We start from the raw sequence: 57,671 nt of genomic DNA, 5'->3' as shown, positions 1-57,671 counted from the left end.
TTCCTGTACTTGACGAAGATAATAATGTCAAATATGGCTTTGGGATGGTATTGTTTCAAGATTTAGAAGAGTTTAAGGATATAATAGAAAAGAATAAGCTACTTTCAACAGAGATACACCACTATAAGAAACAGTTAAAGGAAATATATGGTTCTAAGTATTCATGGGAGACAATAATAGGCAATAGTCCAATAATGGCCCAAGCGAAATATATGGGGAGGAAAGCTGCTCAAACTAATTCGAATGTTTTGTTGTTGGGAGAAAGTGGCACTGGTAAAGAGTTATTCGCCCACGCAATACATAATGACAGTGCAAGGAATTATTGTCCTTTTGTAAAAGTTAATTGTGCAGCTATTCCATCTGATTTATTGGAGTCAGAATTATTTGGATATGATGAAGGTGCATTTACAGGAGCAAAAAGAGGAGGTAAAATAGGGAAATTTGAGCTTGCAAATGGTGGGAGTATTTTCCTAGATGAGATAGGAGATATGCCTATGGAAATGCAGGCTAAGCTTCTAAGGGTATTACAGGAAAGAGAGTTTGAGAGGATTGGCAGTAACAAACCTATAAAGGTTGATATAAGAGTAATAGCAGCAACTAATAAAGAATTAAGAGAATTAATAGATCAAGGAAAATTTAGAGAGGACTTGTACTATAGATTGAATGTTATGACCATTGAAATACCTCCATTAAGAGAAAGATATGGGGATATAGAGAAGCTAACTCATATACTAATTGAAAAAGTATCTAATCAGATTGGTAAATATGTATCAGATATATCAAAAAAAGCTATGGATTATCTTAGTGTTCACAGTTGGCCAGGAAATGTAAGAGAGCTTGAGAATGTATTAGAGAGAGCTATAAATTTAACAGAAACAGATATTATTAAACCTGTTCACTTACCTGTATATATTACTCAGAATACTAAAAAAGCAATGAGTGGACCTGTGAGGCCCTTAAAAGATATCGTTGAGGATGCTGAAAAGGAAGCAATAGTACGATGCTTAGAACATACTAATGGAAATAAGCTCAGAGCTGCAAAAATGTTAGATATAAGTAGATCAAGCTTATATGATAAGATTGAAAAATATAATATACAGTAGTGTAGAAAAAATGTACACATTGTACAGAAAAGTACACACTATTATTTATAATTTAAAATATTTAAAGACAATACGAAGCTTAAAATCTGTTTTAAAATTTCAGATTTAAGCTTTTTTCTCTATATATCTGAAACCATTTTAACTAAATTCAAATAATTGATCTAGTGGCATGTAAATTGCATGATATATTTTGTAGCAAAACATATATTAGATAAAATGATTTCACAGGATTAAAAAACTAAACAACAATAATATAAGGGGAGGACAAGACAATATGGCAGTTTTTTTTCAAAACGTAATAGCTGGATTGGAGACTGGTAGTTTGTATGCTCTAGCAGCATTAGGTTTGGTGTTGATTTTTAGAACTTCAGATGTCATAAACTTTGCACAAGGTGAAATGGCTATGTTTAGTAGTTTTATTGCTTATCAGCTATGGAAGCCATTAGGGTTACCTTATCCAGTGGTTTTTATTGGAGCTATTCTATTTGCAATTTTATTTGGATTTCTAGTAGAAAGGATTTTTATTAGACCTGCCAGCAAGGCTTCGCTGGTTAGTAAAATGATAATTACATTAGGTCTTATTATGATTATAAATGGTTCAGCTTCAGCTTTGTTTGGAATTGATTCATATTTTTTCAGGAAAGCGTTAACAGCAGACAATATTGATGTTAGAGGAGTAATCATTCAGCCTAATGCACTATTTATAATTACTATTACTATTGCAATAATGGCAGTACTTTTTTATTTAATTAGAAAAACAATGATGGGTATATCTATTAGAGCTACAGCTCAAAATGAGACTACTGCAAAATTAATGGGAATACCTGTTTCTAGAGTGTACTCTATGTCGTGGATTATTGCCACTGTACTTGGTGCCATAGCAGGGATATTAATTGCACCAACAACGAATATTTCCACTACAATGATGACTGAAGTACACTTAAAATCATTTATCGCTGCAGTACTCGGTGGATTTGGATCCTTTATAGGACCTGTAGTTGGAGGGCTAATAATAGGAGTTTTAGACAATTTAGTTGGTATGTATATATCTTTAACTTGGAAAACAGTTATAGTATATGGGCTACTGATTGTAACATTAGTAATTAAGCCTACGGGGCTATTCGGCAAAGTTCATAGAAAGAAGGTGTAACCTATGAAAAAATCTAAAATAAACAATAAAAAACTTTTGGCCTTTATTGCAATTCTCTTAGTTGCCATATTGCCATTAATATTTAATTTCAAACGTGGAACAATGACAATGTTAAATACAGTTATCATATACGCAATAATAGCAATAGGCTTTAATATTCTTTTAGGTTATGCTGGGCAAATATCTTTAGGCCATGCTGCTTTTATGGGAATTGGAGCATATGTTTCTGCCTTTGTTTCAAATCATCTTACCTTACCTTTAGGCTTACATTTTATAGTGGCTATATTACTTTCAGGGTTAGTACCATTAGTTGTTGGACTTTTACTAGGATTGGTTGCCTTAAGGCTTGAAGGACATTATTTAGCTATAGCAACATTAGGCTTTGGAGTAGCCATACAACAAGTGTTTAAAGAGTGGATAGGATTCACTAATGGGTACTCTGGTATGAGAGCAGATCCAATAGAAATATTTAATATTAGCTTTAGAAGTAGGGAAATGTATTTTGTCTTATCTGTCCTAGTATTAGTATTGTTATCAATATTCGCATATAACCTTCTTAGATCTAAAACAGGTAGAGCCTTAGTCGCAATGAGGGATAGCGAGCATGCTGCTCAGGCTATGGGAATTAGTCTATTTAAATATAAGTTAGTAGCTTTTGCTGTAAGTGCTTTTTATGCGGGAGTAGCAGGCTCTTTATATATGCATCTTATACGATTCACTATGCCTGACCAATGGGGAGTTATGCTATCCTTAAATCTTTTAGCCATGGTTGTCATTGGTGGACTTGCATCAATTGAAGGTGGTATCGTTGGGGCAGCATTTATAATTATAATACCTGAAATTATAAAAGGAATTCCGGTTATAGGGGAAATCCGTAGCTTGCCATATATATTTACAGGAGTATCAATGATACTAGTAATAATGTTCTTTCCATATGGGTTAGCAAAGATAGGGGCACAAATAAAGCAGTTGATACGAAATAAAAATCGAGCACCAAAGAACAATGAAGTATAGGAGGACTAGATATGAGTGAAATTTTAAAGGTAGAGAATTTATCTATTAGCTTTGGTGGATTAAAGGCTGTTGATGATTTAAGCTTTGAAGTTGAAGAAAATAGTATATACGGACTTATTGGCCCCAATGGTGCAGGAAAAACTACCATTTTTAATTGTATAAGTAGATTTTATACTCCAGATGAAGGGAAGATAAGTTTCATTCCCCCAAAAGATGATAATCATATGGAATATGATCTCTTAGAATATGATGTGCATGAAGTTATAGAAATAGGGCTAGTAAGGACATTTCAAAATGTTGAGCTAGTAAAACAAATGACCGTATTAGAGAATTTAATACTAGGAATACATTCAAAAACAAAAGGCAGTATTTTATCCCAAGGTTTTAATCTTCCTTTAATAAGAAAAGAGGAGAAAAGAATTAGAGAAAAGGCTTATAAAATAATGGAATTCTTAGGATTGAAGGGAATAGAGAATCAGCTTGCCACTTCACAGCCTTATGGGATTCAAAAATTAATAGAACTTGGAAGGGCATTAATAACGGAACCTAAAATGATAATACTTGATGAGCCTGCTGCGGGAATGAACCATACGGAAACTGAAGAATTGGCAAATTTAATAAGAAAGATCAGAGACAAGTTTAATATAACTATCCTATTAGTTGAACATGATATGGGACTTGTAATGAAGATATGTGAAAGGATTTGTGCTATCAATTTTGGAAAGAAAATCGCCGAAGGAAGTCCTATTGAGATTCAGAATGATCCCAAAGTTCAAGAAGCTTATCTTGGAAAGGGGGAGAATTAATGCTTAAATTAGAGGGCGTAAATGCTTATTATGGATATATACATGCTCTTAAAGACGTATCTATTGAAATTCCAGAAGGTAAAATAGTCACATTACTAGGAGCAAATGGAGCTGGCAAGACTTCTAGTCTTAAGGTAATATCAGGATTATTGAAGCCCGAAACAGGAAAAATCCAATTTGAAGGTAAAGATATTACAAATCTTTCTGTTGAAAAGATAGTTTCTAAGGGAATAGTTCAGTCGCCAGAAGGTCGACAAATATTTCCAGAATTAACTGTCTATGAAAATTTAATAGCAGGTTCATATACTAGAAAAGATAAGAATAATGTAAAAAGTACTCTTGAAAGGGTATATAACTATTTTCCTATTTTAAAGGATAGAGAAAAGCAAAGTGCAGGAACTCTTTCTGGTGGAGAGCAGCAGATGCTAGCCATAGCAAGAGCATTAATGGCAAAACCTAGATTATTATTATTAGATGAGCCTTCATTAGGATTAGCACCATTAATTGTCAAAGAGATATTTGAGATAGTACAAGAAATCAATAACGAAGGAACAACGATACTATTGGTTGAGCAAAATGCTTATCAAGCATTATCTATAGCTCATTATGGATATATCTTGGAAACTGGTAAAGTTGTACATCAAGGAGAAGCAAAAGAACTAAGAGATAATGAGAAGGTTAAGAAAGCATATCTTGGAAGTAGTTAAAGGTCAAACTAGTTGATAGCTAAGCGTTTTGGCTTAGATAATCATAAATAATTTTAAAATTAAGGGGGAAATAAAATGCTAAAAGGAAAAAGAATATTAGCTATAATGTTAAGTGTTATGCTTGTTATTTCATTGGCAGCGTGTGCAAAGGAGACTGAGCAAGCGAGCCAAGGTGTTACTGAAGGCACAATTAAAGTTGGTACAATTGGAGTTCAATCAGGAGCATTGTCTTTCATAGGAGTTCCTTATTTTGCAGGAATGGAAGCTTACTTTAATACTGTAAATGATGAAGGAGGAGTAAACGGCAGAAAGATTGAATTAATTAAAAAGGATGATGAATTTAACGTAGAAAAATCAATTGCTGCTGTAGAAGAACTAATATATGATGAAGAAGTGTTTGCTTTAGTTGGACATCTTGGAACTCCAGGAATTAAGGCTTCAATAGACATAGTTAAAGAAGCAGGAATACCTGATGTATATTTTGGAGGAGGAGCTGAAGAATTTGCAACAGCAGGAGAAAACTTTTTCCCAGTTCAACCAATCTATGCTTATGAAGGTAAATTGATGGCTAAATATGCAGTAGAAGAATTTAACGCAGATAAATTAGTTGTAATTTATAGAACTGACGATGTTGGTAGAGATGGATTAGAAGGAGTGGAACAAGGGCTAGATGCGTTGGGTAAATCAGAAATACTATCAGAAGAAGGTAAAATAGCATTTAATTCAGGAGATACTGATTTTACTGTTCAAATTCAAAAAGCTAAGAGCTTAGATCCAGATTTAGTGATATTATATGGATTGTCTACTGGAGTATCAGGTATACTTAAGGAAGCAGAAAAGGTTGGATTTAATGTGCCTATGCTTACTACTTATTCAAATGCTGATGCATCATTCCTAGCAGTAGCAGCTCCAGGAGCGCCTAATGTAATTAAAAACCTTAATGTATTAGGATGGCTAGAGGTTACAGAAGATAGCTTGGAACCATTAAACACAGCAATGGCTAAATACTTCCCAGACACTCCAATAAATGCTTATACAATGGCAGGTTGGGTTGCAGCTGAGACATTTGTAGCAGGATTAAATGAAGTTGGAGACAACTTATCTTGGGAAGGTTATATAGAGGGAATGAATGGTCTACAATTCACTACAGGATTAGCTCCTGAAATAACTTACTCAGAAGGAGTTCGTCAAGGTGTTACTAAGATGGCTATGAGTAGAGTAGTTCAAGAAAATGATGGTAGTTATGTGTTTGAACAAGTAACAGATTTTAAAGAATTCCAAGAATAAATAAATTAATAGATATAAGAGATAGAAGCCTAGGTTACTAGGCTTCTATTTTTCTGTCTGCAATTCAACATAAAGGTTGGGTTTTTAAAAATACATAATGTATGAAATATGAACATGTATTTTTTTTGTACATCTAATTTGGAAAGTTAAAGGGTAGTGAAATCAAAGGGTTACTTTTTACAATATAGTGGAAATAGAATTTTATCCATTATTATGCCTTTAAATCAGCTTTAAATAAAACGTTTTCTTATATGGCACAACATTTGCATATTTAAATTAAAAAGATGAAGTGGTGGTGCCCACATGGGACATGTAAAAGCAAATGGTATCAATATTTATTATGAGATATATGGAGATGGAATACCACTAGTGTTAATAGGTGGATTAGGATATTCATCATGGATTTGGTATAAACAGGTTCATGAGCTGTCTAAAGATTTTAGGGTGATTGTATACGATAACAGAGGAATTGGGAAAACAGATATGCCTGATACAGAGTATACAATCGAAATTTTTGCCGATGATTTAGCTGAACTTTTAATTGCATTAGATATAAAGCATAGTCATATATTGGGGTTTTCTATGGGAGGATATATTGCTCAATATTTTGCAATTAAATACCCCGATATGATAGACAAATTAATTCTTTGCTCAACATCCTATGGAGGTCCAAATTGTATTCCTATTCCAAAACAATCCTTAAGAACTATTTTTGCTGGGGGAGAGCCACTCATAGCTCAGACCGAAGCCAGAGCTATGATAGAAATGTCTATATCAAGAAGTACTCAAAATAATAAAAACACCGTTGAAGAGCTTTTAGAGAAAAAAACAATGACTTCCCAGCCCAAATATGCTTATCAAAGACAGTTAATGGCAGCGGCGGGCTTTAATGTTGAAGATGAACTTCAAAAAATTAAATCAGAGACTTTGATCTTATCTGGAAGAGAAGATAAGATAATACCTTCAGAGAATTCACAGTTATTAAGTAGAAACATTCCAGGGTCAAAAGTCTATACTGTTGAGGATGCTGGCCACTTGTTTTTTATAGAAAAAGCAGTATTTACTAATAAGCTTATTGTCGAGTTTTTAAAAGACTCAAATACATCAATAATGTGGAGTACTACATTCTAGCCAGGTACTTAATATTTTAAAATAGAGTACTGCTATGAATGAAGTATTAAGAGTTTAGGACAGTAATAGGTAATTTGAGAAAGTATCAAAAAATATTTATAACAAAGTCAATGAATTAACTGAATTTCTTATAGCTAAGAACTCAGAAGAGGTGAGGTTGATTTTAAATAAATAATATATAGCTAATAAAGGAGGAGACTAGAAGAAATGATAAATCAAAAACCGAATGTGGGAATAGTAGGAACAGGAATATATGTTCCAGAAAAAAGAATGACTGCTAAAGAAATATCTGAGGCTACCCAAGGATATTGGACAGAGGAAGCAGTTAAAGAAAAATTAGGTATTATAGAAAAGTCAGTCCCAGATACAGAAGATGGCACTCAGGAAATGGGGGTTAAAGCAGGATTACATGCAATAGAAAGAACAGGGATAGACCCAAAAGATATAGATTTAATATTATGTATGGGTGAAGAGTGGAAGGAATATCCATTGACCACCTCAGGTATCTATATACAAGAGCAAATAGGTGCAGTAAATGCTTGGGCAATAGATATCCAACAAAGATGTTGTACTACAGTTGCTGCAATGAAAATAGCAAAGGATATGATGATGTCTGATGATGATATTAAAATAGCTATGGTAGTTGGTGGCTATAGAAACGGAGATTTTGTGGACTACTCAGATAAGAATATGTCAATGATGTATAACTTGTCTGCCGGCGGTGGAGCCATAATATTGAAGAAAAACTACAATAAGAATCTTTTATTAGGAAGTCATATAATATCTGATGGATCATTAGCTAGAGATGCAGGAGTTGAAATTGGCGGTACGACAAATCCGATAAATAAGGAAAATATAGACGAGGCATATAAATCTCTTAGACTTATGAATCCTCAACATATGAAGGATAGATTAAATGAGGTATCCATGAGTAATTGGATTAATTGTATAGATAAAGCTTTTGAAAAGTCTGGAGTATCTAAAGATGAGTTAGGATATCTTGCAGTATTACATTTTAAGAAATCTATGTATAAATATATGATAGATCTATTGAATTTAACTGAAGATCAATCTATATATTTAAATAGTTATGGCCATATGGGTCAGGTAGATCAAATATTATCTCTACATTTAGGGTTAGAAAACAACAAAATAAACGATGGTACAGTAATATCCATGATTGCCGCTGGAATCGGTTACGCATGGGCAGCTAATGTAATAAAATGGGGACCAGCTGAGTAAAAAAATGTAAATATAAGGGGGAATAATAATGAATATAAAAGAAATATATAATAACAAGTTAATAACAGTTGAAGAAGGATTAAATAAAATAAAGTCAAACTATAATGTAATATCAGCTTTAGCTGCAGCTGAGCCTAGAGAGCTTTTATCAAAATTGCACACAATATCTGATAGAGTAGAAAATGTAAATGTAGTAACATGTCTACCAATGGGAGCCTATGAATATTTTACAGACCCCCAAAATAAAGATAGCTTTTTGATGGAAGGTTGGTTCTATAGTCCAGCCATAAGAAAAACTCATAAGAATAAAAATGTATCGTTTATACCTAATCATTTGCATTTAGCAGCTACGAAGAGATTAGATCATAGAAAGACAAATGTTTTTGTTGGGACTGCCTCTTGTATGGATAAACATGGATATATTTCATTGTCTTTAAGTGCAACATATGAGAGGGAAGTTATAGATGATGCCGATATAGTTATATTAGAAGTCAACCCAAATATGCCAAGGACATTTGGTGATACAATAATTCATATAAGTGAAGTGGATCATGTTATTGAGACAGATTATTCTATACCAGAGTTTCCAGTAACAGAACCTTCAGAAAAGGATAAAATCATAGGAAAATACATTGCAGAATTAGTAGAAGATGGATCAACTATACAATTGGGTATAGGAGGAATACCAAATGCAGTAGCAGCTGAATTGATGAGTAAAAAGGATCTGGGAATACACACAGAAATGTTTACCGATGGAATGGTCGATTTATATGAGGCAGGGGTAATAACTAGTAAGAAGAAGACTCTAATGCCTGGTAAAATGGTTGCAACTTTTGCCCTTGGAACAAAGAAGCTATATGATTTTATTGACAATAATCCTGCAGTTAATATTATGAATGGTAAATGGGTTAATGACCCCTATGTAATAGGTCAGAATTATAAAATGATATCCATAAATACAACTCTTCAGATAGATTTAACTGGTCAGTGTTGTTCAGAATCCATAGGTCATAAGCAATTTAGCGGAACTGGAGGACAGGCTGATACTGCTATTGGAGCTCAAAATTCTCAAGGCGGAAAGTCAATAATTGCCTTATATTCTACTGCCAAAATTAGAGTGCCAGGTAGTGAAGAAAGAAAGGTAGTTTCTAAGATCGTTCCTAGATTAGATCATGGTGCTATTGTTTCATTATCAAGAAACGACGTAGATTATGTAGTTACCGAATATGGAGTAGCAGAATTAAGGGGAACCTCAGTAAGAGATAGAGTTGAAAGACTTATAAATATTGCTCATCCAGATTTTAGGGAGCAATTAAAGAAAAATGCAGAAGAGTTAATGATTTGGTAAATTTAAAATAGGAGGGTTACTATGTTAAGATCAAAGATTATTGGGACAGGTAGATATTCACCTACAAATTTAGTTACTAATGCAGATTTAGAAAAGTACTTTGGAAAACCTTTAAAGCCAAGCTTAGAAGGAAAATTAGGGATTAAACAAAGATATATTACTGGAGATGATGAGAGCTCTGCAGATTTGGCAACGAAAGCAGCTGAGAAGGCGATTGAAGATGCAGGAATTAATGCTAAAGATATAGACTTAGTAATAGTTACAACAGATACTCCAGAATACATTAGTCCAGCAACTTCATCTGTAGTACAGGGTAGACTTAAAGCAGTTAATGCTGGTACATTTGATATAAATGCCTCTTGTGCAGGATTTGTGACAGCTTTAGATGTAGCTTCAAGAATGATAATGACAGGAGGATATAAAAAAATATTAGTGGTTGGAGTTTATAATATGACTAAATTTGTGGATAAAACTAATATGTCAGTATATCCTATTTTTGCAGATGGTGGGGGAGCAGTAGTCTTAGAAGCTACCGAAGAAGAAAAAGGATTTTTAGCTTCAGAGTTAGTTGCTGATGGGACTCAGTATGACCTGTTAGGAATTTATGCAGGAGGAACGAAGAACCCAATCACTAAGGAAAGATTAGATAAGAAAGAACATATGCTGCAATTCCTACAGCCATTACCTCCTGATAGAAATATTAAGCTATGGCCGCCAATGATTAAGGATGTTTTAGAAAAAGCAGGTCTAGAACTAAATGACGTAGATCATTTTCTATTTACTCAAATAAATAAATGGGTAATTGAAGAGGTTATGAAGGTTTTAAATTTACCTATGGAAATGACTACATGTATAATGGGAGAGTATGGATATACTGGTTCTGCTTGTATACCTATGGCCCTTGACATTGCCATAAAGGAAGGTAAGGTTCAGAAAGGCGATAAAGTTGTAATGGTAGCCTCAGGTGTTGGTTTTGCTGTAGCTGCAGCAGTATTTGAAATGTAATAGGGGGTATTTTTATGTCAAAGGTTGAAATTCAAGGGAAGAATATTTATTATGAGACTTATGGTGAAGGCGAACCACTTATAATTCTTAATGGAATAATGATGAGTACTGCCAGCTGGATACCTTTTAAAGATGTAATAAGTGATGAATATAAGCTTGTAGTCTTTGATATGGTAGACCAAGGACAATCTGACAAGATGGATAAGCCATATACTCAAGATTTACATGTAGATATGTTATTTGAACTAATTGAAAAACTTGAATTAGGAGAAAAAGTTCACTTATTTGGAATTTCCTATGGAGCTGAGGTAGCAATGAAATTTGCTATAAAGCATCAAGAAAAGCTACATAGTTTAATACTTTCGAATTGTCCTTATAAAACGACGTCTTTACTTAGATATATAGCAAATAGATGGGCTGATACTTTCAAGACGTATGACGGTATTCAGTTTTATACTGAAGTAAATCAGCATTTATATGCAGAAGACTTTTATGAGAAGCATATGGGTTGGCTTGAGAAACAAGCAAAGCTATTTGATCATATTCTGCCAAATGAATGGTATGATGGAATGATAAGGCTTTTAGAAAGTGGCGATCAATTTGATGTAACTAATGATCTTCATAGGATAAAAGTTCCTACTCTGATAATTAGCGCTTCTGAAGATAGAATAACACCAACCAAGTATCAGAGAGAGATAGAAAAGAAGATTGAAAATTCAAGACTTATTATAGTTGAAGGGGCAGCCCATGTACTTCCTTATGAAAAACCCTATGCATTTTTAACTGCTATCTTAGGCTTTTTAAAGGTACATGATAAAGAGTTTAATTTATTTAAATAAAATAGACTGTATATTTTTGGTATTTTCCTTTTGCTAGAAACTAGGAGGTTCATGATATCATGAACCTCCTAGTTTTTCCATTTAATTAGTATTTTATTCCTATTTTCCTATAAGATTTGTAAATATCAAGGCTTTCAATTGAAAAATAAATATAAAAGTGATATAATTTTAAAGAATTAAATCTTTTGTAATAGAAATTTAATTTATTATAAGGGTTGTCCATGATATACTTTACATGTGTGTAAAGTGTTTTAGTAAGTAGGTCTATGATTAAACGGAAACTAGATATAAAAATAAACTAGGGATAAGTTTTACTTAATTTCGGGGGAAGGTGAATATTTAATGAAGCACTTTTTGACAGTGTTTACTATAGTTTTTTTATGCTGTATTCTAGCAATAACAGCAGGATTTATTGTGTACAGCAAAGTGAGTCCAGAAAATGGAAATCCAGACAATGATATTATAGATGATGGAGATAATGATTCAGATAATGACCCAGATGGTACAGATCAAGATGACGACTTAGATCAAGAAACGCCTTTAGAAAAGGCTTTTAAAGAGAAAAACAGAGTAAATTTCTTAGTATTAGGATTAGAAGGTAGCAGAACAGATACAATAATATTTGCTAGTTTTGATCGTGATACGAAAAAAGTTGATATGATATCAATACCTAGGGATACTTATTATTTGAGACAAGGGCAGGAATATAGTGCTGCAGAAGAAAGAAAAATTAATGCCATATATGGAGATAATGGAACTAAGGAAGTAGAAAAAGTAGTTTCAAATATGTTATATGGAGTACCGATTCATAATTATGTAAAGGTTAAATATGAAGGTGTAGAAAAGATAGTTGATTCTTTAGGTGGAGTAGAAGTAGATGTTCCTATGGATATGAAATATGAAGATCCTTATGACGATCCACCACTTGTAATTGATATCCCTAAGGGAAGACAGGTGTTAAATGGAGAGAATGCAGTTAAGTTTTTAAGATTTAGAAGTGGATATAAAGGTGGAGATTTAGATAGGGTTAAGACACAGCAGGAATTTATCAAATCCGCTGCTAAAAAGGCTCTTAGTTTTAAAATAGTTAGCGTTATTAGGACAGCCTTTCACTATGTAGATACAGATATCACATTAACAAATGCATTATTTTATGGAGCGGATGCTGCACAGATTAACATAAGTGAAGATCTTAATATGATGACGATGCCTGGACATGAAGAAAAGAGAACATATAAAGGCGTTAAATTAAGCTATTTTATTAAGGATGATACAAAGTTAAAGAAATTAATCATGGAACTTTATGACGTAGAAGAAGAAAACACTGACCAATAGACCAATAAGAATTATCACCAAAAAGAGAATATAATTTAGAATGATAAATAGATTAAATAAAAAAGGCCTTAGGCCTTTTTTATTTTTATTTAACTTTATCTAACAAGATCTCTCCAACAGTGTATATATCTCCCGCTCCCATTGTTAAGACTATGTCTCCTTCTTTGCAGTTATCTAAAAGATAACCTGCTATATCTTCAAAATCCTTTATATAAACTGCATCTACATTTCTTTCTTTTAAGTTATTAACTAAATCTTTTGAGTGAACTAAACCAGTATCTTTTTCTCTAGCTGCATATATGTCAGAAATTATTACCTTATTTGCATTATCAAACGATTCCGTAAATTCGTCTAATAATGCGTTTGTCCTTGTATAGGTATGGGGTTGAAAAACACACCAAACATCATTCTTAGCAATTTTTTGTATAGAGCTTAATGTTGCTTTTACTGCTGTTGGGTGATGGGCATAATCATCTATAATACCTATTCCATTATAAGAGCCTTTATGCTCAAGCCTTCTATGAGTACCAGTATAAAGTTGAATGGAATTAATGATAGTTTCTAAAGGAACACCACATATATGGGTTGAAGCAATAGCAGCTAGAGAATTATATATATTATGTATCCCCATAACACTCAAATTAGCTTCATATGAATTTCCATCTATTACAAGAGAAAATTTAGGCATCCCATTGTCATCGAATTCAATATTTTTAGCTTGATAAGTGCTATCATTTTCAATGCCAAAGGTAACAATATTACAGTTTGCTGAATCCTTAATATGAGCGACATTAACATCATCATTATTAAGCACTAAATACCCTGATTTAGGTATGCTTTCAGCAAATGAAGTAAAGGTTTCTATTATATGATTTAAGTCTTTAAAAAAATCTAAATGGTCTTCCTCAATATTAAGAATTATTCCGATACTTGGGAAAAATTTAAGTATATTTCCTTTATATTCACATGCCTCAGCTAATAAATAACTGTCTTTTCCCAATCGAACATTTCCTCCTATTTGGTCTAACTCACCACCTAATAAAATGGTAGGATCTAATGTTGATTTATCTAGTATAATAGATATCATGCCTGTAGTCGTAGTTTTACCATGGGTTCCAGAGACAGCTATAGAATTTTCATAGGTTCTCATAAGCTGTCCCAAAAAGCTCCCTCTATCTATTACTGTTATACCTCTTTTATTTGCTTCGATGAACTCAGGATTATCATCACTGATTGCATCGGTATAAACTACTAAGTCTGCATCACTTAAATTGTTATCATCATGACCAATAAAGACTGTTGCCCCTTTTTTTCTAAGCTTACTGATAATAGGTGAATCTTTCATATCAGAGCCTGTTACTCTATACCCCTCATTTAATAATATCTCTGCTAAACCACTCATGCTAATTCCACCGATTCCAATAAAATGCACGTGGGAAAAATCATGGTTAAATATATCTGATAGTAGCATTACTAGACCTCCCTATAGGAAAAGATTAATCATATTATTTCCAATTTATATCTTATTATTATTTTATTAGTTTGCTATCTTTTTGACACTGATTATATCACAATACTACCAATAGAACAAAAGGTTTCTCGACATTTAGTAATATTTTTTGATTTTTTTGCATATATAAACTTAATGGACAAGTTTTTTTGGTAAAATAACAGAGAAAAATGGACTTTGCAAATTTCTTATCTAAGAATAATAAAAAATCTATTGAATATTTTGATTAATACGAATAAAATGGAAAGTAAAAGAACTAATATTCGTGTTCGGGAGGGTTTTATGGAAAAGCTAAAAAGAAATCAAAGAATAGGTGCCTTGATGAAGATTCTAGCAGATAATCCAAATCAGGTTCTCACATATAATTATTTTACAGAAAAGTTTGATGCTGCTAAATCATCCATAAGTGAAGACATAGTTATAGCTAAAAAGTTAGTAGATAGATTGGAACTAGGCAACATAGAAACAATATCTGGAGCTGCAGGAGGAGTTAAATTCATACCTACCTTATCTAAGGAAAGTATAAGAACTTTTTTAAAAGAGTTGGGGAATAAACTGGCTGACAAATCTAGAATAATCCCTGGTGGCTTTATATATATGACAGATATCTTATACTCGCCTAAGAATGCTAAGAATATAGGTAAAATTTTCGCTACCATGTACATGGGACAAGAAATTGATTATGTAGTAACGGTCGAGACTAAAGGAATCCCTATTGCAATTATGACTGCTGAGGTTTTAAATGTTCCTCTTGTCATTATTAGAAGAAACGCTAAAGTAACGGAGGGATCAACTGTAAATATAAATTATGTAAGTGGCTCCACTAGGAAAATACAAACTATGTCTCTCTCTAGAAGAGCTATGCAAGAAGGCTCTAAAGTATTAATAGTAGATGACTTTATGAAAGCAGGTGGAACTGCAAAGGGAATGCGAGATATGATGAATGAGTTTAATGCAGAGGTAGTTGGGATAGGGGTTGTAATTGCAACAGAAAGACCTAAGGAAAAATTAGTTGATAATTATGTGTCTCTACTCACACTAAAGGAAGTATATGAAAAAGAGGAAGAGATAACCATATATCCTAATGAATTATTAGCTAATATAACAGAAAAAAATTAAATTTTGAGCTAAAAAGAAGGATTTTCGAAATAAAAAGAGAATAGTAAAGTAAAATACAAATATTGGCATATGTCAGACTTCTGGGGGAAGGTGGTGAACGTATGACTGTTACAGATGTAAGAATTAGGAGGATTAATTCCGAAGGCAAAATGAAAGCCATAGTTTCAGTAACATTTGATGATGAATTTGTTGTTCATGATATTAAGATTATTGAAGGACAGAACGGGTTATTTATCGCCATGCCAAGTAGGAAAACAGCAGATGGAGAATTCAGAGACATAGCTCATCCAATTAATTCTGAAACTAGAAACAAGATCCAAGAAGCGGTTTTCGCAGAGTACGAAAAAGAGTTGGTAGAATAGTTAAGTAGCTAAAAGGGTCATATGACCCTTTTACTTTTTGTATAAATTAATATTTTTTCTTAATAGTATATATTTTTCGCTAGAAATTGTATAAAATGAATATATAGGCCCTACGGATAAAAAGTGTTGAAAATAAGAATATTATGATAGTAGGTAATTGACCGAGGGAAAAGGAGTGAATTTTATGATTAAATCGATAATACTTGCTGCAGGTGAAGGTACAAGAATGAAATCGAAAAAGCCTAAAGGATTGCATAGAATCTCCGGAAAAACTATGATAGACTATGTAATTGACTCTGCTAGCAAAGCTGGTATAGAAGAAAATATTTTAGTGGTTGGCCATAAGAAAGAAGAAGTTGTTAATACTATATCTAATAAAGATACTATTACAGTTTCTCAACCTATGGGAGAAGATGTTCCTTATGGAACAGGATTTGCTGTTATGCAAGCAAAGGATTATATAGATAAAGATTCTTATATTTTAATATTATATGGAGATACTCCACTAATAACGAAGAATACTCTAGATGGATTGATATCTTACCATAAAAGAGAAGATAATGTTGCTACAGTCCTTACAGCAGAATTTGACGACCCTAAAGGATATGGTAGAATAGTTAGGGATGAAAATAACAGAGTTCTTTCAATAGTAGAAGATAAGGATGCAAAAGACCATCAAAAGACCATCAAAGAAATAAATTCTGGGATTTATTGTTTTAATGGAAAGCATCTTAATGAAGTTTTAGATAACCTTACTAATGACAATGCTCAAAATGAATACTATATCACAGATGCTATAGCAATATTAAATCAAGCAGGTTACAAAGTTGGAGGATATAAAATTGATGATATATCCGATATATTTGGTGTTAATTCGAGAGTTCAGTTGGCTGAAGCAGAAGAAATCATGAGGAAGAGAATTAATGCTCAGTTTATGCTTTCAGGTGCTACTATTATAGACCCTAATAATACATATATTGAAGAATCAGTTGAAATAGGAAGGGATACAACTATTTATCCAGGTGTAATTATTAAGGGAAATACAAAAATTGGCGATGATTGTGTTATTGGACATAACTGTAGAATTGAAAATAGTAAAATTGGCAATGGAGTAGAGATTCAATCATCTACTATAATAGATAGTGAGGTTGACGATGGCACTAAAGTAGGTCCATATGCCTATCTAAGACCAAATAGCTCAATTGGCAAAAATGTGAAGATAGGTGACTTTGTTGAGGTTAAGAATGCAACAATAGGTGATAATTCCAAAGCATCTCATCTTGCATATATCGGAGATGCTGAAGTTGGAAGCAATGTGAATATTGGCTGTGGAGTAGTTTTTGTTAATTATGACGGAGCTAAGAAATATAAAACTATAGTTGAGGATAACGCTTTCGTTGGGAGCAATTCTAATTTAATAGCACCTGTGCTTGTAAAGAAAGATGGATATATTGCGGCAGGTTCTACAATAACAGACGAAGTTCCAAGTGGAGCATTATCTATTGCAAGAGCAAGACAAGTCAACAAAGAGGGTTGGAAAGAAAAAAATAAAAAATAAAATATTTAGGAGGATAATAACATGAACATAGGAGGAAAAGATATTAAAATTTTTTCTGGGAATTCTAATCAAGAGTTAGCTAAAAAAATATGCAAGGAATTAGGTACAGGCTTAGGTCAAAGTGAAGCAGGTAGATTTAGTGATGGAGAAATTTCAGTTTTTATTAATGAAACAGTTAGAGGTGCAGATGTTTTTCTAATTCAGCCTACATGTCCACCTGTAAATGAAAGTCTAATGGAACTTTTAATAATGATAGATGCATTAAAAAGAGCTTCAGCTGGTAGAGTTAATGCAGTTATTCCTTATTATGGTTATGCTAGACAAGATAGAAAAGCTAAAGCAAGAGATCCAATTACTGCTAAACTCGTAGCTAATCTTATTACAAAAGCTGGAGCAGACAGAGTTATAAGTATGGATCTACATGCTGGTCAGATACAAGGATATTTTGATATTCCAGTGGATCATTTATTTGGCGGACCTATTCTTGCTAATCATTTTAGAGATATTATTGATAAAGAAACTATAGTTGTTTCTCCAGACCTAGGAGGAGTTACTAGAGCCAGAAATTTTGCTAGTATTTTGGACCTTCCTATAGCTATAATAGAAAAAAGAAGACCTAAAGCAAATGTATCAGAAGTTATGAATGTAATTGGAGACATAGAAGGTAAGAATGTTATTATCGTTGATGATATAGCAGATACAGCAGGTACATTAACTAAGGCTGCAAAGGTATTAAAGGATTTTGGAGCTAAGAAGGTTTACGCAGCGTGTACCCATGCTTTATTATCTGGTCCTGCCATTGAAAGGATAGAAAACTCAGAGATTGAGAAATTTATAGTTACAGATACAATTCCTTTATCTGAAGAGAAGAAAATAGATAAAATAGAGGTTGTATCAGTAGCACCATTATTTGCAGAAGCTATTAGAAGGATTTATGAAAATAAATCAGTTAGCAAATTGTTTGACTAAGATATAGAGGGGCTGATTTCGTTGTATGCAATAATAGGCCTAGGAAATCCAGGTAATAAATATGATTCAACAAGACATAATGTTGGATTTAATGCAATTGATTGTCTTGCAGAGAGACATAATGTTAAAATAACTAAGATAAAGTTCAAATCTGTTTATGGTGAAATGAGGATAGGTAGCGAAAAAGTACTTTTAGTTAAGCCACAGACATATATGAATAATAGTGGTTTATGTGTTATGGAACTACAAAAGTATTATAATATTCCCATTGAAAATATCATAGTTATCTATGATGATATAGATATTGAGTTTGCTGCATTAAGGATTAGACCAAGGGGAAGTGCTGGAAGTCATAACGGTATGAAGTCTATTATTTATCATCTTCAAGATGATAACTTCCCCAGAATTAGAATTGGGATAGGAAGTCCTAGAGAAGGGCAAGACTTGGCTAATTTTGTTTTAAGTGGCTTTAATAAAGAAGAGAGACAAATGGTCGATGAAACAATAGAGAGGGCTGCTAAGGCAGTAGAAATGCTAATAGCAAATGATGTGAATAGAGCTATGAATGAATATAATGGTTAAGGTATAAATAGAATATTAAGGAATAATTAAACACAGCCCAGGATAGAAACCTGGGCTTAAGGTGTTTGCTTGAGGAGTTGGTTGCATTGATTGACAATATGTTTTTTAATAATTTAAAAAATCTGCCATCATATAATAATTTAATAAAAAGTATAGAAAAAGGTACTTCACCAATATCCATTAATGGGTTATCAGAAGAAAATATCAGTCATGTAATTTCGGCATTAAAAGAACATACTGATAGACAGATACTCTTCTTATCTTATAATGAGATAAAATCAAAAAAGATTATAGATGATTTGAAATTTTATAACAAAAATAATATAGAGATATTTCCATCGAGAGAATTGGTTTTCTATGATATAGATGCCCACAGTCATGAAATATCTAATCAAAGAATTAAAGTCTTAAATAAATTGAGTAACGATGAAAATGTTATAGTAGTTGCCTCAATAAACTCTTTTTTGAATAAAATCACAAATAAAGAACTATTTAATAGATATGGATTTAGTCTAGAATTTGGAGAAATAGTTGATTTAGATAAAATGAGAATGGATTTTGATGTTCTAGGATATGAAAGAGTAGACATGCTTCAAGGTATGGGGCAATATTCTATCAGAGGGGGAATAATAGATTTTTTCCCTGTTGATTCTGTAGTTCCTTACAGAGTTGAATTATTTGATGATGAGATAGACTCAATAAGAAAATTTGACATAAAGACTCAAAGGTCTATTGAGAATGTAACTAAGGTTAAAATAGCACCTGCCAGGGAAATTTTAGTTGAAAATATAAAAAAAGACGATATAAGTAAAGCTTTAGAATCAGACCTCAAGCAGACAGTTAAGAAAATGAGAAAAAAGGGCAATGAAATTGCAGCAAATAGACTTGAAGAAAAATTTAATTATTATATTGATAGACTTAGAAGTGGCGTTACAATTGATAATATGGATATGTTTGTACCATATATTCATAACGTTGATTCTAGTATAATTGATTATCTAAAGGAAGATGCTATTGTAATCATAGATGAACCGAGAAGAATAGAGGAAAGTGTTAAAGGACTAAAGGAAGACTTTGTTAACAGATATACTGATCTTTTTGAAAGGGGAGAGGTCTTACCTAAGCAGGAAAACATTAATCACTCATATGATGAGTTAATAGAAGAAATCCAAAAGAAAATATGTGTTACGACATCTAACCTTTTAAAGACAAATCCTCATTTTAAACCAAAGGAAATTATTAACTTTATAAGTAAAGGGATGCAATCCTTTCATAATAAATTAGATCTATTAGCGGAGCAATTGAATCATTACAAATATAGAGGCTACAAGGTCATTATACTCTCAGGAGTTGAAGAAAAGGGTAGAAGGCTTCAAGAAAGTTTAATAGATAAAGGGTTACATTGCCAGTATGTTAAAGATCCTAATAGAGAAATTAAATCTAGTCAAATAATAATTACTGAGGGATCGATTAATAGAGGGTTTGAGTATCCACGACTTAAATTTGCAGTAATTAGCGATAAAGAAGTATTCGGAGTATCTAAAAAGAAGCGAAAAAAGAAAAAAAGAAAAGAAGAAGGAAAAATTGAATCCTTTACAGACTTAAATCCAGGAGATTATATAGTACATGAAAGCCATGGTATAGGTAAATACATTGGAATAGAACAATTGAAGGTTCAAGGTATAAAAAAGGATTATCTGACAATTAAATATCATGGTGAAGATAAACTCTATGTTCCTGTTGATCAAATGAACTTGATTCAAAAGTATATAGGAGCAGACTCTATTAAACCTAAGGTAAACAAGTTAGGGAGTAGTGAGTGGACAAAGACTAAGAATAAAGCTAAAAAAGCAATTGAGGACATGGCACAGGACTTAATTAAATTGTATGCAAAGAGACAGACAGTTAAAGGATTTGCTTTTTCTAAGGATCAACCATGGCAGAAACAGTTTGAGGATATCTTTCCATATGAAGAGACAGATGACCAGTTAAAATGTATTGAGCAAATAAAAAGAGATATGGAAAAAAGTAGACCTATGGACAGACTACTTTGTGGAGACGTAGGTTATGGTAAAACTGAAGTAGCATTGAGAGCAGCTTTTAAAGCTGTACTTGATAGTAAGCAGGTTGCTTTCTTAGTTCCAACAACTATTTTAGCTCAGCAACACTATAATACATTAGTGGAACGATTTAGTCAGTTTCCTGTTAAAGTAGAAATGTTAAGTAGATTTAGGAATCCTGGACAGCAAAGAAAGATTATAAACGACTTAAAGAGTGGAAATATCGACATAATTGTGGGAACGCATAGACTGTTATCAAAAGATGTTAAGTTTTTAGACTTGGGATTATTGATTGTAGACGAAGAACAGAGGTTTGGAGTGAAACATAAAGAAAGTTTAAAGACACTGAAAGAATCAATTGATGTTTTAACTTTAACTGCTACACCAATTCCCAGAACACTACATATGTCAATGATAGGTATAAGAGATATGAGTGTAATAGAAGAACCACCGGAAGAAAGATATCCTGTTCAGACCTATGTAGTTGAACATAATCGTCAGCTTATTCGTGATGCGGTAGTTAAGGAAATAAATAGAGGCGGACAGATATATGTAGTTTATAATAGAGTTAAAGGGATCAGAAAGGTGGCAGCTGAGCTTAAGGAACTGGTACCTGAGGCAAGAATAGCCGTAGGTCATGGACAGATGAATGAAAGAGAGCTAGAAAAAGTTATGGTAGACTTTTTAGATCAGGAATATGATGTACTAGTATGTACAACAATAATTGAAACAGGATTAGATATACCAAATGTTAATACCATAATTATTTATGATTCTGATAAAATGGGATTATCTCAATTATATCAATTAAGAGGTAGAGTGGGTCGTTCTAATAGATTGGCCTTTGCATATCTTACGTATCAGAGGGATAAAGTACTATCTGAAGTTGCAGAAAAAAGATTAAAGGCTATAAAGGAGTTTACCGAATTTGGTTCTGGGTTTAAAATAGCTATGAGAGATTTAGAGATAAGAGGTGCAGGAAATCTATTAGGACAAGAGCAGCATGGACATATGGCTGCCATAGGATATGATTTGTATGTAAAATATCTAGAACAAACAGTAAGACAGTTAAATGGAGAAATCAAAGAAGAAAAAGTAGAGACTACTATTGAATTAAATGTAGATGGATATATACCAGATAAATATATTCAAAGTGAAGAACAGAAGATAGAAATGTATAAGAGGATTTCTTCAATTGAAAATAAAGAAGAGATATCTGATGTTGTTGAAGAGCTCATAGATAGATTTGGAGATGTGCCTACTCAAGTAGATAATTTAATAAAAATATCTTATATTAAATCCCTATGTCAAATTGGAAAGATTAGTACTCTATCTCAAAATGGAAATTATATAAAAATAGAGTTTTTAAGTACAAATTATGTAACACCACAATTAATTAATTTACTAACTGTTCATTTCCCGAGGAGAATGAATTTTGATATTTCTAATAAGCCAAAGGTTGTTTATAGACTCAGAAAGACTAGACAAAATGAAGTATTAACAGAGATTGAAGAGGTCATAGAAAAAATTAGTAGTTTTCATAGAGGGTAAATTAATATATAATGTACAATAGAGGTTTTATTACTCTGAACACAAAATTAAGGGAGATGATTTAGTTGACTATAAAGAAGAATAGGTTGATAACAGTAGCAATCGCTTTTATATTAATGGTTTCTATAATTTTTACTGGATGTAGCTCCAATGAAAGTGATATAGTTGCTAAGGTTAATGGAGAAGAAATTACTAAAACACAACTTGACGATAACTTTGCAATGCAAAGAAAAATGATAGAAAACCAATATGGTACTGATGTTTGGACTCAAGAAATGGGAGACGGAAGATTATTTGAAGATGTTTTTAAAGAAAAAGTTTTAGAGGGACTTGTACAAGAAGCTATATTAGTACAAGAAGCTAAAGAACAAGGCATCGAAGTAACAGATGAAGAAGTAAATACTGAGATAGAAAACCTAAAGGAAGCAAATGGTGGAGAGGAAAACTTTAATAAATCCCTTGAAAATAGTGGAATTACAATTGACTACTTAAAAGATGCATTAAGAAAAGAAATGATTATAAGCCAATATCAAGAAAAATATATGGGTGACTTAGAGGTATCTGATGCTGAGGCAGAAGAACAGTTTAATGCAAATAAAGATAATTACATTCAAGCTAAGGTAAGACATATACTTGTAAATACTGAAGAAGAAGCTCAAGATATCATTTCACAGCTTAATGATGGGTCAGATTTTGCTGAATTAGCAAAGGAAAATTCTATAGACCCAGGATCAGCTTCTCAAGGTGGAATGTATGATTACTTTACTAAAGGAACAATGGTTCCAGAATTCGAAGAAGTAGCATTTTCATTAGAACCAGGAAAAGTAAGTGAACCCGTTAAGACTGACTACGGATATCATATTATTAAGGTAGAAGATAGAAGAGAAACATTTGATGATTTAAAAGAAAGTGTTGTAGATGATATTAAATATCAAAGATTTAGTGAAAACGTAGAAAAGTTAAGTGATGATGCGGATGTTGAAACTTTTTTAGATGAGAAGTAGAATTTTGCATTTTATAATATAATTTGGTAATGCTAAAAGAGATGAGCTAATTAAGCTTATCTCTTTTTTTAATGAGTTAACTTAATTATTGTAAAAAAACATTAGATTTTTTGTTCTTATTTGCCATTGGTGTATAAAATACTCTAAAAAGTAAAATAATAATCACACAGTTCTATGTTACAATCTTTATTTTAGGAGGGAAAACATGAAAGCCACAGGTATAGTTAGAAGAATTGATGATTTAGGAAGGGTAGTTATTCCTAAAGAAATAAGGCGTACTTTGCGGATAAGAGAAGGAGATCCTTTGGAAATATTTACTGATAGAGAAGGAGAAGTAATCCTTAAGAAATATTCGCCTATTGGAGAATTAAGTGAGTTTGCTAGTGAGTATGCAGAGGCTTTATATGAATCAGTGGGTCATATGGCAATAATATCAGATAGAGATACTGTAGTTGCAATTGCGGGTGGTCCTAAAAAGGAATATATGGACCAAAGAATTAGTTCTGAGTTAGAAAAATTTATTGAAAGTAGAGAAACTTATATAGCATCAGGACAAAATAAGCCTGTTAAGGTCGCAAATGAGGATTTTGGGGCTGATACATACTCTACTGAAGTCATAACACCTATAGTAAGTCAAGGTGACCCAATTGGAGCAGTAATATTAGTTTCCAAAGATTCAAATACGGAAATGGGAGAATTGGAGGTTAAGCTAGCAGAAACTGCTGCAGGTTTTTTAGCAAAGCAAATGGAGCACTAGAAGTTCTTATAGTCTACCTTTTTAGGTAGACTATATTATTTTAAAATAAAAATGTTTAATACAATATCCCATTTTGATATAATAGTAATATTGATGTATGGAATATAGAATGGGAGGATTATATATGACGAAGGAAAATTTTCTTAAAGGAGCAGCGATATTAGGTATTGCTGGAATTATAGTAAAAATATTAGGAGCAATTTATAGAATACCACTAGGAAATATTATAACAGATGAGGGTCTTGGATATTATCAAACCTCCTATCCTATTTATGTATTGTTACTAACAATATCAACATCTGGCTTTCCAACTGCAATTGCAAAGTTGGTGGCAGAAAAAAGGGCGTTAGGTAGATATAGAGAAGCATATAAAGTCTTTAAGACATCTTTCTTTATTATGGCGACCATTGGTGTAATAACATCAGTTTTTATATTTTTTAATTCAAAATTTTTAGCAGGAAATGTTATACAAAATGAAAATGCTTATTATTCGTTCCTTGCATTAATTCCTGCTCTTTTATTTGTACCTATAATGGCCACGTTCAGAGGATACTTTCAGGGACGTCAAACTATGCTGCCAACAGCCATTTCTCAAATAATAGAACAGTTATTTAGATTGATAGTTGGATTCTCCCTTGCAATATATTTATTAGATTATGGAATTCCACAAGCTGCAGGAGGAGCTGCTTTTGGAGCATCGGCAGGGGCTATAGCAGGAACCATATGTATAATAATTATATTTTTAACCAGGAGAAAGAAAATATCTGCTGACATAGAAAGAGGATTGGACGATTCTGTAGAAAGCTCAAAAATTATAATAAAGAGGCTATTATCTATAGCAATACCAATAACAATAGGAGCAGCAATAGTTCCAATTATGGATAATATTGATGTATTCATAGTAATGAGAAGGCTTAGGTCAATAGGATATACTCAAGCAGAAGCAAATAGTTTATTTGGACAGCTAGGTGGATTTGCCAAAACACTTATTAACTTCCCGCAAGTTTTCTCTCTGGCGTTGGCTATGAGCTTAGTACCAGCTGTTTCAGATGCATATGCCAGAAGAAATTATGCTGGTATTAGAAAGATAACTCGTTCTGGAGTAAGGGTTACCCTATTAATAGGATTACCATCGGCATTAGGTTTGTTTATTCTAGCAACACCTATTATGAAGCTTTTATACTACAAGAATGATTTACAAACACTTATTAGTTCTGGACAGATACTTCAGATTTTGTCCTTCAGCGTTATATTTTTGACTTTAGTTCAATCATTAACTGCTGTGCTTCAAGGATTAGGAAAGCCACATATACCAGTTAGAAATCTAGTTATTGGAGCTTTAGTTAAGTTAGCTGCTACATTTATATTAACAGGAATTCCTGAGATAAATATTAAAGGAGCTGCTATAGGTACTGTAATTGCGTATATGACAGCGGCAGTATTGAATTTTATTGAGGTGAAAAGACATACCAAAACAAGCTTTAACGTAGTTAATGTATTTTTAAAGCCTATCTTTTCTGTAATAGTGATGACGATAGTTGTATGGTATTCTTATGGATTCATGGATTCAATATTAGGCGAGAAATTAGCTACTGTAGCATCTATTGGAGTTGGAGTGATAGTATATGGAATTATGCTATTAATATTAGGTGCAATTACTTCAAGAGATTTTGAGTTATTACCTGGAGGTTCAAAAATAGCTAAATTACTAAAATCTGTGGGGTTATTAAGAAATTAATGTGATTGCATGAAAGTGCATATGAATTTGGAGGATTATTTATGAAAAAGATAACAGTTATAGGATTAGGTCCGGGGAATATAGGAGATCTTACACTAAAGGCAGTGGATAAGCTTAAAAGTGGATTGCCAGTATATTTAAGGACAAAGGAACACCCAGCAACTAAGTATTTAATAGATAATAATATTCATTTTGAATCTTTTGATTATATATATGAACATGGAAATACAATGGATGAAGTATATAATGAGATTGTTGAAAGTCTTTTAAAGTATGCTGAAGAGTTTGGACATATAAATTATTGTGTGCCTGGTAATCCCATTTTAGGTGAAAAAACCATTACTACTTTAAATAGGTTGAAAGAACAAGGAGAAATTTCTATTGAAATAATAACTGGGATGAGCTTTATAGAATCGGTAATATCTACTATTGAAAAAGATGTAATAGATGGATTGAAGCTAATAGATGGTCTTGATTTTAAAGAGGCTAGCTTGGACATAAATTCTGCAAATATAATTACCCATGTCTATAAGCCTGAAATAGCGTCAGAAGTAAAGCTGAAGCTTGTAGAAAGGTATGGAGACGAATATGAGGTGTATGTAATAAGAGCAGCGGGCATAGAGGGTGAAGAAAGGATACACAAAATTCCAATATATGAAGTTGATAGGATTGAATGGGTAGATCATTTAACTAGTATATATGTCCCAAAATGCGATAAAATCAACAAAAAACTATATGACATGTATAATTTAATAGATATTATGGAAAAATTAAGAAGTAAAGAGGGTTGCAAGTGGGATATAAAACAAAATCACCAGTCATTGAGGGAATACATAGTTGAAGAAGCTTATGAAGTTGTTGATGCAATTGACGATGAAGATTATGACCTCTTATCTGAAGAATTGGGAGATGTTTTGCTTCAAGTTGTTTTTCATAGCCAGATAGCTAGTGAAGAAGGATACTTCAGTATATGGGATGTTGTAAGGAATATAAGTGAAAAGCTAATATATAGACATCCCCATGTGTTTGGAGATGAAGAAGCTAGAGATGATAAAGAGGCTGTTGATAGCTGGAATAGTATGAAGGATAAGGAAAAATCTGTAGCAAATTACACAGAAAAATTAAAAAATATAACAAAAAACTTGCCATCCCTGCTAAAAAGCTATAAAATACAAGATAAAGTAGCTGATGTAGGATTTGATTGGCCCAATGTACAAGGTGCAATGTCTAAAGTTGAAGAAGAGCTTATAGAAGTGAAAGAGGTCTATGAAGGGGATGATACTGAGAGAAGAGAAGAAGAACTTGGTGACTTATTATTTGCAGTAGTGAATATTTGTAGATTCGCCAATGTGAATCCGGAAATAGCATTGAATAAGACAATAAACAAGTTTATCAACAGATTCAGTTATATAGAAAGTGAAAGCAAAAAACTGAAAAAGGATCTCAAAAATATGACTTTAGAAGAAATGGATGTATTATGGGAAAAATCAAAGATACATAATTATGGAAAATTTTAAAAAAATACTTCGAAAAGAAGGATTTTGCAAAGAAACATAGAATAGAGTAATACGTAGTACTAAAAATTAATTATTATTTTGAAAAATGAGGAGGTTTTTTTAATGAACAAAGCGAGTTTAGTAGCAAATATGGCAGAGAAAAGTGGATTAACTAAGAAGGATGCTGAGAGTGCATTAAATGCATTTATGAAGAGCGTAGAGGAAGCTCTAATGAATGAAGAAAAGGTACAATTAGTTGGATTTGGAACTTTTGAAGTAAGACATAGAAAAGCAAGAGAAGGAAGAAATCCAAGAAATCCTGAGCAAGTTATTCAAATACCTGCATCAAAAGCTCCAGTATTTAAAGCTGGTAAAACATTAAAAGAAACAGTTAATAAATAAAAAAGTCAGGTCATAGACCTGATTTTTTATTTATTATTTAGAAGGAGTGATTTCGGTGAGAATCGATAAGTTTCTTAAAAATTCTAGGATAATTAAGAGAAGAACAGTAGCTAAGGAAGCCTGTGAAAAAGGAAGAGTTTTTATAAACGGCAAAGAAGCAAAGCCAGGTTCAGAGGTTGAAGTTGGAGATGTTATTGAAATAAACTTTGGGACAAATGCCTTGAAGGTCGAAGTGCTAGAGGTATTGGAGCATGTTCCTAAGAATAAAGCAGTAGAACTTTATAAAACTTTATAGTACATAAAAAGACTCTCAGGTAGATTTAAAAGAGAGTCTTTTTTAGTTTTTTGATTTTTTTACATTGAAAAAGAGTAATAAAAAAAGATAGTGCTGCATATTCTGTAACATAAATGGAATATGAGGGGGGAATAGGATGAATGAAAATAAACAGACGGGTAAAACTAGCAAGAATCAAAATATAATATTAGAAAATAGAGAGAAGTTAAGTATATCAGGAGTTGAGCATGTAGATAGCTTTAATGAAAATATAATTGCAGTTCAAACAAATAGAGGACTAGCGACTATTAAAGGGAACTCATTAAATATAAGTAAATTGAATTTAGATGATGGAAATGTAATAATTGAAGGTTCAATAGACTCCATAATTTATAGTGATAGAGGATCTTCAAAATCTAAAGGAAATGGACTATTATCAAAAATGTTTAAATAAACCGATGGTATAAACCATTGGTTTTAAAATTTCTAGTCAGTTTAGTATATGGGTCAGAGGTGGTAATATGGAAGGTGTTATCCACAGCGAGGTGTATGTATTTTTAACAACCTTGTATGGAGGAATAATTATTGGATTTATTTATGACATATATAGAATCTTTAGATATTTCTTTAAACCAAAGAGAGTTGCTACCTTTATTGAAGATTTGGTGTTCTGGATAATAGTATCAGTTCTATCACTGTTAATCATAATTTTTAGTAATTGGGGGGAATTAAGGGGGTATGTGTTTTTAGGATTTATCCTAGGAGCACTGTTATATAATAGATTATTAAGTAAGATAGTAATAACAATCTTAGTAAAGGTAATAACAATTTTGTGGAGAGGGATAAAATTCATTTTAAATATTGTTTTTTATCCATTCAAATTGTTGGAAGGGGTCTTAATAGAACCCTATCGAAAAAGTAGAAGAAAGATGCAGAGAGGATACAGTAGATTAAAGAGGAAATCAAAATTACCTTTTAGAATATTCAAGGATTTTAAAAAGCAAACCAAAAATATTCTATTTAAGAAATAATAGTTTATATTATATTTAATTGTACACCAAAAACTTTTCTTTTTTAAAAGGATTTACAGACTGAATATAGAAGAATTAGATATAGAAGAGTTGTTACTAGAGAGACTGATTGTAAATTACATGAAGGATTGGTGTATCATGGAAAAAAGGCCCGTAAGGAAGAAAAGAAAAAAAATTAGAATAAGATATATATTTTTTTTAATAATTTTTATTTATGGAATATCTTCCTTTTTTAACCAACAAGGAATGTTAAATGAATTAGATAACAAAAAGGCAATAAAAGAAAAAGAGGTAAGAAAGCTAACCCAGGAAATAGAAGAGCTTGAGGATAAAATCAAGTATTCTAACACTCCTGAGTATGTTGAGAAAATCGCAAGAGATGAGTTAGGAATGGTTAAGCCTTGGGAAGTTATATTTATTGATAAAAACAAAAACAAATTTATTAAGGGATTGAAAGACTAAATATAACGGATTGACATATTTTATAGTATAATATATACTAAAAGAGTTAAACGAGATAAATTTTAAAAGGAGGAGTATTTAACTTATGCCCGTTACTGTAGGAAAGGTAGTTGAGGGAGTTGTTTCAGGGATTACGAACTTTGGGGCATTTGTTCAATTGCCGGAAGGGAAAACAGGACTAGTTCATATATCCGAAATTTCTCATGATTATGTAAAAAAAGTTAGTGACTATTTAAAGAAAAGTCAAAAAGTTAAAGTCAAAGTAATATCCATTAGTGATGATGGGAAGATAAGCTTATCCATTAGACAAGCCGAACCAAAACCAAAACCTACATCTCAGCCAGAAGAGATAGATTGGAATAATAAAAATGACTATAAACAAAAAAGAATGTCATTTGAAGATAAGTTGTCATCTTTCTTGAAGGATAGTAATGAAAGACTAGAACAGATAAAAAGTAGAGAGAATAAAAGATCAAGTAGCTTTAAGCGAGGATAAACCGGGATTACCCCGGTTTTTTTATTTTATAAATTAAAATCTTTAAAATTTTTTAAATTTAAGTCTTAGAGAATATGGATAAGGGTTGTTAAGGATAATTGAGTTAACCTTATGGTGCAACCTAGCATTTATCGGCAGTGTAATTTCAGATACAAAATTATACATTAGATTAATCTCAAAGCCTTAGGTTGGAAAAGTTGAAAAAAGATGTCGATTGCTGAATAATACAAACTTATAATAAGATTACTCTATTCATGTTAGGGTTTAATATAAAAACATTAGCTGTCTTTACATAAGAAAAACCTAGGTATTTAATAAAAGATTCAGTAAAAATGTCAAAAACTTTTTTGATAGAGACAAGCCATCTTGACAAATATTTCATTTGCTATTTGTTACAATAATCACACTAATTCAAAAGAATAGGTGGTGTCGTTTAATGATAAGCAAAGTGGAAATGCTTCCCTTAAGAGAGGGAAGAAGAAAAGGTAAAAGTAAGGGAGTTAAGAATTCTATTGAAAAAGTTTTTAGTAATTTAAAAACAGATAATATTTTATTAGGAGTATTATCGTTCTTTATATCAAGAGCACTAATAATGGATGGATTAACTCCATTTGGAATAGCATTTGTGACGGCGTATTTAGGTAAGTGTGGACAAGCCATATTAATACCTATTACTTCAACAATTGGTTTGCTTACCATGAAAGGACTACAGGGGTATGAATATATAGCAGTAATATGGTTAATATATTTTCTTCATTCATTTATTTCTAGAAAATCAAATCAATCAGTTCTAAAGCTATCAATGCTATCCTGTATAACTTTTATGATTGTAAGAATTACTTTATTAATAATCTCAGAGTATTTTTTATATGATATTGTGATGGTTGGATTTGAAGCGGTGGCAATTTTTACTCTTACATATATTTTTAGCTATAGTATTACAACAATTAAAGGGAAAAATAAGGTTTTTACTGGCGAAGAAATCATATGTGGAGCAATAATGCTAGCTTTAGCAATATCAGGGATAGGAACAATAGAATTATATAATATATCTCTTCAAAATATTATGGGAATATTTCTAATAATATTATTCTCATATAGTAAAGGTCCAGCTATAGGAGCAGCAGTAGGGGTCACCATAGGAGTAGTCTGCGGCATGTCGACGCCTCATATGCCTATACTCATCTCCATTCTTGGATTTTCAGGATTATTAGCAGGGTTATTCAAGGATTTGGGAAAGATTGGAACAGGGATAGGATTTATATTAGGAAATGGAATAATAACCTTTTATATTAACGGATATAGTGAAACCTTTATAAGTTATAAAGAGATAGTAGTAGCAACTGTATTAGTTATAATAGCATCTAAACTATTTGATGGACTAGATAGTCGACTTGCTATTGGCATAGCAAAAAATACAGAGTTCAAGGATGCATATAGCCAGAGATTAAAGGATATAACCTTTAATAGACTAAATGAAATATCTCAAGTATTTGACGAACTTGCATCCACCTTCAATAGAGTGTCTCAAAAGGAAAGGGTTGTTGAACAAGGGGATATTTCAAACTATGTAAATTGTGTGGCTGAAGATGTTTGTAAGAATTGTGCTATGCACAGATATTGTTGGGAGAATGACTTTTATTCAACGTACTATGCAATGTTTGATGTTATGAACTATATTGAGACTAAAGGCAAAGTATCCAAGGATAAATTACCAGATCTTTTAAAGAGAAGATGTATAAAACCAGAGGATATAAGCAATAAATGTAATCATTTGTTTAATGTGTACAAGCTTAATTACCAATGGGAAAATAAAATATCAGAAAGTAGACAATTGGTTTCCCAACAACTTGATGGTGTTTCTAAAATAATAAAAGACTTGGCTAATGAAATAGATAGTAAAATCTATTTTAAGGAAGATGTAGAGAAAAGCATATACTCTACTTTAAGGAATCAAGGAATAGACATTAAAGAAGTAATAGTGACAGAATCTGAAAAAGATAATTTTGAGATATTAATAGAAATGATTTCTGAAAAGGATGAAGAGGTAGCTGTAAGAGAAGTAATACCTATAGTATCGGAAACTGTTGGCTTTAATCTTATTAGAAATAAATATTCATGCAGTATTCCTTCAGATAGTAGAAGAATAAGGTTTAAATTAATTAGAGCAAATAAATTTGAAGCTATAACGAAGGTAGCTAGGTCGGAAGAGTCTTTTAATTATATTTCTGGTGATACATACACCTTTGGAGAAAGGAAGAATAACTATTTTGCTGTTTTAAGCGATGGAATGGGCATGGGACAAAAAGCTAATCAAGAAAGTGATATAACAATTTCTTTATTAGAAAAGTTTCTAGAAGCAGGATTTGACAAAGAATTGGCTTTGAAAACAATAAATTCAATATTGGTTCTCAAATCTACTGATGAGATATTTGCGACTATTGATATGTCAATAATAGATTTATATAGGGGGGAAACCCAATTTATTAAGATAGGCTCAGCACCTACTTTTATTAAAAAGAGGGATAGTGTAAATACAATAAATACACACTCATTACCTGTAGGTATATTAAATGATGTAGACTTTCAAATGTATGAGGAGCAGCTAGAGGACGGGGATTTTATAATTATGATGTCTGATGGAGTATTAGATGCCAATGCAAAAGTTGAAAATAAGGAAACTTGGATGAGAGAAGTAATTGATAACATTGATAGCTTAAATCCTCAAGTGATAGCTGATACTATAATGGAGAAAGCCAAGGATGCAGGGAAAGATCAAAAGAAAGATGATATGACAGTTTTAGTAACAAAGGTATGGAAAAGTAGAAGGTAACTATAAAGTTATGAGTACCCTAGAAGAGACCAGAAATGGTCTCTTTTTTGAATACAATCCCTAATATTGGAAATAATCATTAGAAGAATGGAGGGATAATATGGAGAAAGAAATTGAATTAAAACAAATTATACTAGCTACAGATGGTGAATCAAATGTAGGTGCAGACCCAATAGACGTCGCAAAGGATATCCATAATAAGGGAATTACAATAAGTACTATTGGCATAATAGACAATAATAAGAGTGAAAAGCCCTTAGCTGAAGTACATAGCATAGCAGAAGTAGGAGGAGGGATATCTGAAATAACAAACATTGAGAACTTCTCAAGAACTATGGAAATGGTTACTCAAAAATCAGTATACAAGACAATAGAACATGCAGTTAATAAAGAATTAAAAGAAATTCTCGGTACTGAATTAAAGGATACACCACCACAAACAAGGAATCAGATTACAGAGCTAATTGATAAATATGGTGAAGAAGTTGATCTTAAGTGTTGTGTAGCAATAGACTGTAGCGGGAGTATGACGAATAAGATTAATATTGCTAAGAATAGTGTGTTGAATTTATTGAAAGTTCTGAAAGCAAGAAAAGGCAGGGCAGAAATTGCGGTGATTGGATATCCTGGTAGTAATAAAATAAAGCCTACTATACTTTGTCCATTTACAGAGAAAATAGAAGATTTAGAAAGAGGGCTACAAAAGATTAAGACAGGAGGAATTACACCAACAGGAGACGCATTAGAATGGGCATCAAGATTACTTATGGAAGGAAACTGGGAAGAAGATAGAATAGATTCAGTAACTAGCGAGGATAATAGGGACACAGAAGAAGGTATATTGGAAAGTAATATTATATAACATATAACGGGAAAGACTGTAAAGGCTTAAAGGAGTTTTTACAGTCTTTTTAAAGGAGAGCGTAAATAAGGTGATAGAGTCAATTAAAGATATTACAGGAAAATGGAACAAAAATAGGTACAAAGTAATTAAAAAAATCGGTCAAGGTGGAACTGGAGTAATTTTAAAGGTAAAAGATGAAAATGGATGCATAAAGGCAATTAAGATTAGTGAAGATATAAGTTCAATTACTAGAGAATATAATACTTTGAAAAGATTTAATGGATTAAAAGGAATAGTAAAGGCTTATGAATTAGACGATTATATCCACAATAATAAGATTTTATATTTTTTTGTAATGGAATTTATAGAAGGAAAAAACTTAAAAGAGTATATGAAGCGCTCACGAGTTAAGATAAAAGAAATATTAGGAATAGCATTGATTATAATAAAGATGATAAACGAGATAAGTAACAAAGGATATATATATACTGATATAAAATTAGAAAATATTTTAATTGATAGCAAGGATAATAGAATTGTTTTTATAGATTTTGGTGGAGTGATAGAGAAAGAATGGGGTATAAGAGAATATACACCTGCTTATAATATGATATCTTGGGGAATGAAAAAAAATTATAATCATAATGATGGAACCGTATTTGCTATAACTATGTTAGTTATTTCTATGATCTTAAAAAAAGAATTCAACCCATTAACAGATAAATTGCAAGAGGTATATAAAGAATTAAATAGGATAGATATTAATATTCATATAAAAAAAATAGTAATAAGAGGTTTGAATCTAGGATATAGGGATACAAGTAAGTTTGAGAAGGATATCAAAGATGCAATTATATCTATTAAGCACAATGATATTATTGCTAATGATAACAGGTTGAAAAGTTTCAACCTAGTTAATATAGTTTTCTTTTCTAGCATAAGTATTTTTATATTAACCCTAATATTAGGAGTTAGTTTGACTTAAATAAAGGATATATGTATATAAATATAGAAAATATTTTAAGACAAAAATCATATATTTAGGAATAGGTGGTAAAATGAAAGAGAGAGTTATTGATGCTGTAGTAGAAAATAATTTGATTAAGAAAGGCGAGAATATATTACTAGGGCTATCTGGAGGACCAGACTCCATGGCTTTACTATATATCTTAAAGGACATCAGAGAGATTATCCCATTTAACTTACTAGCAGCCCATATAAATCATGGGATAAGAGGTGAAGATGCAGATAATGATGAGAATTATGTAAAAGACCAATGTAATAAGTTAAACATTCCAATTTATTCCCAAAAGATTAATATGAATAAATATGCTAAAAAGAATAAGTTATCATCTGAAGAGGCAGGAAGAGAAATAAGATATAGCTTTTTTAGAAAAACTTTAGATAATATTGGTGGAGGAAAAATTGCTGTCGCTCATAACAAAAATGACCAGGCAGAGACCTTGTTGATGAGATTTTTAAGAGGTACTGGAATAGATGGACTAAGAGGAATGGAATATGCAAGTAATGACATTATAAGACCTTTGTTAGATATTAGTAGAACTGAAATCGAAAAATATTGTAGAGAGAATGAAATTAATCCAAGAATTGACAAAACAAATTTAGAAGCTATTTATGGACGTAATAAGATAAGGCTAGAACTTATACCGTATATTGAGAATAACTTTAATCTTGGAATAATTGAAACACTAACAAGAACAGCAAGGGTTATGCAAACAGAAAGTGATTTCTTATCAGAATATACAAAAGAGCAATTCAGTGAAATATTGATAAAAGAAAATAGGAATAATATAAAATTACATAATAATAAGTTTATTAGGCTTCATAAAAGCATTCGCTCTCGAGTTATAAGAATGGGTATTGAGAGATTGAAAGGTAATCTCAAGGGAGTTGAAGAAAAGCATGTTTCCGATATACTTGATTTAAGTAATAGTGAGAATACGGGAAAGAGAATCAATATAGGTAACAACATAAATATTAGGATTAGTTACAAACAATTAATAATTGAAAAGAATGATAAGTTAAAAGGGAAGACTGAATTTCATGAGAATTTGTATTTAAAAAGCAAATTAAATATTGAAGAATTAGATATGACAATAGAAGCAAAGGTTATAAATAAAGAAGATTTAAATTTTAATTCTAAAGATAGGTTTATAAAATATTTCGATTATGATAAAATTAATGGTGACTTGTCTGTAAGGAATAGAAACCCTGGTGATAGGTTTATTCCTCTAGGTATGAAGGGAAGCAAAAAAATAAAAGATTTCTACATTGATGAAAAAATACCTAGAGAGGACAGAGATAGAATACCCTTAGTAGTTGATAATAAAAACATTATATGGGTTGTGGGGTATAGAATTAGTGACATATACAAAGTTACTGAATGCACCAAGAGAATTTTAGAAATCAAAGTTTCACAAAATGAATATTAAATCTAGCACAAATTAAAAAGGACAAACAACATAAGCCGAGGAGGTAAGCAATTGAAGGATTATATTAAGAAGATACTTATTACGTCAGAAGAAATAGAAAGCAAGGTTAAAGAGCTAGCAAATGGAATAACTAATGATTATAAAGACAAGGATCTTGTTGTTATCGGTGTACTAAAAGGTGCAGCAGTTTTTATGTCAGACTTAATTAAATACATAGATGTTCCTTTGACTATGGACTTTATTGCAGTTTCTAGCTATGGAAGGTCAACTGAATCCTCAGGAGTTGTAAAGATGATAAAGGATTTAGAAGAAAGTATAGAAGGAAAAGATGTATTAATAGTAGAGGATATAATTGATACAGGACTTACATTGAGCTATCTAATAGAAAATTTAAAATCAAGGGGTCCTAGAAGTGTAAGAATATGTACGCTTCTCGACAAGCCTGAAAGAAGAAAAGTGGATGTGAAGGTAGATTATATGGGATTTAAAATTCCTGATGAGTTTGTAGTTGGCTACGGAATAGACTTTGCTGAGAATTATAGAAATTCTCCTTTTATTTCTGTGGTAAAAGAAGAGTGCTATAAATAGTGATTTCTATATGAATTGTTTTTTTTGCACTTATATGTTAGAATATATTGATATGATAAAAGAGAGATGTCATGGGAGGAGGACTATAATTGAGAAGGTTTTTTAGGAGTATAAGTTTTTATTTACTTATATTCATTGTGATAATACTAGTTGTTCAATTCATGGGAAGAGATGTAGAACAACCTAAAGAATTAAATATAACTGAATTAGTTAAGGAAATAAAGAATGATAATATAAAGAGCATGACTTCTGTAGATAATGGTGAGGTAAGAGGACAATTTAGAGATGGTAAAGCCTTTACTTCGTTTATATCGGAAGATGCGAAGTTAAGCTTCTATGAGAATTATTTAAAACAACCAGTGGATGATGGTCTTATTCAATATGGTGGGGAGCCACAACCAACTACTCCATGGTTCTTACAAATGTTGCCTACTATATTTATTGTGCTGATATTTGTTGTTTTCTGGTTTGTATTTATGCAACAGTCCCAGGGTGGAGGAAGCAGAGTAATGTCCTTTGGGAAAAGTAAGGCTAAGCTTCATAAGGAAGATAGTAGCAAGAAGATTACTTTTGAAGACGTTGCGGGATTAGAAGAAGAAAAGGAAGAGCTAGAAGAAGTAGTAGACTTCTTAAAGAATCCAAAGAAGTTTATTGAATTGGGAGCAAGGATACCGAAGGGATTATTGATGGTTGGACCTCCTGGTACAGGTAAAACCTATTTATCTAAAGCAGTAGCAGGAGAAGCGGGAGTACCATTCTTCAGCATAAGTGGTTCTGATTTTGTTGAAATGTTTGTTGGTGTTGGTGCTTCTAGAGTTAGAGATTTATTTGAAAATGCGAAGAAGAGTTCCCCATGTATAGTGTTTATAGATGAGATTGATGCTGTAGGGAGAAGAAGAGGCGCTGGTCTTGGTGGAGGACATGATGAAAGAGAGCAAACTCTAAATCAATTGCTAGTAGAAATGGATGGATTTGGTGAGAATGAAGGTATCATTATAATAGCAGCAACAAACCGTCCTGATATATTAGACCCTGCACTTTTAAGACCAGGTAGATTTGATAGACAGGTACATGTAGGTGTACCAGATATTAAGGGTAGAGAAGCTATCCTTAAGATTCACACAAGAGGTAAGCCACTATCCGATGATGTTGACTTAACTGTTGTAGCAAGAAGAACAATTGGATTTACTCCAGCAGATTTAGAAAATCTTTTAAATGAGGCTGCATTGTTATCTGCTAGAGAAGATCTTAAGAAGATACCAATGAGATTAATTGAAGAAGCAATAACTAAGGTAGTAGCTGGTCCTGAAAAAAGAAGTAGGGTAAGAAGTGAAAAAGAAAACAAGCTTACAGCCTTCCACGAGGCAGGTCATGCTGTGGTTTCAAGGTTATTGCCAAATATAGATCCAGTTCATATGGTAACTATTATGCCGAGGGGTAGAGCTGGTGGATTTACTATGAATCTTCCTAAAGAAGATAAAAGCTATATGTCAAAAACTCAGATGGAAGAAGAAATTGTTGTTCTTTTAGGTGGTAGAGTAGCAGAAAAACTGGTACTAGAAGATATTAGTACTGGAGCTTCTAATGATATAGAGAGAGCTACTAAAATAGCTAGAGCTATGGTAACTCATTATGGAATGAGTGATAAGCTTGGACCTATGACTTATGGAGAAGATGACAATGAAGTGTTTATTGGTAGGGATTTAGGAAGAAGTAAAAACTATAGTGAGCAAATTGCTGCTGAAATAGATAACGAGATGAGACAAATAGTTGGTACAGGATATAATAAAGCTGAACAATTATTAACTGAGAATATGGATGTACTTCACAGAGTAGCAGATGCCCTATTAGCTAAAGAAACATTAAATGCTGAGGAGTTTGAGAAGGTATTTAAAAATGAAACTATTGATTATGATATAAATACAGATTTTGATATAGACAATAGTTTTGAAGAAGATAATGATGATAATTCACAAGAAGATAACTAAAATAGAATTAATTCAATTAATATAACCAGCCTTTTAAAAGGCTGGTTTGTTTTTTCTATTATTATGTTATAATAATGATGATATGTCATTAAGGAAATTTTACAGTATCGTTCTAAAATTTTCTCTATTAATTAAGTGAGGTGATTATGTGGATTTTAAATTAAGAGAAGGAATGGAAGCAACTGTTGAAAAAATCGTAACTGAAAATGATACTGCTGCTAAATTCGGTAGTGGAAATATCAGAGTTTATGCTACACCAATGATGATAGGTTTAATGGAGAATAGTGCTTTAACTGCTGTTGATAAGGAATTAGGGGAGGAATATGCTACAGTTGGAATACATGTAGACATAAAGCATTTGGCTGCAACACCAGTTGGTATGAAGGTTACAGCAACGGCAAAGCTGAACAAAGTTGAAGGTAAAAAGTTATTTTTTGATGTAGTAGCATATGATGAAGAGAAGAAAATAGGTGAAGGAACTCATTCTAGATATATAATTAATGTGAAAGACTTTTTAAATAAAATTGAAAAAAATAGTTAATGATAATAATAGAATTTAAAGACTGCTTGATATAGAATCCTACTCTTTATAAAAGATAATTTGGCATATCAAGTAGTCTTATTTTGTTTAAGTGATGTAATGTCAAAGTGAATTTTGTAATAGGATATTAAAAAATAATATTAGAATAGAAAGTGGTTATTATAAACATAACTAGTGGGAAAAAATAATAAATTTTTAAAAATAAGATTAAATATGAGCTCAGATGGACCAAGCAAGAACGAATAAAAATTAGATGCAAGACTTTGGTTTTAATATTTCAATATTTCATTAACTTATCATTAAATATAGGGATAAAATGACTTGATAAGACGCAAATGGATCTCTATCTTGCAAAACTATATCTGAATAATGATTATGTAATTTTAGCAATTTTAATCATATATTTTGTTTAAATATTAATAAAAATTAATAATCAAAAAATTTTCATTATTCAATGGAAGTACAGTTAATGATATGTTAAAATGCTTAGTAGGAAACAAGGATAAAAGACTATTTAATTAACATAATATTGGAAACAATGTAATATGTAGAAAAAAGTCAAATTAATATTGCAAATTTTCTTATTATATAATAGTCTATATTTGGATGTAATTCGAGCTTAAGAATCATTAGGCAAACTACATAGATGGTTGTAAATACCTTAAGGTTTTTATGTAGGTGCCTATAAAATTTGGTCTATTTGAAAATAAGGAGGCTAAAAAATGTTTGATAAGGAAAGGCTAGACCAGATACAACAGTCTAAGAAGGATTGGGAAGATAAAGTTCTCAATAAGACTCTGGAAAAGTTTCCAGAAAGACAGGATGAGTTTCAAACTGGTTCAGGAGATAAAATCGAAAGACTATACACTCCAGAAGACATTCAAGGAATTAACTACGACGAAGAAATAGGTTACCCAGGGCAATATCCGTACACTCGTGGGGCACAGCCTACAATGTACAGAGGTAGATTGTGGACAATGAGAATGTATGCAGGTTTTGCTACTGCAGAAGAATCGAACAAAAGATATAAGTACTTAATTGAACAAGGGTCTAAAGGATTATCCGTTGCATTTGACTTACCAACACAAATAGGGTATGATTCAGATCATTCTCTTTCTGCTGGAGAGGTAGGTAAGGTTGGAGTTGCTATTGATTCGTTAGCGGACATGGAAATTTTATTTGATGGTATACCTCTTGATAAAGTAAGTACATCAATGACAATAAATGCTCCTGCTTCTGTTTTATTAGCAATGTATATTGCAGTGGCAGAAAAGCAAGGGGTTTCAGCAGACAAATTAAGAGGAACTATTCAAAATGACATATTAAAGGAATATATAGCAAGGGGTACATATATATTCCCAACAGAACCGTCTATGCGATTAATTACAGACATATTCGAGTATTGTTCTGAAAGTGTCCCAAAATGGAATACTATAAGTATTTCGGGATATCACATAAGAGAAGCTGGCTCGACAGCTGCTCAAGAAGTAGGATTTACACTTGCCGATGGAATAGCATATGTTGATGCTGCAATAGAAGCTGGATTAGATGTGGATGCATTTGCTCCTAGATTGTCATTCTTTTTTAATGCACATAATGATTTACTTGAAGAAGTAGCTAAGTTTAGAGCTGCTAGAAGATTGTGGGCTAAGATAATGAAAGAAAGATTTGAAGCTAAGAGCGAAAAGTCAATGAGACTTAAATTCCATACACAAACTGGTGGATCTACCCTTACAGCACAACAACCAGATAATAATATAGTACGTGTTGCTATACAAACCCTTGCAGCAGTACTAGGAGGAACACAATCCCTACACACTAATTCAAAAGATGAAGCCTTAGCATTACCTACAGAAGACTCTGTAAGGATTGCTTTAAGAACACAACAAATTGTAGCCCATGAAAGTGGAGTAACTAATACAGTTGACCCACTAGCAGGTTCATACTATATAGAAGCTAAGACTAAAGCTATAGAAGAAGAAGCCATGAAATACATTGAGAAAATTGATGAACTTGGTGGAGCACCAAAAGCTATAGATTTAGGATATATACAACAAGAGATTATGGACTCAGCTTATGATTATCAAAGAGAAGTTGAAAGTGAGAAAAGAATAGTTGTAGGTGTTAATAAGTACAAATCAGAAGAAGAACCTCCAACAGGGTTACTCAAGGTAGATCCAGCTGTTGAAGAACTTCAAAAGAAAAAACTTCAAGAGCTAAAATCTAAGAGAGATAACGAAGAGGTTAATAATAGACTAGAAGCTTTAAGAAAAGCTTGCAATAGTAAAGAAAATGTTATGCCTTATATAATTGAAGCTGTAAAGGCATATGGTACTCTAGGAGAAATCTGTGGAGTAATGAGAGAAGTGTTTGGTGAATATCAACAATCAGTTAGAATATAAGTCATTGAACCATTTAACAATACAAACAAAAGGAGGAAAGTTAAGTGGATAGACCTATTAGAGTTATAGTTGCAAAGCCAGGATTAGATGGACATGATAGAGGTGCTAAAGTAATAGCTAGAGCATTAAGAGATGCAGGTATGGAGGTTATTTATACTGGATTGAGACAGACTCCAGAACAAATAGTTGCTGCAGCAATTCAAGAGGATGCAGATGTTATTGCAATGAGTATACTTTCTGGAGCCCATAATCACTTATTTCCTAAGGTTGTAAACCTTATGAAGGATCAGGGAGCAGATGACGTATTAATTTTAGGTGGAGGAGTTATACCAGAAGATGATATTCCAGGATTGAAAGAAGCAGGTGTGGAAGAGATATTTACACCAGGGTCAGCTACTCAAACAATTGTTGACTTTATTAAGAATAATCTTAAGAGAGACTAACAAAGGACACTTAGGTGGTGCTTGTTTTGGAATTAGAAAAAAGACTACTAGATGGAGATAAACGAGCTTGTGCAAGACTTATCTCCATGGTGGAGAATAACAACAAAGAAGCAATTTCATTGATTAAAAAACTATATAAACATACAGGTAATGCCCATGTAATTGGTATCACTGGACCGCCTGGTGGCGGGAAAAGTACTTTAACAGATAAACTAGTTAAGTCATTAAGAGATGAGGGAAAGAAAGTAGGGATTATAGCAGTAGACCCTACGAGTCCCTTTACTGGTGGCTCAATTCTAGGGGATAGAATAAGAATGAATGACTTATCTTTAGATCCAGGGGTATTTATTAGAAGTATGGGAACAAGAGGACACTTAGGTGGATTATCAAAAGCCACACAGGGAGCTGTAAAGATACTTGACATTTATGGATGTGATTATATCTTTATTGAGACTGTAGGAGTTGGGCAATCTGAAGTGGATATAGTTAGGACAGCGGATACTGTTTTAATGATTATGGTTCCTGGATTAGGTGATGACATCCAAGCTATTAAGGCTGGCACTATGGAAATTGGAGATGTTTTTGCTGTAAATAAAAGTGATTTATTCGGAGCATCAAAGACTGCTAGAGAAATAAAAACAATGTTAGAAATGAATCATAATATGGATAGAATTCCACCAGTGATGCAAGTAACAGCCCTTAAGAATGAAGGAATAAAGGAACTTTTAAATGAGATAAAAGGACATATGGAATATCTTAAGGAGAATGATAGATTAAATAAACGTAGGGAAAGCAATGCAAGAGCGGAGATTATTAATTTAATCGAAGAAGAAATATTAAGCTTAATTCTTAGAAAGAATGAATCAGTAGGAGTATTAGATGATATTTCTCAAAAGGTTGCTCTTCGTAATATGGACCCCTACACAGCTAAAGATGAAATTTTAAGAGCAATAGATCTATAAATTTTAACAATTTCTTATTTAAAGCTTAGGTGATATAAACTTAAGCTTTTAAGATAGATTGAGTCTTTGAATATATTCTCATGTATAGGAGGTATAATAAGAATGGTAAAAAAAGTTGATCATATAGGAATCGCAGTTAAAGATTTAGAGGAAACTCTAAAGTTTTACCAAGAAATACTTGGAATGGACCTTCAAGGGACTGAGATTGTAGAAGAGCAAAAGGTTAAGGTTGCATTCTTACCAATAGGAGATACAGAAGTTGAATTACTAGAATCAACTGATAAAGAAGGACCTATAGCAAAATATGTAGAGAAAAAGGGTCAAGGAGTTCAACATATTGCTTATAGAGTTGAAAATATCGAAAAGGCTATTGAGGAAATGAAAGAAAAGGGAATAAGAATGATAGATGAAAAGCCTAGATATGGTGCAGGTGGAGCTAAGATAGCTTTTGCTCATCCTAAAAGCACACATGGTGTTTTAATAGAGCTTTGTGAAAGATAATATAAAATCAAGTCATTAACTGAAGAAAAGCGCTTTCCTTAAGCGTTCTTAAAGTAAAGGAGGGGAATTATGGCAACAGAAAAGATAGAACAATTACGTGCCACCAAAGAATCAATAAGAATGGGCGGTGGTGAAAAGAGAATAGAAAAGCAACATGCTAAAGGCAAGTTAACTGCAAGAGAAAGAATACATCAATTATTAGATGAAGGTAGCTTTATAGAAGTTGATGCTTTTGTTGAGCACAGATGTACAAATTTTGGAATGGAGAAGAAAAAGGCTCCAGGTGAAGGTGTAGTTACTGGATACGGTACTGTAGACGGAAGATTAGTATATGTGTTCGCTCAAGACTTCACAGTAATAGGTGGATCTCTTGGAGAAATGCATGCAGCTAAGATTTGTAAAGTACAAGAGATGGCTATGAAGGTTGGTGCCCCTATAATAGGTATAAATGATTCTGGTGGAGCTAGAATACAAGAAGGAGTAGACGCGTTATCAGGATATGGGAATATATTCTATAACAATACTATAGCCTCTGGAGTAGTTCCACAAATATCAGTAATTATGGGTCCTTGTGCCGGTGGAGCAGTTTATTCACCAGCATTAACAGACTTTATATTCATGGTAGATAAGACTAGCAATATGTTCATAACAGGTCCTGCAGTTATCAAAACTGTAACTGGTGAAGATGTTTCTAAAGAAGAATTAGGTGGAGCAATGACTCATAATAAAGTAAGTGGTGTTGCACACTTTATGACTAATAGTGAAGAAGAATGTATTAATGACATTAAAAAGCTAATTAGTTTTTTACCTTCAAATAATATGGAAGATGCACCTATTTTTGAACCTCAAGATGATATGAATAGGTTAAGTGAAAGACTAAATGAAATAATACCTGAAAATGCTAATAAACCATATGATATGAAGGATGTTATAGCTGAAATAGCAGACGATGGAGATTTCTTCGAGGTACAACCATACTTTGCACAAAATATTATAACAGGATATATAAGATTAAATGGACAATCAGTTGGTGTAATTGCAAATCAGCCAAAAGTATTAGCAGGATGCTTAGACATAAGTGCATCAGATAAAGCAGCGAGATTTATCAGAACCTGTAATGCATTTAATATTCCATTACTTTCATTAGTTGATGTACCAGGGTTCCTACCAGGTGTTAGCCAAGAATATGGTGGAATTATTAGACATGGTGCTAAGATGCTATATGCTTATTCAGAGGCTACAGTGCCTAAAGTTACTGTAATTTTAAGAAAAGCTTATGGTGGAGCATATATTGCAATGTGTAGTAGACACCTTAAAGCAGATGTTGTATTGGCATGGCCTACAGCTGAGATTGCTGTAATGGGACCAGAGGGTGCTGCTAACATAATCTTCAAGAGAGATATTGAAAATTCAGATGATGCATTGGAAACAAGAGCTGAAAAGATAGCAGAATATAGAGATAGAATTGCTAATCCATATGTGGCTGCGTCAAGGGGATATGTTGATGATGTAATTGAACCTATGGCTACAAGACAGAGATTAATAAGCTCATTTGATATGTTAGCAACTAAGAGAGAGAGTAGACCATCCAAGAAACATGGTAATATGCCACTTTAAAATCATGTTGATAATAAAAGAGGTGATATAGTTGTTTAATAATTTGACAGATATTTCTATACCAGAAGCATTACTCATAACTGTTTTTAGTATGGGGATAGTATTTGCCGCCCTATTGATTATTGACTTAATACTTCAGGGTTTCAGATCTTTATTTTATAAAGGTAAGAGGCAAACTAAAACTAGTAAAACAAATGTTGTTATTAAAAATGATAAAAAAACAATGGAACAGGATAGAGTTACTGAAAATACTGATTCTGATGAAGAAGAGTTGGTTGCGGTTATTGCCGCAGCTTTAGCTGCTAGTTTATCAAGACCTGTTTCTGATATAAAAATTAATAAAATAAGACGTGTAGGTCAAGAGACATCTGTATGGTCAAAAGCAGGAAGACTTGAACAGATGAACTAATCATATTTTTATAAGGGAGGCATAATGATGAAAAAATATAAGATTACTGTAAACGGAAAAGCTTATGAAGTTGAAGTTGAGGACTTAGGAGGTTCTGGAGTAAGTGCCCCAGCACAAGTTACAACGCAATCTACACCAGTGGCAAAACCAGCATCTAAGCCTGCTACACCAGCACCTAAGGCGGCATCAAAGCCAGAGCCTAAAAAGGCAGAAGCTCCAAAGGCTGTACCACAAGGAGCGGAAACTGTGGAAGCTCCAATGCCTGGAACGATTTTAGATATCAAAGTAAGTGAAGGGGATTCAGTTACAGAAGGACAAGTTTTAGTAATATTAGAAGCTATGAAAATGGAAAATGAAATAGTAGCGCCGAGAGCTGGAAAGGTAGCAGCTATAAACGTTACAAATGGGGCTTCAGTTAACGCAGGAGATACACTAGTATCCTTAGGATAGTTAAAACAAACCTGGAAAGAGAGGTAAACTTAAATGTTATTTGATATACTTCATAAGTTTTGGGACAGTACAGGCTTTAAAGCCCTATTAGATTCATTCTTTAAAGTAGACAACCCTATAGAAATCCTCCAAAGTCCTTTAATTATGATTTTGGTTTCATTTATACTACTTTATTTAGCTATAAAGAAACAATTTGAACCATTATTATTAGTGCCTATTGCATTTGGTATGTTATTGACTAATTTACCTATGGCAGGATTAATGGATAATGACGGATTGCTACACTATCTATATATGGGAACTAAGCTTGGTATATATCCTCCAATAATTTTCTTAGGAGTAGGTGCAATGACAGACTTTGGACCATTGATTGCGAATCCTAAAAGTGTATTATTAGGTGCAGCAGCACAGTTTGGAATTTTCTTTACTTTTATTGGAGCAGTACTAATAAGTAAAATGGGAATACCTGGCATTGGATTTACTGGACAAGAAGCAGCTTCGATAGCAATAATTGGTGGAGCAGATGGACCAACGGCATTATATTTAACTTCTCAGTTAGCAGACCATTTACTTGGACCTATTGCCGTGGCAGCATATTCTTATATGGCACTAGTTCCGATAATTCAGCCACCGATAATGAGATTCTTTACAACTGAAGAAGAGAGAAAAGTTAAGATGGAACAGCTTAGACCTGTATCTAAAACAGAAAAAATAATTTTCCCAATAGTTGTTGCTACATTCTGTATATTACTATTGCCTTCAGCAGCACCATTAGTAGGTATGCTTATGTTTGGTAATCTAGTTAGGGAATGTGGAGTTGTTGAAAGACTTTCAAATACAATTCAAAATGAATTAACAAATATAGTAACAATATTCTTAGGAATTACTGTTGGAGCTACAGCAAAGGCTGAGGTGTTCTTGCAAGGACAAACAATAGCCATAATAGTACTTGGATTGCTTGCCTTCTCAGTAGGTACTGCAACAGGAGTTTTATTTGGTAAGATTATGCATAAGGCTACAGGTGGTAAGGTTAATCCACTTATTGGAGCAGCTGGAGTTTCAGCGGTACCGATGGCAGCTAGAGTGGTACAGAAAGAAGGACAAAAAGCTAATCCTTCTAACTTCTTATTAATGCATGCTATGGGACCTAATGTTGCAGGAGTTATAGGATCAGCCGTTGCTGCAGGGATACTATTATTATTCTTTTCATAATTAACTATTAATTGTGAAATTAGTTAAGAAAAGAAATGTATAGTAAAATCTATTGGAAGATTGTATTTGATTTATAAATATACAATTTCCTTAATTAACAAAAATTATTAAGATAAATATTTTAAAATAAGAGATGTTAGACAAGGGGGTAGATGGAAATCCATCTACCCCTTTTAGGTGAAAAAATTAATGATAAGAATAGTTATAGTTATAATTTTGATTATTCAATACTTGCATATAAAAGGCTGCAAGAGGGACTTGTATAATATATCCTAGTGCTATTATAAAGACTGCTAAGCTTTGGCCAAAGCCTGAGAGACTAAGTGCTAAGGCGATTGTAAGATTTCTCATAGTTGTACCGTATACTAAAGCTATCTTATTCTCTCTATTCAATGATTTTCTGCCTATAAAGATGCTTAGTATTAGCAAGCCTCCATAATATATAGTCAAAGGAATAATTGAATAAAGAACAAGACCACCTTGATTTATTATTGTCTTACTCTTTAAGGCCATTGCTATAAAAACAATCAGCAAAACACCTATAGAACTAATGGCTGATAGATTTGGTTTAATTGCTTTGAAACCATCATTTCCTATCTTTGATAAAATGATTCTTCTAGTTATATCCCCAAGTATCAGTGGAATAACTACTACCTTTAATAGATTAAGAATTATTGCCATGGTATTTATACTGATTACTTTTCCTAGAAAAATATTCATATAAAAAGGTATTAAAATAATAGATAGTAAAAGATTAGCAGACATTATTAATATAGCTGATTTCATATCGCCTTTAGCTAATCCAGTCCAACTAGCAGTCATTCCACTGGTTGGAATTACTGATATTAGCATTAATCCAACCATTAACATAGGGTAGTTTGAAAAAAATAATTTTCCTAGAAGGAAAGCTAATAATGGAGATGCTATAAAATTAATAGTTATACTTAGTATGATAGTTTTTGGCTTAGCTAGTCCTTTGAATAAATCAGTTATTTTAAGATTAATCATCATCGGGTAAATCATCAGAAATAAAGTAGGAGTAACTAAAATCTTTAGAAAAGAAAGATCATTAAAACTACCTAAAGAAATACCGAAAAGCATCATACCTAGGATAAAAAAAGGAAGTTTTGATTTTATTAAAAACAACGCTTTTGACATAATACCACTCCTCAAATTTATTATTAATTCTTTATATATAATATACGCAAACTCACATATACTATATACCCCTATATGGTATAATAAAAAACTAAATTTGTAAAGTATGTAATAATTAAGTTCATTACAAAATAAAGGAATAATGGAACATTTTAATATATAATCTTGAAATGTTTGAACTATGGTGATAAGCTTTGATATAGAAAAGATAAAAATTTAAAATCCCTATACACTAGCGTATAGTTAGGAGGAATTTTATGAAAGAAAAAGTGCTTAACATGCTTAAAGAAAATAAAAAAGGCTTTATTTCTGGGCAAAAGTTGAGTGAAATACTAGGGGTGAGTCGTACTGCTGTTTGGAAGGTAATCAATCATCTTAGAGATGAAGGTTATGATATAGAATCAGTTTCCAGAAAGGGATATAGACTTAAAGTATCACCAGATATATTGACACAAGGAGAACTAAATAGACTATTGAATACTAATATAATTGGGAATAAGATAATACATTTTGATTCAATAGATTCAACGAATACATATGCTAAGGAATTAGCTTCTCGACAAGAAAAAGCGGGTACTGTAATTATTGCAGAGGAGCAAACTGCAGGGAAGGGAAGATTAGGTAGGAATTGGACATCTCCTAAAGGAAAGGGCATTTGGATGTCATTAATCTTAAAGCCAGACATAGATCCAACTGACGCTGCGAAAATAACACAAATAGGAGCAGCAGCAGTATGTGAGGCAATTAGAGACATGGGAATAGAAGCTTATGTGAAATGGCCAAATGACATTATTCTTAATAATAAGAAGGTATGTGGTATATTAACTGAAATGAGTGGAGAATTAAATACTATAAATTATATAGTTATGGGTATAGGTATAAATGCAAACATAGATTCCACAGAATTTCCTGATGATATTAGAAAGATAGCTACATCCTTAAAGGAATACCATAGAGAAGAAATAGACAGAAAGCATCTAGTTGCATCTATACTTAATAGATTTGAGGATTTATATAAAGAGCTTATAGATGAGAATAGTATAAAAAGGTCAATAAAAATATGCAAAGATTCATCAATTCTTCTAGGGAAGCAAGTAAGAATAATATCAAGACATAAAGAAGAACTAGGTAAAGCAATAGATATAACTGAGAATGGTGAGTTAATTATTGAAAAGGAAAATGGAGAAGTAGAGAAAGTAATTTCTGGAGAGATATCTGTTAGGGGGATAAATGGATATGTATAAAGGAAGTATAACAGATGTACAGGGAATAAAAGTAGGCCACGCACAGAATAATGATGCTATGACAGGGTGTACAGCAATCATTTGTGATAAAGGTGCCACTGCAGGTGTTGATGTTAGAGGTGGAGCTCCAGGCACTCGGGAAACAGATTTATTGAGACCAGAAAATATGATTGATAAAATTCATGCAGTTGTCCTTGCAGGAGGAAGCGCATTTGGATTAGACGCAGCATCGGGAGCTATGGCTTTCCTAGAAGAAAATGATATAGGATTTGATGTTGGAGTAACTAAGGTTCCAATAGTAACTAGTGCAGTAATTTTTGATCTTACCATTGGGGACTATCGAGTAAGACCAGATTATAAAATGGGATATGAAGCTTGTAGAAACGCTACCAGCGAAGAAACTAGACAGGGGAATATAGGTTGTGGATTAGGGGCTACAGTAGGTAAGATATTAGGAGAGAAAAGTGTAATGAAATCGGGTCTTGGAACTGCAAGCTTAAATATAGGAGATTTATGGGTAGGTGCTTTAGTAGTTGTAAATTGCTTTGGCGATGTATTTGACTATAAATCCAATGAGCAGCTTATAGGAGCGATAAATAAAAAAGATAATCAGTTTATAAATACTTATGAAATAATGAAAAATAAAGATAAGCTTAATTTTAGTGGTCAAAATACTACTATAGGCGTGGTAGCCACTAATGCTAAGCTTACTAAAGCTGAAGCAAATAAAGTGGCTCAACTAGGGCAAAATGGACTAGCTAGATCTATCAATCCTATACATACTATGCTAGATGGAGATACTATATTTGCCATTTCAACGGGAGAAGTGGAAATAGACATAAACTTAGTAGGGACTTTGGCATCAGAGGCTGTATCTATGGCTATATCAAATGGAGCTAAATCAGCAGATGGTTATGGGGCAATACCATCATGGAAAGACTTAAAAAAATTGTAATAGGTATTGCACTAGAAAAGTATAACTGTTAAAATTAGTAAAGAATAAGCTAGTATCATTTTTGAGCTAGACTATTTTAATAATAGATAAAAAAATCGTCTGATACCCTAATAAGGGATTAGAACGGAGGGATGGAAAATGAATAATGGAAAGAAAGAGAGAGCTCTTTCAACTAGGAAAATGGCAATTATAGGTGTACTTGGGGGTATATCAATGTTATTGGGATTAACTCCCTTGGGGTTCATACCAGTAGGACCCACTAACGCAACTATAATGCATATTCCAGTGATTATAGGAGCAATAATTGAAGGTCCTATAGTTGGAGCTATGGTTGGATTGATATTTGGGATATTTAGTTTGATTAGGGCCTTTACGGCACCTACAGTAATATCACCAGTATTCTATAATCCACTAGTATCTATATTGCCAAGAGTCTTAATTGGAATAAGTGCATTTTATTCCTACGCTCTTTTTAAAAGACTTGGTAGAAAGACTTCTAAGGTTACATTAGTGCTTATTTGGGGTGGAACACTATATTTCTTAACTAGAACTTTAATGTCCCAAATAAATAAGTATACCCAAGGTGATTTAGGAATATGGTCACTTTTCTTGACTTTAGGGTTAATAATATTAGCAATACTTATTGGGATACTATCCTATAAGAAACTTAAAAATCAAGCCTTAGAGGTTGTAATATCTGCAGCTTTAGGAACACTAACAAATACAGTCGGTGTTCTAGGTATGGTTTATATATTATATGGTAGATGGTTTGTAGAAAAAATAGGTGGAGATATTACAAAGGTAGGAAAAGCAATAATTGGAGTAGGGATAGCTAATGGTATTCCAGAAACGATTGTGGCGATGCTTATAGTAACTAGTGTAGTTATGGCTATAAAGAAAAAGGTTTAAGAAGGTTAATTACTTTAATATATGATAAGAAGGTGAACTGTTTGATTTTAGTATTTGATGTAGGGAATACAAATATAGTTTTGGGTGTTTATAAAGGTAAAGAACTCATAAAGTTTTGGCGAGTTTCCACAGATAAGAATAAAACCTCTGATGAATATGGAGTTTTAATAAATGAATTATTTAGATACAGTGGATTAGACCTTTTGGACGTAGAAGCAGTAGTTATATCTTCCGTTGTACCATCACTTATGTATTCATTGCAAGCTATGACTATTAAGTACTGTGATAAGGAGCCTTTAATAGTTGGGCCTGGTATAAAAACTGGAATGAATATTATGATAAATAATCCTAAAGAATTAGGTGCTGATAGAATTGTAAATGCTATTTCAGCTTATGAAAAATATGGTGGTCCTATAATAGTAGTGGACTTCGGTACTGCCACGACATTTTGCGCAATAACTAAAAATGGAAACTACCAAGGGGGAGTCATAACACCAGGTATTAAAATATCTAGTGATGCTTTGTCTCAAAGGACAGCTAAATTACCTAAGGTTGAGTTAACTACTCCTAAGAGTGTAATCGGCAAGAATACAGTAGCTAGTATACAGTCTGGACTAGTATATGGATATGCAGGTTCAGTCGATTCTATAGTAAGTAGAATGAAGGGAGAAATTGAAGGGGAAGTTAAAGAGGTTGTTGCTACAGGTGGATTAGCTACCCTTATAGCTAGTGAGACCGAGACAATAACAAAAGTTGATAAACTACTCACCTTAGAAGGACTAAGGTTAATATACGAAAGAAACAAGTAGCCTTAGTTGCTACTTGTTTTTTCGATTAGCGTAAATGCGAATATAAAATAGGAGATAAATAATAATATATAGTGCTAATCAAGATTAACTGTTCTAATAGGATAGCTCAAACTTTAATTTTTCTAGGAAGTTATGAATCAGAATTCTATACAATGCAGCTTAAAAATTAATTGCGAAATTTCTTAACTGATAAGAACTAAAGAGAGGAAGTGAGGAATGAAAATAGGAAATATTACTTTAGATAACAATGTCTTTTTAGCCCCTATGGCAGGAATATCTGACATGTCCTATAGAATAATATGCAAGGAAATGGGCGCTGGGCTAGTTTATACTGAAATGGTAAGTAGTAAGGGATTATATTATAATGATGAAAAAACAGAACGACTAATGCGGGTATCAGAAGGAGAAAGACCAATTTCTTTACAAGTTTTTGGTTCTGATCCAGATATAATGTCTAAGGTGGTATATGAGCATCTAAATAATCGAGAAGATATAGATATTATTGATATAAATATGGGTTGTCCTACTCCTAAGATAGTCAAAAATGGTGACGGAAGTGCATTAATGAAAAATCCAAATTTGGTTGGCAAGATAATTAAAGCTATGGTTAAGGTATCTAATAAGCCAGTAACTTTTAAGATAAGAAAAGGATGGGATGACAATAGTATAAATGCCATAGAAATTGCTAAGATAGGGGAGCAATCAGGAGGAGCTGCCGTAGCAATCCATGGTAGGACTCGAGAAGAATTTTATAGTGGAACAGCAGATTGGAATATCATTAAGAATGTTAAGGAACAAGTGTCAATACCTGTGATAGGTAACGGAGATATATTTACACCTGAAGATGGTAAGAAAATGATAGAATATACTGGCTGCGATGGAATTATGATTGGTAGGGGATGTAGAGGAAACCCCTGGATATTTAAAAGAACAGTAGGGTTAATTAAAGATAATAAGAGCTTACCAGAACCAAGTAATAAAGAGCGAATAGAAATGGCTTTAAAACATCTAGATATGATTACTTCTATAAAGAAAGAGTTTGTAGCAGTTAAGGAGATGAGAAAGCATATTGCTTGGTATATTAAAGGTATGAAATATTCAGCAGAAATGAGAAATAATATTAATTCAATATCAGAGAAGTCTGAACTGGTGGATGTACTTAATCAATACTTAGAAAAGATTGAACCTAATTAATCGTAGTGTTTAATTATATTCAATAATGTTAGATAGAAGAGAAAATTTCTAATGATAGTCATACAAATTTAATGATAATCATATAATACATAATACATTTAGGTGTAATCTATGAAAGGAGGGGAAGAATGTCTGGGTGAATTCCTTTATATTTTAAATCCTATACAATATAATAAGTATATTGCAACAACAAAGTTTAGATTTTTACCTAATAAGCTATTGTTTAAGTTTGAGGGGAAAATAAGTCCTAAAGTTGTGTGTGAATATTATTTAAAGGATCAAAAGGAACCTTGTGGCTATGGTTTAGGGATTTCACTAATGGATAAAAAGAAAATCGATGGAGATTCTATAAATAGAATTATCTCAGGTATAAAAACTATTGAAGAAAATAATATAAATAGAATTCTTTTTGATGAGTATTATATATTAGAAAAGGATATGATTAAAGAAATAGAAGGAGAATATAATCTCTCGATTCCTAATGGTAGAGAAGTGTTATTAAAACTATTATATGAAGCTATTTCAAAAGTGTCTAAAGAAGCTAATATTAATACAAATGAAAAAGAAGTGCTAATAATTGGAAAAGATAATGAAGCTACTAGAAAAATCATATTAGACTTAGCAAAAGAAAGTAAGTATATAAGCTTAATAGGAAATAACGAAGAATATATGAATCAAATACATAATGAGGCTTTAATTGAAACTGGATTGTCTATACATATGATAACTAGTATGAATAATAGCTTAGGTGGATATGACTTCATTATTAATTTTGATGAAAACCCTAATATTAGAGTATCTGATATTATGAAAAAAACTATAGTATTCGATATAAGTACAAACAAAGATTTAAGTTATAGGATTAGACAGAAGAGAAGAGATGTACTAGTTATTAGTGATTTCATATTAAGAAACTCAAAGCAAATTAATTGTAGCAATAGTGAATTTCAATTGAAAGAAGAATTATCTTCAAATTTTTACTTAGGATTGGGAAAAGAAATATATATAGAAGATTTAAAAAAGATTAGGGTTGGGGATAAAGTATATACAGTAGAACAAGCTTGTGACTTATTTCTTTCTAGTAAAAAAAAGGCTGCAAATTTTTATGTAAAATATTAGTATTTTACGAAGATAAACTCTTGACAATAAAAGTTTACTAAATTAAAATAGGTAACATATAATGACGGATAAGCACCGTAGGTAATTATGGTGCTTATTATTTAAAGTAAAAAGCTTATAAACACATCTTTAGATGGGACATAAATATAGGGAGACAATATTTTAGCTATTGGTATAATTCTAAATATTTTCAAAATGAATGAAAAGGAGAGAGGTTAAGTGACTGAGAAAGAGTATTTACTTACGGCAGAAGGACTAAAGAAAATTGAGGATGAACTTGATGAACTGAAAACAGTTAAAAGAAAAGAAGTTGCCCAAAGGATTAAGGAAGCCTTAGCCTTTGGTGATATAAGTGAGAATTCAGAATATGATGAGGCTAAGAATGAGCAGGCCCAATTAGAAGAAAGAATAGCAAAATTAGAAAAGATGCTTAGAAACGCTAGAATTATTGATGATGAAGACATCCCATCAGATATAGTTAGTGTTGGTTCAAAAGTTAAAGTAAAGGATAAAGAATTTGATGAAGAAATTGAGTATACAATAGTTGGTTCAGCAGAAGCTGATCCTTATGAGGCTAAGATTTCTAATGAATCACCTGTAGGTAGAGCTTTGTTAGGCAAAAAAATTGGAGAAGTAGTAGAAGTTCAAGTGCCTGATGGAGTTATTGAATACGAGGTGCTAAATATAAGTAGATAGTTAATAGGAGGTATCAAAAGATGAGTGAGGAGAATAATCTTAATGAAATGCTCATACAGAGAAGAGAGAAATTACAGAAATTAAGAGAGCAGGGAAAAGATCCATTTAAAATTGAGAAGTACGATGTAACCCATAAGAGTCAATATATTGAAGATAATTTTGAAGAAATGGAAGGCAAGGAAGTAAGTATAGCTGGAAGAATTATGTCCAAAAGAGGACAAGGAAAAGTTGGATTCTATGATATACAAGATAATGAAGGTAGAATCCAAATGTTTGCCAAGGTTAATCTACTAGGTGAGGAAGTCTATGAGGATTTAAAAACTTATGACTTAGGAGATATCATTGGTGTTAAGGGTGAAGTTTTTAAAACTAAAAGAGGAGAAATTTCTATAAGAGCCAAAGAAGTAACATTACTTAGCAAATCTCTACAGATACTACCAGAGAAATGGCATGGATTAAAAGATCCAGATTTAAGATATAGACAGAGATATGTTGATTTAATAGTAAATCCAGATGTAAAAGATACTTTTATAAAGAGATCTAAAATTATTAAAGCCATAAAAGAGTTTTTAGATCAAAGAGATTTTATTGAGGTGGATACTCCAATATTAAACACCATAGCTGGAGGGGCATCTGCTAGACCATTTATTACTCATCATAATACTTTAGATATAGATATGTATTTAAGAATTGCAAATGAGTTATATTTAAAGAGGTTAATTGTAGGTGGATTTGACAGAGTATATGAAATGGGAAGAATGTTTAGAAATGAAGGTATGTCAATTAAACACAATCCAGAGTATACTGCAATTGAATTATATCAAGCATATGCTGATTTCAATGATATGATGGAAATTACTGAAAATGTTGTTGCCTATGCAGCTGAAAAAGCATTAGGTACAACTAAGGTTAGTTATCAAGGTCAAGAAATAGACTTAACTCCACCTTGGAAAAGATTAAGCATGGAAGATGCGGTAAAAGAATATGTAGGAATTGATTTTAATGAAATAGAAACAGATGAAGAGGCGTTAAAAGTTGCTAAGGAGAAACATATCGAAGTTAAGCAAGGTATGAAGAGAGGTCATGTTATAAACGCTTTATTTGAAGAATATGTTGAAGAACATCTAGTTCAACCTACATTTATTACACATCATCCAGTGGAAGTATCACCATTAGCTAAGCGTGATCCAGATGATCCAAGAAGAACTAAAAGATTTGAAGCTTTTATCAATACTTGGGAAATTGCTAATGCATTCTCAGAGCTTAATGATCCAGTAGATCAAAAAGAGAGATTTGAAGAACAGCTTAAGCAAAGGGAAGCTGGAGATGAAGAAGCTCATATGATGGATCTTGACTTTGTTAATGCTCTAGAAGTAGGGTTACCACCGACTGGTGGTTTAGGCATTGGAATAGATAGGTTGATTATGGTTTTAACTGATTCGCCATCTATTAGGGATGTAATATTATTCCCAACGATGAAACCTATAGATAGCAAATAATATCATATGTAAATATACAAAAATATAACTTGAAGTCATAGGGGTCTCCTATGACTTCTGTCATGTTTTTAATAAAATTAAAAATCATATTGAAAAAGAGCAAAATAATAATATATAATGGAAAGCGAATAATACTTTGGTATATTCTACGGATTTTCAGATAAATTATTTTTAGAATGTATAAAAAATATTTGACAGGGCAATATAATTGTGCTATAGTATTAAGAGTCGTCACGAAACGACAAGATTTTTGATAACTATAGAAGTTATTTAAATTAAAGATATAATGGTTTCTACCATTGTATTTGGCAGATTCAAAAAGGATGGAAAAAGGATGAATAGTAAATTGTAAAAAACATTTTAAAAAAATCCTTGACAAACTTAATCGAATTTGTTATAGTATTAAGAGTCGACAGCAAACAAGTCGGCGATAAAAGATTGAAGATGGTCTTTGAAAATTAAACAACGTAGAGATAAATTAAACACATGTAATACAATTTATTTCAA

53 protein-coding genes (1 of these 53 running past the window's edge) are annotated in these 57,671 nt (G+C 32.2%); 51 read left to right on the top strand and 2 right to left on the bottom strand.

Annotation, left to right across the window (positions count from 1 at the left end):
• The 12 genes from JMO20_RS13155 to JMO20_RS13100 form a co-directional block, all read left to right on the top strand.
• Nucleotides 1–1,103, top strand: partial view of a sigma-54 interaction domain-containing protein gene (locus JMO20_RS13155; RefSeq protein ID WP_202710147.1) — the 3' portion only. The gene continues 313 nt to the left of window position 1, outside the view; 1,103 of the gene's 1,416 nt are visible here — the last part of the coding sequence; its start codon lies off the left edge, out of view; it ends in the stop codon at nucleotides 1,101–1,103.
• 274 nt (nucleotides 1,104–1,377) lie between these two features.
• Nucleotides 1,378–2,253, top strand: coding sequence for a branched-chain amino acid ABC transporter permease (locus tag JMO20_RS13150; protein WP_202710146.1), 876 nt, complete (start codon nucleotides 1,378–1,380; stop codon nucleotides 2,251–2,253).
• A gap of 3 nt (nucleotides 2,254–2,256) precedes the next feature.
• Nucleotides 2,257–3,267 (top strand): branched-chain amino acid ABC transporter permease, encoded by a 1,011-nt coding sequence (locus JMO20_RS13145; RefSeq protein ID WP_202710145.1) that lies wholly within the window; start codon nucleotides 2,257–2,259, stop codon nucleotides 3,265–3,267.
• Between the two features lie 11 nt (nucleotides 3,268–3,278).
• Entirely contained in the window at nucleotides 3,279–4,073 is a 795-nt protein-coding gene (locus tag JMO20_RS13140) for an ABC transporter ATP-binding protein (protein ID WP_202710144.1), read from the top strand.
• Complete coding sequence (locus tag JMO20_RS13135) at nucleotides 4,073–4,780, top strand: ABC transporter ATP-binding protein (RefSeq protein ID WP_202710143.1); 708 nt, start codon at nucleotides 4,073–4,075, stop codon at nucleotides 4,778–4,780. The genes JMO20_RS13140 and JMO20_RS13135 overlap by 1 nt, the downstream gene beginning before the upstream one ends.
• A gap of 75 nt (nucleotides 4,781–4,855) precedes the next feature.
• Nucleotides 4,856–6,067: an ABC transporter substrate-binding protein gene (locus JMO20_RS13130; protein WP_202710142.1), complete on the top strand. Its 1,212-nt coding sequence runs from the start codon at nucleotides 4,856–4,858 to the stop codon at nucleotides 6,065–6,067.
• A 303-nt stretch (nucleotides 6,068–6,370) separates the two neighbouring features.
• Nucleotides 6,371–7,198 carry an alpha/beta fold hydrolase gene (locus tag JMO20_RS13125; RefSeq protein ID WP_202710141.1) on the top strand — a complete coding sequence of 276 codons (828 nt, stop codon included), beginning with the start codon at nucleotides 6,371–6,373 and terminating at the stop codon, nucleotides 7,196–7,198.
• 207 nt (nucleotides 7,199–7,405) lie between these two features.
• Nucleotides 7,406–8,440, top strand: a complete 1,035-nt coding sequence (locus JMO20_RS13120; protein ID WP_202710140.1) for a 3-oxoacyl-ACP synthase — start codon at nucleotides 7,406–7,408, stop codon at nucleotides 8,438–8,440.
• A gap of 28 nt (nucleotides 8,441–8,468) precedes the next feature.
• Entirely contained in the window at nucleotides 8,469–9,788 is a 1,320-nt protein-coding gene (locus JMO20_RS13115; protein WP_202710139.1) for an acetyl-CoA hydrolase/transferase family protein, read from the top strand.
• A gap of 21 nt (nucleotides 9,789–9,809) precedes the next feature.
• The gene (locus JMO20_RS13110) at nucleotides 9,810–10,793 is read left to right on the top strand and encodes a 3-oxoacyl-ACP synthase III family protein (RefSeq protein WP_202710138.1); all 984 of its coding nucleotides are present in this window, start codon (nucleotides 9,810–9,812) and stop codon (nucleotides 10,791–10,793) included.
• Nucleotides 10,794–10,807: 14 nt separating this feature from the next.
• Nucleotides 10,808–11,632: an alpha/beta fold hydrolase gene (locus JMO20_RS13105; RefSeq protein ID WP_202710137.1), complete on the top strand. Its 825-nt coding sequence runs from the start codon at nucleotides 10,808–10,810 to the stop codon at nucleotides 11,630–11,632.
• A 360-nt stretch (nucleotides 11,633–11,992) separates the two neighbouring features.
• The gene (locus tag JMO20_RS13100) at nucleotides 11,993–12,967 is read left to right on the top strand and encodes an LCP family glycopolymer transferase (protein WP_207753503.1); all 975 of its coding nucleotides are present in this window, start codon (nucleotides 11,993–11,995) and stop codon (nucleotides 12,965–12,967) included.
• Nucleotides 12,968–13,052: 85 nt separating this feature from the next.
• Here the strand turns inward: JMO20_RS13100 and murC are convergent, their stop codons facing one another.
• Nucleotides 13,053–14,438, bottom strand: coding sequence for a UDP-N-acetylmuramate--L-alanine ligase (murC, locus tag JMO20_RS13095; RefSeq protein WP_202710135.1), 1,386 nt, complete (start codon nucleotides 14,436–14,438; stop codon nucleotides 13,053–13,055).
• A 321-nt stretch (nucleotides 14,439–14,759) separates the two neighbouring features.
• Between murC and purR the strand changes: the two genes are divergently transcribed.
• From purR to JMO20_RS12940, 31 genes are all read left to right on the top strand, one after another.
• The gene (gene purR / locus JMO20_RS13090; RefSeq protein ID WP_202710134.1) at nucleotides 14,760–15,596 is read left to right on the top strand and encodes a pur operon repressor; all 837 of its coding nucleotides are present in this window, start codon (nucleotides 14,760–14,762) and stop codon (nucleotides 15,594–15,596) included.
• Nucleotides 15,597–15,697: 101 nt separating this feature from the next.
• Nucleotides 15,698–15,958, top strand: a complete 261-nt coding sequence (gene spoVG / locus JMO20_RS13085) for a septation regulator SpoVG (RefSeq protein ID WP_202710133.1) — start codon at nucleotides 15,698–15,700, stop codon at nucleotides 15,956–15,958.
• 184 nt (nucleotides 15,959–16,142) lie between these two features.
• Nucleotides 16,143–17,516: a bifunctional UDP-N-acetylglucosamine diphosphorylase/glucosamine-1-phosphate N-acetyltransferase GlmU gene (gene glmU / locus JMO20_RS13080; protein WP_202710132.1), complete on the top strand. Its 1,374-nt coding sequence runs from the start codon at nucleotides 16,143–16,145 to the stop codon at nucleotides 17,514–17,516.
• 21 nt (nucleotides 17,517–17,537) lie between these two features.
• Nucleotides 17,538–18,485 (top strand): ribose-phosphate diphosphokinase, encoded by a 948-nt coding sequence (locus JMO20_RS13075; RefSeq protein ID WP_202710131.1) that lies wholly within the window; start codon nucleotides 17,538–17,540, stop codon nucleotides 18,483–18,485.
• Between the two features lie 21 nt (nucleotides 18,486–18,506).
• A complete protein-coding gene (pth, locus tag JMO20_RS13070; protein WP_202710130.1) occupies nucleotides 18,507–19,067 on the top strand; it encodes an aminoacyl-tRNA hydrolase in 561 nt (186 codons plus the stop codon).
• 86 nt (nucleotides 19,068–19,153) lie between these two features.
• A complete protein-coding gene (gene mfd / locus JMO20_RS13065) occupies nucleotides 19,154–22,678 on the top strand; it encodes a transcription-repair coupling factor (RefSeq protein WP_243414737.1) in 3,525 nt (1,174 codons plus the stop codon).
• A 65-nt stretch (nucleotides 22,679–22,743) separates the two neighbouring features.
• Complete coding sequence (locus tag JMO20_RS13060) at nucleotides 22,744–23,682, top strand: peptidylprolyl isomerase (protein WP_202710129.1); 939 nt, start codon at nucleotides 22,744–22,746, stop codon at nucleotides 23,680–23,682.
• Nucleotides 23,683–23,887: 205 nt separating this feature from the next.
• Complete coding sequence (gene spoVT / locus JMO20_RS13055) at nucleotides 23,888–24,439, top strand: stage V sporulation protein T (protein WP_202710128.1); 552 nt, start codon at nucleotides 23,888–23,890, stop codon at nucleotides 24,437–24,439.
• 124 nt (nucleotides 24,440–24,563) lie between these two features.
• A complete protein-coding gene (locus JMO20_RS13050) occupies nucleotides 24,564–26,177 on the top strand; it encodes a putative polysaccharide biosynthesis protein (protein WP_202710127.1) in 1,614 nt (537 codons plus the stop codon).
• 41 nt (nucleotides 26,178–26,218) lie between these two features.
• Entirely contained in the window at nucleotides 26,219–27,694 is a 1,476-nt protein-coding gene (gene yabN, locus JMO20_RS13045) for a bifunctional methyltransferase/pyrophosphohydrolase YabN (protein ID WP_202710126.1), read from the top strand.
• Between the two features lie 102 nt (nucleotides 27,695–27,796).
• Entirely contained in the window at nucleotides 27,797–28,075 is a 279-nt protein-coding gene (locus JMO20_RS13040) for an HU family DNA-binding protein (protein WP_202710125.1), read from the top strand.
• Between the two features lie 55 nt (nucleotides 28,076–28,130).
• Nucleotides 28,131–28,370: a S4 domain-containing protein gene (locus tag JMO20_RS13035; RefSeq protein ID WP_202710124.1), complete on the top strand. Its 240-nt coding sequence runs from the start codon at nucleotides 28,131–28,133 to the stop codon at nucleotides 28,368–28,370.
• A gap of 136 nt (nucleotides 28,371–28,506) precedes the next feature.
• Entirely contained in the window at nucleotides 28,507–28,803 is a 297-nt protein-coding gene (gene yabP, locus JMO20_RS13030) for a sporulation protein YabP (protein ID WP_202710123.1), read from the top strand.
• 67 nt (nucleotides 28,804–28,870) lie between these two features.
• Complete coding sequence (gene yabQ, locus JMO20_RS13025) at nucleotides 28,871–29,380, top strand: spore cortex biosynthesis protein YabQ (protein WP_202710122.1); 510 nt, start codon at nucleotides 28,871–28,873, stop codon at nucleotides 29,378–29,380.
• 120 nt (nucleotides 29,381–29,500) lie between these two features.
• Nucleotides 29,501–29,842: an FtsB family cell division protein gene (locus JMO20_RS13020; RefSeq protein ID WP_341534031.1), complete on the top strand. Its 342-nt coding sequence runs from the start codon at nucleotides 29,501–29,503 to the stop codon at nucleotides 29,840–29,842.
• An 85-nt stretch (nucleotides 29,843–29,927) separates the two neighbouring features.
• The gene (locus tag JMO20_RS13015) at nucleotides 29,928–30,338 is read left to right on the top strand and encodes a S1 RNA-binding domain-containing protein (RefSeq protein ID WP_202710120.1); all 411 of its coding nucleotides are present in this window, start codon (nucleotides 29,928–29,930) and stop codon (nucleotides 30,336–30,338) included.
• Between the two features lie 436 nt (nucleotides 30,339–30,774).
• On the top strand, nucleotides 30,775–33,171 hold the full coding sequence (gene spoIIE / locus JMO20_RS13010) for a stage II sporulation protein E (protein ID WP_202710119.1): 2,397 nt from the start codon (nucleotides 30,775–30,777) through the stop codon (nucleotides 33,169–33,171).
• A gap of 100 nt (nucleotides 33,172–33,271) precedes the next feature.
• Nucleotides 33,272–34,033 carry a vWA domain-containing protein gene (locus tag JMO20_RS13005; RefSeq protein WP_202710118.1) on the top strand — a complete coding sequence of 254 codons (762 nt, stop codon included), beginning with the start codon at nucleotides 33,272–33,274 and terminating at the stop codon, nucleotides 34,031–34,033.
• A 70-nt stretch (nucleotides 34,034–34,103) separates the two neighbouring features.
• Nucleotides 34,104–35,000, top strand: a complete 897-nt coding sequence (locus JMO20_RS13000) for a protein kinase domain-containing protein (RefSeq protein ID WP_202710117.1) — start codon at nucleotides 34,104–34,106, stop codon at nucleotides 34,998–35,000.
• Nucleotides 35,001–35,073: 73 nt separating this feature from the next.
• The gene (tilS, locus tag JMO20_RS12995; protein WP_202710116.1) at nucleotides 35,074–36,468 is read left to right on the top strand and encodes a tRNA lysidine(34) synthetase TilS; all 1,395 of its coding nucleotides are present in this window, start codon (nucleotides 35,074–35,076) and stop codon (nucleotides 36,466–36,468) included.
• A gap of 51 nt (nucleotides 36,469–36,519) precedes the next feature.
• The gene (hpt, locus tag JMO20_RS12990) at nucleotides 36,520–37,056 is read left to right on the top strand and encodes a hypoxanthine phosphoribosyltransferase (protein WP_202710115.1); all 537 of its coding nucleotides are present in this window, start codon (nucleotides 36,520–36,522) and stop codon (nucleotides 37,054–37,056) included.
• 89 nt (nucleotides 37,057–37,145) lie between these two features.
• Entirely contained in the window at nucleotides 37,146–39,044 is a 1,899-nt protein-coding gene (gene ftsH / locus JMO20_RS12985) for an ATP-dependent zinc metalloprotease FtsH (protein WP_202710114.1), read from the top strand.
• A 148-nt stretch (nucleotides 39,045–39,192) separates the two neighbouring features.
• Nucleotides 39,193–39,585 carry a thioesterase, FlK family gene (locus tag JMO20_RS12980; protein WP_202710113.1) on the top strand — a complete coding sequence of 131 codons (393 nt, stop codon included), beginning with the start codon at nucleotides 39,193–39,195 and terminating at the stop codon, nucleotides 39,583–39,585.
• Between the two features lie 722 nt (nucleotides 39,586–40,307).
• Nucleotides 40,308–41,987, top strand: coding sequence for an acyl-CoA mutase large subunit family protein (locus JMO20_RS12975; RefSeq protein ID WP_202710112.1), 1,680 nt, complete (start codon nucleotides 40,308–40,310; stop codon nucleotides 41,985–41,987).
• Between the two features lie 44 nt (nucleotides 41,988–42,031).
• Nucleotides 42,032–42,430 carry a cobalamin-dependent protein gene (locus JMO20_RS12970; protein WP_202710111.1) on the top strand — a complete coding sequence of 133 codons (399 nt, stop codon included), beginning with the start codon at nucleotides 42,032–42,034 and terminating at the stop codon, nucleotides 42,428–42,430.
• A gap of 26 nt (nucleotides 42,431–42,456) precedes the next feature.
• Nucleotides 42,457–43,392 (top strand): methylmalonyl Co-A mutase-associated GTPase MeaB, encoded by a 936-nt coding sequence (meaB, locus tag JMO20_RS12965; RefSeq protein WP_202710110.1) that lies wholly within the window; start codon nucleotides 42,457–42,459, stop codon nucleotides 43,390–43,392.
• A gap of 102 nt (nucleotides 43,393–43,494) precedes the next feature.
• The gene (mce, locus tag JMO20_RS12960) at nucleotides 43,495–43,893 is read left to right on the top strand and encodes a methylmalonyl-CoA epimerase (protein ID WP_202710109.1); all 399 of its coding nucleotides are present in this window, start codon (nucleotides 43,495–43,497) and stop codon (nucleotides 43,891–43,893) included.
• 69 nt (nucleotides 43,894–43,962) lie between these two features.
• Entirely contained in the window at nucleotides 43,963–45,510 is a 1,548-nt protein-coding gene (locus JMO20_RS12955) for an acyl-CoA carboxylase subunit beta (RefSeq protein ID WP_202710108.1), read from the top strand.
• A gap of 31 nt (nucleotides 45,511–45,541) precedes the next feature.
• Entirely contained in the window at nucleotides 45,542–45,919 is a 378-nt protein-coding gene (locus JMO20_RS12950) for an OadG family protein (protein WP_202710107.1), read from the top strand.
• 27 nt (nucleotides 45,920–45,946) lie between these two features.
• Nucleotides 45,947–46,369: a biotin/lipoyl-containing protein gene (locus JMO20_RS12945; protein WP_202710106.1), complete on the top strand. Its 423-nt coding sequence runs from the start codon at nucleotides 45,947–45,949 to the stop codon at nucleotides 46,367–46,369.
• A gap of 144 nt (nucleotides 46,370–46,513) precedes the next feature.
• A complete protein-coding gene (locus JMO20_RS12940) occupies nucleotides 46,514–47,581 on the top strand; it encodes a sodium ion-translocating decarboxylase subunit beta (RefSeq protein ID WP_279380134.1) in 1,068 nt (355 codons plus the stop codon).
• Between the two features lie 186 nt (nucleotides 47,582–47,767).
• On the opposite strand, the gene JMO20_RS12935 is transcribed toward JMO20_RS12940, so the two are convergent.
• Nucleotides 47,768–48,739, bottom strand: a complete 972-nt coding sequence (locus tag JMO20_RS12935; RefSeq protein ID WP_202710104.1) for an arsenic resistance protein — start codon at nucleotides 48,737–48,739, stop codon at nucleotides 47,768–47,770.
• A gap of 257 nt (nucleotides 48,740–48,996) precedes the next feature.
• Between JMO20_RS12935 and JMO20_RS12930 the strand changes: the two genes are divergently transcribed.
• From JMO20_RS12930 to lysS, 8 genes are all read left to right on the top strand, one after another.
• Nucleotides 48,997–49,983 carry a biotin--[acetyl-CoA-carboxylase] ligase gene (locus JMO20_RS12930; RefSeq protein WP_202710103.1) on the top strand — a complete coding sequence of 329 codons (987 nt, stop codon included), beginning with the start codon at nucleotides 48,997–48,999 and terminating at the stop codon, nucleotides 49,981–49,983.
• Nucleotides 49,976–50,938 carry a P1 family peptidase gene (locus JMO20_RS12925; RefSeq protein ID WP_202710102.1) on the top strand — a complete coding sequence of 321 codons (963 nt, stop codon included), beginning with the start codon at nucleotides 49,976–49,978 and terminating at the stop codon, nucleotides 50,936–50,938. The genes JMO20_RS12930 and JMO20_RS12925 overlap by 8 nt, the downstream gene beginning before the upstream one ends.
• A 138-nt stretch (nucleotides 50,939–51,076) precedes the next feature.
• Nucleotides 51,077–51,847, top strand: coding sequence for an ECF transporter S component (locus JMO20_RS12920; RefSeq protein ID WP_202710101.1), 771 nt, complete (start codon nucleotides 51,077–51,079; stop codon nucleotides 51,845–51,847).
• A gap of 32 nt (nucleotides 51,848–51,879) precedes the next feature.
• Complete coding sequence (locus JMO20_RS12915) at nucleotides 51,880–52,656, top strand: type III pantothenate kinase (RefSeq protein WP_481133360.1); 777 nt, start codon at nucleotides 51,880–51,882, stop codon at nucleotides 52,654–52,656.
• Between the two features lie 216 nt (nucleotides 52,657–52,872).
• The gene (gene dusB / locus JMO20_RS12910) at nucleotides 52,873–53,850 is read left to right on the top strand and encodes a tRNA dihydrouridine synthase DusB (RefSeq protein WP_202710099.1); all 978 of its coding nucleotides are present in this window, start codon (nucleotides 52,873–52,875) and stop codon (nucleotides 53,848–53,850) included.
• A 219-nt stretch (nucleotides 53,851–54,069) separates the two neighbouring features.
• Entirely contained in the window at nucleotides 54,070–54,969 is a 900-nt protein-coding gene (locus JMO20_RS12905) for a hypothetical protein (protein WP_207753502.1), read from the top strand.
• 219 nt (nucleotides 54,970–55,188) lie between these two features.
• Complete coding sequence (gene greA / locus JMO20_RS12900; RefSeq protein WP_202710097.1) at nucleotides 55,189–55,665, top strand: transcription elongation factor GreA; 477 nt, start codon at nucleotides 55,189–55,191, stop codon at nucleotides 55,663–55,665.
• Nucleotides 55,666–55,685: 20 nt separating this feature from the next.
• Nucleotides 55,686–57,164 (top strand): lysine--tRNA ligase, encoded by a 1,479-nt coding sequence (gene lysS, locus JMO20_RS12895; protein ID WP_202710096.1) that lies wholly within the window; start codon nucleotides 55,686–55,688, stop codon nucleotides 57,162–57,164.
• Nucleotides 57,165–57,671: the final 507 nt, after the last annotated feature.

Source organism: Sporosalibacterium faouarense, assembly GCF_016765695.1.
Classification (GTDB): Bacteria; Bacillota; Clostridia; order Tissierellales; family VENL01; genus Sporosalibacterium; species Sporosalibacterium faouarense.
The sequence above is the reverse complement of the archived record's forward strand: the minus strand, read 5'-3'. Positions and strand labels throughout refer to the sequence as shown.

Coding starts and splice junctions, on each gene's coding strand:
- JMO20_RS13150 (WP_202710146.1), top strand. CDS start 1,378: ATGGCAGTTTTTTTTCAAAACGTAATAGCTGGATTGGAGACTGGTAGT.
- JMO20_RS13145 (WP_202710145.1), top strand. CDS start 2,257: ATGAAAAAATCTAAAATAAACAATAAAAAACTTTTGGCCTTTATTGCA.
- JMO20_RS13140 (WP_202710144.1), top strand. CDS start 3,279: ATGAGTGAAATTTTAAAGGTAGAGAATTTATCTATTAGCTTTGGTGGA.
- JMO20_RS13135 (WP_202710143.1), top strand. CDS start 4,073: ATGCTTAAATTAGAGGGCGTAAATGCTTATTATGGATATATACATGCT.
- JMO20_RS13130 (WP_202710142.1), top strand. CDS start 4,856: ATGCTAAAAGGAAAAAGAATATTAGCTATAATGTTAAGTGTTATGCTT.
- JMO20_RS13125 (WP_202710141.1), top strand. CDS start 6,371: ATGGGACATGTAAAAGCAAATGGTATCAATATTTATTATGAGATATAT.
- JMO20_RS13120 (WP_202710140.1), top strand. CDS start 7,406: ATGATAAATCAAAAACCGAATGTGGGAATAGTAGGAACAGGAATATAT.
- JMO20_RS13115 (WP_202710139.1), top strand. CDS start 8,469: ATGAATATAAAAGAAATATATAATAACAAGTTAATAACAGTTGAAGAA.
- JMO20_RS13110 (WP_202710138.1), top strand. CDS start 9,810: ATGTTAAGATCAAAGATTATTGGGACAGGTAGATATTCACCTACAAAT.
- JMO20_RS13105 (WP_202710137.1), top strand. CDS start 10,808: ATGTCAAAGGTTGAAATTCAAGGGAAGAATATTTATTATGAGACTTAT.
- murC (WP_202710135.1), bottom strand. CDS start 14,438: ATGCTACTATCAGATATATTTAACCATGATTTTTCCCACGTGCATTTT.
- purR (WP_202710134.1), top strand. CDS start 14,760: ATGGAAAAGCTAAAAAGAAATCAAAGAATAGGTGCCTTGATGAAGATT.
- spoVG (WP_202710133.1), top strand. CDS start 15,698: ATGACTGTTACAGATGTAAGAATTAGGAGGATTAATTCCGAAGGCAAA.
- glmU (WP_202710132.1), top strand. CDS start 16,143: ATGATTAAATCGATAATACTTGCTGCAGGTGAAGGTACAAGAATGAAA.
- JMO20_RS13075 (WP_202710131.1), top strand. CDS start 17,538: ATGAACATAGGAGGAAAAGATATTAAAATTTTTTCTGGGAATTCTAAT.
- spoVT (WP_202710128.1), top strand. CDS start 23,888: ATGAAAGCCACAGGTATAGTTAGAAGAATTGATGATTTAGGAAGGGTA.
- JMO20_RS13050 (WP_202710127.1), top strand. CDS start 24,564: ATGACGAAGGAAAATTTTCTTAAAGGAGCAGCGATATTAGGTATTGCT.
- yabN (WP_202710126.1), top strand. CDS start 26,219: ATGAAAAAGATAACAGTTATAGGATTAGGTCCGGGGAATATAGGAGAT.
- JMO20_RS13040 (WP_202710125.1), top strand. CDS start 27,797: ATGAACAAAGCGAGTTTAGTAGCAAATATGGCAGAGAAAAGTGGATTA.
- yabP (WP_202710123.1), top strand. CDS start 28,507: ATGAATGAAAATAAACAGACGGGTAAAACTAGCAAGAATCAAAATATA.
- yabQ (WP_202710122.1), top strand. CDS start 28,871: ATGGAAGGTGTTATCCACAGCGAGGTGTATGTATTTTTAACAACCTTG.
- JMO20_RS13020 (WP_341534031.1), top strand. CDS start 29,501: ATGAAGGATTGGTGTATCATGGAAAAAAGGCCCGTAAGGAAGAAAAGA.
- JMO20_RS13015 (WP_202710120.1), top strand. CDS start 29,928: ATGCCCGTTACTGTAGGAAAGGTAGTTGAGGGAGTTGTTTCAGGGATT.
- spoIIE (WP_202710119.1), top strand. CDS start 30,775: ATGATAAGCAAAGTGGAAATGCTTCCCTTAAGAGAGGGAAGAAGAAAA.
- JMO20_RS13005 (WP_202710118.1), top strand. CDS start 33,272: ATGGAGAAAGAAATTGAATTAAAACAAATTATACTAGCTACAGATGGT.
- tilS (WP_202710116.1), top strand. CDS start 35,074: ATGAAAGAGAGAGTTATTGATGCTGTAGTAGAAAATAATTTGATTAAG.
- JMO20_RS12975 (WP_202710112.1), top strand. CDS start 40,308: ATGTTTGATAAGGAAAGGCTAGACCAGATACAACAGTCTAAGAAGGAT.
- mce (WP_202710109.1), top strand. CDS start 43,495: ATGGTAAAAAAAGTTGATCATATAGGAATCGCAGTTAAAGATTTAGAG.
- JMO20_RS12955 (WP_202710108.1), top strand. CDS start 43,963: ATGGCAACAGAAAAGATAGAACAATTACGTGCCACCAAAGAATCAATA.
- JMO20_RS12945 (WP_202710106.1), top strand. CDS start 45,947: ATGAAAAAATATAAGATTACTGTAAACGGAAAAGCTTATGAAGTTGAA.
- JMO20_RS12940 (WP_279380134.1), top strand. CDS start 46,514: ATGATTTTGGTTTCATTTATACTACTTTATTTAGCTATAAAGAAACAA.
- JMO20_RS12935 (WP_202710104.1), bottom strand. CDS start 48,739: ATGTCAAAAGCGTTGTTTTTAATAAAATCAAAACTTCCTTTTTTTATC.
- JMO20_RS12930 (WP_202710103.1), top strand. CDS start 48,997: ATGAAAGAAAAAGTGCTTAACATGCTTAAAGAAAATAAAAAAGGCTTT.
- JMO20_RS12925 (WP_202710102.1), top strand. CDS start 49,976: ATGTATAAAGGAAGTATAACAGATGTACAGGGAATAAAAGTAGGCCAC.
- JMO20_RS12920 (WP_202710101.1), top strand. CDS start 51,077: ATGAATAATGGAAAGAAAGAGAGAGCTCTTTCAACTAGGAAAATGGCA.
- dusB (WP_202710099.1), top strand. CDS start 52,873: ATGAAAATAGGAAATATTACTTTAGATAACAATGTCTTTTTAGCCCCT.
- lysS (WP_202710096.1), top strand. CDS start 55,686: ATGAGTGAGGAGAATAATCTTAATGAAATGCTCATACAGAGAAGAGAG.